59 protein-coding genes (2 of these 59 running past the window's edge) are annotated in these 57,671 nt (G+C 44.4%); 19 read left to right on the forward strand and 40 right to left on the reverse strand.

Annotation, left to right across the window (positions count from 1 at the left end):
• Positions 1-121, reverse strand: partial view of a site-2 protease family protein gene (locus IRB79_RS00565; RefSeq protein ID WP_019380571.1) — the 5' end (the start) only. The gene continues 539 nt to the left of window position 1, outside the view; the window shows 121 of its 660 coding nt (coding positions 1-121); its start codon is at positions 119-121; its stop codon lies off the left edge, out of view.
• Between the two features lie 179 nt (positions 122-300).
• Here IRB79_RS00565 and IRB79_RS00570 point away from each other — a divergent pair, with 179 nt between their 5' ends.
• A complete protein-coding gene (locus tag IRB79_RS00570; protein WP_009332324.1) occupies positions 301-486 on the forward strand; it encodes a 2-hydroxymuconate tautomerase in 186 nt (61 codons plus the stop codon).
• Positions 487-707: 221 nt separating this feature from the next.
• Here the strand turns inward: IRB79_RS00570 and IRB79_RS00575 are convergent, their stop codons facing one another.
• The 3 genes from IRB79_RS00575 to IRB79_RS00585 all read right to left on the reverse strand — a co-directional run bounded on the left by IRB79_RS00575 (position 708) and on the right by IRB79_RS00585 (position 3,085).
• Positions 708-1,217, reverse strand: a complete 510-nt coding sequence (locus IRB79_RS00575; protein ID WP_243506266.1) for a YwgA family protein — start codon at positions 1,215-1,217, stop codon at positions 708-710.
• Between the two features lie 58 nt (positions 1,218-1,275).
• Positions 1,276-2,577 carry an HD domain-containing protein gene (locus tag IRB79_RS00580; RefSeq protein WP_243506267.1) on the reverse strand — a complete coding sequence of 434 codons (1,302 nt, stop codon included), beginning with the start codon at positions 2,575-2,577 and terminating at the stop codon, positions 1,276-1,278.
• Positions 2,578-2,860: 283 nt separating this feature from the next.
• Positions 2,861-3,085: a YuzB family protein gene (locus tag IRB79_RS00585; RefSeq protein ID WP_009332328.1), complete on the reverse strand. Its 225-nt coding sequence runs from the start codon at positions 3,083-3,085 to the stop codon at positions 2,861-2,863.
• Positions 3,086-3,464: 379 nt separating this feature from the next.
• On the opposite strand from IRB79_RS00585, the gene IRB79_RS00590 reads away from it, so the two are divergent.
• Positions 3,465-4,217, forward strand: a complete 753-nt coding sequence (locus tag IRB79_RS00590; RefSeq protein ID WP_243506268.1) for an RsfA family transcriptional regulator — start codon at positions 3,465-3,467, stop codon at positions 4,215-4,217.
• A gap of 432 nt (positions 4,218-4,649) precedes the next feature.
• Here the strand turns inward: IRB79_RS00590 and IRB79_RS00595 are convergent, their stop codons facing one another.
• Both IRB79_RS00595 and pta read right to left on the reverse strand, forming a co-directional pair.
• Positions 4,650-5,492 (reverse strand): octanoyl-[GcvH]:protein N-octanoyltransferase, encoded by an 843-nt coding sequence (locus tag IRB79_RS00595; RefSeq protein WP_243506269.1) that lies wholly within the window; start codon positions 5,490-5,492, stop codon positions 4,650-4,652.
• Between the two features lie 228 nt (positions 5,493-5,720).
• Positions 5,721-6,698 carry a phosphate acetyltransferase gene (pta, locus tag IRB79_RS00600; protein ID WP_243506270.1) on the reverse strand — a complete coding sequence of 326 codons (978 nt, stop codon included), beginning with the start codon at positions 6,696-6,698 and terminating at the stop codon, positions 5,721-5,723.
• Positions 6,699-7,081: 383 nt separating this feature from the next.
• Between pta and hemQ the strand changes: the two genes are divergently transcribed.
• Positions 7,082-7,825, forward strand: coding sequence for a hydrogen peroxide-dependent heme synthase (gene hemQ / locus IRB79_RS00605; protein ID WP_053433421.1), 744 nt, complete (start codon positions 7,082-7,084; stop codon positions 7,823-7,825).
• A 182-nt stretch (positions 7,826-8,007) separates the two neighbouring features.
• Entirely contained in the window at positions 8,008-8,514 is a 507-nt protein-coding gene (gene gerQ / locus IRB79_RS00610) for a spore coat protein GerQ (RefSeq protein ID WP_243506271.1), read from the forward strand.
• Positions 8,515-8,554: 40 nt separating this feature from the next.
• On the opposite strand, the gene IRB79_RS00615 is transcribed toward gerQ, so the two are convergent.
• The 3 genes from IRB79_RS00615 to IRB79_RS00625 all read right to left on the reverse strand — a co-directional run bounded on the left by IRB79_RS00615 (position 8,555) and on the right by IRB79_RS00625 (position 10,391).
• Complete coding sequence (locus tag IRB79_RS00615; protein ID WP_243506272.1) at positions 8,555-8,926, reverse strand: DUF423 domain-containing protein; 372 nt, start codon at positions 8,924-8,926, stop codon at positions 8,555-8,557.
• A gap of 26 nt (positions 8,927-8,952) precedes the next feature.
• Positions 8,953-9,228, reverse strand: a complete 276-nt coding sequence (locus IRB79_RS00620) for a YwdI family protein (RefSeq protein WP_243506274.1) — start codon at positions 9,226-9,228, stop codon at positions 8,953-8,955.
• Between the two features lie 485 nt (positions 9,229-9,713).
• Complete coding sequence (locus IRB79_RS00625) at positions 9,714-10,391, reverse strand: uracil-DNA glycosylase (RefSeq protein WP_243506276.1); 678 nt, start codon at positions 10,389-10,391, stop codon at positions 9,714-9,716.
• A gap of 183 nt (positions 10,392-10,574) precedes the next feature.
• Between IRB79_RS00625 and IRB79_RS00630 the strand changes: the two genes are divergently transcribed.
• Positions 10,575-10,904 carry a YflT domain-containing protein gene (locus tag IRB79_RS00630; RefSeq protein WP_243506278.1) on the forward strand — a complete coding sequence of 110 codons (330 nt, stop codon included), beginning with the start codon at positions 10,575-10,577 and terminating at the stop codon, positions 10,902-10,904.
• Between the two features lie 42 nt (positions 10,905-10,946).
• Here IRB79_RS00630 and IRB79_RS00635 read toward each other — a convergent pair whose 3' ends face one another.
• The 5 genes from IRB79_RS00635 to mobA form a co-directional block, all read right to left on the reverse strand.
• Positions 10,947-11,345: a hypothetical protein gene (locus IRB79_RS00635; RefSeq protein ID WP_243506279.1), complete on the reverse strand. Its 399-nt coding sequence runs from the start codon at positions 11,343-11,345 to the stop codon at positions 10,947-10,949.
• Positions 11,346-11,423: 78 nt separating this feature from the next.
• Complete coding sequence (locus tag IRB79_RS00640; protein WP_243506280.1) at positions 11,424-12,443, reverse strand: thiazole biosynthesis adenylyltransferase ThiF; 1,020 nt, start codon at positions 12,441-12,443, stop codon at positions 11,424-11,426.
• 28 nt (positions 12,444-12,471) lie between these two features.
• The gene (gene moaD, locus IRB79_RS00645; RefSeq protein ID WP_243506281.1) at positions 12,472-12,702 is read right to left on the reverse strand and encodes a molybdopterin converting factor subunit 1; all 231 of its coding nucleotides are present in this window, start codon (positions 12,700-12,702) and stop codon (positions 12,472-12,474) included.
• Positions 12,695-13,159, reverse strand: coding sequence for a molybdenum cofactor biosynthesis protein MoaE (locus IRB79_RS00650; RefSeq protein ID WP_243506282.1), 465 nt, complete (start codon positions 13,157-13,159; stop codon positions 12,695-12,697). Before IRB79_RS00650 ends, moaD begins: the two co-directional genes overlap by 8 nt.
• Positions 13,160-13,221: 62 nt before the next feature.
• Entirely contained in the window at positions 13,222-13,824 is a 603-nt protein-coding gene (gene mobA, locus IRB79_RS00655; RefSeq protein ID WP_243506283.1) for a molybdenum cofactor guanylyltransferase, read from the reverse strand.
• Between the two features lie 370 nt (positions 13,825-14,194).
• On the opposite strand from mobA, the gene pdxK reads away from it, so the two are divergent.
• The 4 genes from pdxK to IRB79_RS00675 all read left to right on the forward strand — a co-directional run bounded on the left by pdxK (position 14,195) and on the right by IRB79_RS00675 (position 19,834).
• Entirely contained in the window at positions 14,195-15,022 is an 828-nt protein-coding gene (pdxK, locus tag IRB79_RS00660) for a pyridoxine/pyridoxal/pyridoxamine kinase (protein WP_243506284.1), read from the forward strand.
• 245 nt (positions 15,023-15,267) lie between these two features.
• Positions 15,268-15,615, forward strand: coding sequence for a YojF family protein (locus IRB79_RS00665; protein WP_243506285.1), 348 nt, complete (start codon positions 15,268-15,270; stop codon positions 15,613-15,615).
• 43 nt (positions 15,616-15,658) lie between these two features.
• Complete coding sequence (gene bshB2, locus IRB79_RS00670; RefSeq protein WP_243509686.1) at positions 15,659-16,324, forward strand: bacillithiol biosynthesis deacetylase BshB2; 666 nt, start codon at positions 15,659-15,661, stop codon at positions 16,322-16,324.
• 210 nt (positions 16,325-16,534) lie between these two features.
• Positions 16,535-19,834: an alpha-amylase family glycosyl hydrolase gene (locus IRB79_RS00675; protein ID WP_243506287.1), complete on the forward strand. Its 3,300-nt coding sequence runs from the start codon at positions 16,535-16,537 to the stop codon at positions 19,832-19,834.
• 157 nt (positions 19,835-19,991) lie between these two features.
• Here the strand turns inward: IRB79_RS00675 and IRB79_RS00680 are convergent, their stop codons facing one another.
• Together IRB79_RS00680 and IRB79_RS00685 are read right to left on the reverse strand one after the other, a co-directional pair.
• Positions 19,992-20,426 (reverse strand): SRPBCC family protein, encoded by a 435-nt coding sequence (locus tag IRB79_RS00680; protein ID WP_243506289.1) that lies wholly within the window; start codon positions 20,424-20,426, stop codon positions 19,992-19,994.
• Positions 20,427-20,504: 78 nt separating this feature from the next.
• A complete protein-coding gene (locus tag IRB79_RS00685; RefSeq protein WP_243506291.1) occupies positions 20,505-21,227 on the reverse strand; it encodes a Crp/Fnr family transcriptional regulator in 723 nt (240 codons plus the stop codon).
• A 208-nt stretch (positions 21,228-21,435) separates the two neighbouring features.
• On the opposite strand from IRB79_RS00685, the gene IRB79_RS00690 reads away from it, so the two are divergent.
• The 3 genes from IRB79_RS00690 to IRB79_RS00700 all read left to right on the forward strand — a co-directional run bounded on the left by IRB79_RS00690 (position 21,436) and on the right by IRB79_RS00700 (position 23,904).
• The gene (locus tag IRB79_RS00690) at positions 21,436-22,155 is read left to right on the forward strand and encodes an ABC transporter ATP-binding protein (protein ID WP_243506293.1); all 720 of its coding nucleotides are present in this window, start codon (positions 21,436-21,438) and stop codon (positions 22,153-22,155) included.
• 1 nt (position 22,156) lies between these two features.
• Entirely contained in the window at positions 22,157-23,185 is a 1,029-nt protein-coding gene (locus IRB79_RS00695; protein ID WP_243506295.1) for an ABC transporter permease, read from the forward strand.
• A gap of 68 nt (positions 23,186-23,253) precedes the next feature.
• Positions 23,254-23,904, forward strand: coding sequence for a TetR/AcrR family transcriptional regulator (locus IRB79_RS00700; protein WP_243506297.1), 651 nt, complete (start codon positions 23,254-23,256; stop codon positions 23,902-23,904).
• A gap of 26 nt (positions 23,905-23,930) precedes the next feature.
• Here the strand turns inward: IRB79_RS00700 and IRB79_RS00705 are convergent, their stop codons facing one another.
• The 4 genes from IRB79_RS00705 to IRB79_RS00720 form a co-directional block, all read right to left on the reverse strand.
• Positions 23,931-25,016 (reverse strand): PQQ-dependent sugar dehydrogenase, encoded by a 1,086-nt coding sequence (locus IRB79_RS00705; RefSeq protein WP_243506299.1) that lies wholly within the window; start codon positions 25,014-25,016, stop codon positions 23,931-23,933.
• A gap of 23 nt (positions 25,017-25,039) precedes the next feature.
• Positions 25,040-25,897, reverse strand: a complete 858-nt coding sequence (locus IRB79_RS00710) for an HAD family hydrolase (protein ID WP_243506301.1) — start codon at positions 25,895-25,897, stop codon at positions 25,040-25,042.
• 102 nt (positions 25,898-25,999) lie between these two features.
• Positions 26,000-26,662, reverse strand: coding sequence for a DNA alkylation repair protein (locus IRB79_RS00715; RefSeq protein ID WP_243506302.1), 663 nt, complete (start codon positions 26,660-26,662; stop codon positions 26,000-26,002).
• A gap of 146 nt (positions 26,663-26,808) precedes the next feature.
• Complete coding sequence (locus tag IRB79_RS00720) at positions 26,809-27,297, reverse strand: GNAT family N-acetyltransferase (protein ID WP_243506303.1); 489 nt, start codon at positions 27,295-27,297, stop codon at positions 26,809-26,811.
• 146 nt (positions 27,298-27,443) lie between these two features.
• Between IRB79_RS00720 and IRB79_RS00725 the strand changes: the two genes are divergently transcribed.
• Positions 27,444-28,763, forward strand: a complete 1,320-nt coding sequence (locus IRB79_RS00725) for a short-chain fatty acid transporter (protein WP_243506304.1) — start codon at positions 27,444-27,446, stop codon at positions 28,761-28,763.
• A 34-nt stretch (positions 28,764-28,797) separates the two neighbouring features.
• Here the strand turns inward: IRB79_RS00725 and IRB79_RS00730 are convergent, their stop codons facing one another.
• The 4 genes from IRB79_RS00730 to IRB79_RS00745 form a co-directional block, all read right to left on the reverse strand.
• Positions 28,798-28,992 (reverse strand): hypothetical protein, encoded by a 195-nt coding sequence (locus IRB79_RS00730; RefSeq protein ID WP_019380547.1) that lies wholly within the window; start codon positions 28,990-28,992, stop codon positions 28,798-28,800.
• Between the two features lie 77 nt (positions 28,993-29,069).
• Entirely contained in the window at positions 29,070-30,077 is a 1,008-nt protein-coding gene (locus IRB79_RS00735) for an ABC transporter ATP-binding protein (protein WP_243506305.1), read from the reverse strand.
• A 21-nt stretch (positions 30,078-30,098) separates the two neighbouring features.
• Positions 30,099-30,905 carry an ABC transporter permease gene (locus IRB79_RS00740; RefSeq protein WP_243506306.1) on the reverse strand — a complete coding sequence of 269 codons (807 nt, stop codon included), beginning with the start codon at positions 30,903-30,905 and terminating at the stop codon, positions 30,099-30,101.
• A gap of 3 nt (positions 30,906-30,908) precedes the next feature.
• Entirely contained in the window at positions 30,909-31,712 is an 804-nt protein-coding gene (locus IRB79_RS00745) for an ABC transporter permease (protein WP_243506307.1), read from the reverse strand.
• 184 nt (positions 31,713-31,896) lie between these two features.
• Here IRB79_RS00745 and IRB79_RS00750 point away from each other — a divergent pair, with 184 nt between their 5' ends.
• Positions 31,897-33,261, forward strand: a complete 1,365-nt coding sequence (locus IRB79_RS00750; protein ID WP_243506309.1) for a YjiH family protein — start codon at positions 31,897-31,899, stop codon at positions 33,259-33,261.
• Positions 33,262-33,516: 255 nt separating this feature from the next.
• Here the strand turns inward: IRB79_RS00750 and IRB79_RS00755 are convergent, their stop codons facing one another.
• From IRB79_RS00755 to IRB79_RS00790, 8 genes are all read right to left on the reverse strand, one after another.
• A complete protein-coding gene (locus IRB79_RS00755; protein WP_243506311.1) occupies positions 33,517-34,005 on the reverse strand; it encodes a hypothetical protein in 489 nt (162 codons plus the stop codon).
• Positions 34,006-34,022: 17 nt separating this feature from the next.
• Positions 34,023-35,132 (reverse strand): PRK06851 family protein, encoded by a 1,110-nt coding sequence (locus IRB79_RS00760; RefSeq protein ID WP_243506312.1) that lies wholly within the window; start codon positions 35,130-35,132, stop codon positions 34,023-34,025.
• A gap of 336 nt (positions 35,133-35,468) precedes the next feature.
• Positions 35,469-35,945: a Cys-tRNA(Pro) deacylase gene (gene ybaK / locus IRB79_RS00765; RefSeq protein WP_243506313.1), complete on the reverse strand. Its 477-nt coding sequence runs from the start codon at positions 35,943-35,945 to the stop codon at positions 35,469-35,471.
• 111 nt (positions 35,946-36,056) lie between these two features.
• Positions 36,057-37,718, reverse strand: coding sequence for a glycoside hydrolase family 13 protein (locus IRB79_RS00770; RefSeq protein ID WP_243506314.1), 1,662 nt, complete (start codon positions 37,716-37,718; stop codon positions 36,057-36,059).
• Positions 37,719-38,090: 372 nt separating this feature from the next.
• A complete protein-coding gene (locus tag IRB79_RS00775; protein WP_243506315.1) occupies positions 38,091-38,552 on the reverse strand; it encodes a hypothetical protein in 462 nt (153 codons plus the stop codon).
• 98 nt (positions 38,553-38,650) lie between these two features.
• On the reverse strand, positions 38,651-39,553 hold the full coding sequence (locus tag IRB79_RS00780) for an NAD(P)/FAD-dependent oxidoreductase (protein WP_243506316.1): 903 nt from the start codon (positions 39,551-39,553) through the stop codon (positions 38,651-38,653).
• A gap of 108 nt (positions 39,554-39,661) precedes the next feature.
• Positions 39,662-40,264, reverse strand: a complete 603-nt coding sequence (locus tag IRB79_RS00785; RefSeq protein WP_243506317.1) for a hypothetical protein — start codon at positions 40,262-40,264, stop codon at positions 39,662-39,664.
• Between the two features lie 11 nt (positions 40,265-40,275).
• Positions 40,276-41,457 (reverse strand): ParM/StbA family protein, encoded by a 1,182-nt coding sequence (locus tag IRB79_RS00790; RefSeq protein WP_243509688.1) that lies wholly within the window; start codon positions 41,455-41,457, stop codon positions 40,276-40,278.
• Positions 41,458-41,926: 469 nt separating this feature from the next.
• Here IRB79_RS00790 and IRB79_RS00795 point away from each other — a divergent pair, with 469 nt between their 5' ends.
• Both IRB79_RS00795 and IRB79_RS00800 read left to right on the forward strand, forming a co-directional pair.
• A complete protein-coding gene (locus IRB79_RS00795) occupies positions 41,927-43,195 on the forward strand; it encodes a GGDEF domain-containing protein (protein WP_243506319.1) in 1,269 nt (422 codons plus the stop codon).
• A gap of 232 nt (positions 43,196-43,427) precedes the next feature.
• Positions 43,428-44,921: a peptide MFS transporter gene (locus tag IRB79_RS00800; protein WP_243506321.1), complete on the forward strand. Its 1,494-nt coding sequence runs from the start codon at positions 43,428-43,430 to the stop codon at positions 44,919-44,921.
• Positions 44,922-45,060: 139 nt separating this feature from the next.
• Here the strand turns inward: IRB79_RS00800 and IRB79_RS00805 are convergent, their stop codons facing one another.
• The 6 genes from IRB79_RS00805 to IRB79_RS00830 form a co-directional block, all read right to left on the reverse strand.
• Positions 45,061-45,561: a cupin domain-containing protein gene (locus IRB79_RS00805; protein ID WP_243506323.1), complete on the reverse strand. Its 501-nt coding sequence runs from the start codon at positions 45,559-45,561 to the stop codon at positions 45,061-45,063.
• Positions 45,562-45,585: 24 nt separating this feature from the next.
• Positions 45,586-46,431: a KPN_02809 family neutral zinc metallopeptidase gene (gene ypfJ / locus IRB79_RS00810; RefSeq protein WP_243506325.1), complete on the reverse strand. Its 846-nt coding sequence runs from the start codon at positions 46,429-46,431 to the stop codon at positions 45,586-45,588.
• A 128-nt stretch (positions 46,432-46,559) separates the two neighbouring features.
• Positions 46,560-47,678, reverse strand: coding sequence for an NAD(P)/FAD-dependent oxidoreductase (locus IRB79_RS00815; protein ID WP_243506326.1), 1,119 nt, complete (start codon positions 47,676-47,678; stop codon positions 46,560-46,562).
• 393 nt (positions 47,679-48,071) lie between these two features.
• Positions 48,072-48,263, reverse strand: a complete 192-nt coding sequence (locus IRB79_RS00820) for a hypothetical protein (protein WP_221877083.1) — start codon at positions 48,261-48,263, stop codon at positions 48,072-48,074.
• Positions 48,264-48,331: 68 nt separating this feature from the next.
• Positions 48,332-49,309 carry an ornithine cyclodeaminase family protein gene (locus IRB79_RS00825; protein ID WP_243506327.1) on the reverse strand — a complete coding sequence of 326 codons (978 nt, stop codon included), beginning with the start codon at positions 49,307-49,309 and terminating at the stop codon, positions 48,332-48,334.
• A gap of 13 nt (positions 49,310-49,322) precedes the next feature.
• Entirely contained in the window at positions 49,323-50,657 is a 1,335-nt protein-coding gene (locus tag IRB79_RS00830) for an MFS transporter (protein ID WP_243506328.1), read from the reverse strand.
• A gap of 198 nt (positions 50,658-50,855) precedes the next feature.
• Between IRB79_RS00830 and IRB79_RS00835 the strand changes: the two genes are divergently transcribed.
• Entirely contained in the window at positions 50,856-52,028 is a 1,173-nt protein-coding gene (locus tag IRB79_RS00835; protein WP_243506329.1) for an MFS transporter, read from the forward strand.
• A gap of 33 nt (positions 52,029-52,061) precedes the next feature.
• Here IRB79_RS00835 and IRB79_RS00840 read toward each other — a convergent pair whose 3' ends face one another.
• Positions 52,062-52,658 (reverse strand): class I SAM-dependent methyltransferase, encoded by a 597-nt coding sequence (locus IRB79_RS00840; RefSeq protein ID WP_243506330.1) that lies wholly within the window; start codon positions 52,656-52,658, stop codon positions 52,062-52,064.
• Between the two features lie 252 nt (positions 52,659-52,910).
• Here IRB79_RS00840 and IRB79_RS00845 point away from each other — a divergent pair, with 252 nt between their 5' ends.
• Both IRB79_RS00845 and IRB79_RS00850 read left to right on the forward strand, forming a co-directional pair.
• Positions 52,911-53,081 (forward strand): YbbN family protein, encoded by a 171-nt coding sequence (locus IRB79_RS00845; RefSeq protein WP_243506331.1) that lies wholly within the window; start codon positions 52,911-52,913, stop codon positions 53,079-53,081.
• A gap of 440 nt (positions 53,082-53,521) precedes the next feature.
• A complete protein-coding gene (locus tag IRB79_RS00850) occupies positions 53,522-57,274 on the forward strand; it encodes a S8 family serine peptidase (RefSeq protein WP_243506332.1) in 3,753 nt (1,250 codons plus the stop codon).
• Positions 57,275-57,437: 163 nt separating this feature from the next.
• On the opposite strand, the gene IRB79_RS00855 is transcribed toward IRB79_RS00850, so the two are convergent.
• Positions 57,438-57,671, reverse strand: partial view of a methyl-accepting chemotaxis protein gene (locus IRB79_RS00855; protein ID WP_243506333.1) — the end only. It continues 1,461 nt past the right edge of the window; 234 of the gene's 1,695 nt are visible here — the last part of the coding sequence; its start codon lies off the right edge, out of view; its stop codon occupies positions 57,438-57,440.

Here is a 57,671-nt window from a genome sequence, read left to right on the forward strand (position 1 = left end):
TGGGATCCCCAAACTTATAAGCCACATAGGCATGGGCAAATTCATGGACCGTAAAGGCGATCATCAACGTTACCGCGACATAGGGAATCTCCCTGAGAGAAAACGCCAAAAATTGTTCCAAATGCCAAAACTCCCTCTCCTGCCGGCTGAAAAGCCAGCCTTTATTTATACATACTATGTAGGAAAAGCCGATGCTATTTACCTAAAAGTATACATGAACGCCTGGTCAAAGGGAATCAGGCTTGCACATTGCGAGAAAAAGTGGAAAAATACAAGCATACATAGTGAGGAGGAAAAGAAATGCCATACGTAACCGTTAAAATGCTTGAAGGACGCACTGAAGAACAGAAAAAAGCGCTCGCTGAAAAAGTAACAGCTGCAGTAAGCGAAACGACTGGAGCACCTGAAGATAAAATCGTCGTATTTATCGAAGAAATGTCCAAAAATCACTATGCTGTCGGCGGAAAACGCTTAAGCGATCAGTAGAATTACTTAAAAATGGCAGTTTTCCATGCGGAAACTGCTTTTTTCTATGGATTTTTTTCAACCAGGAGGCTTTTTATGTGCGGATAAATTTTTTTATGTGCGCATAGCACGATTTTACTTGCGCATAAAAAAATTTATGTGCGGATAGCTCAGATTTATGTGCGGATAGACTTTTCCAGGAATTTTGGCTGCGCGAAGCAGACATAAGAAAAGCCAGGCGCTTAATGCAGCCCGGCTTTTTCTCTTAAGCTCTCAATATATTGATACGCCTGTTCCACTTCTTCATCCGTGTAGCGCTGTTTGCTTTTTAGGGTAAAAACTTTTTCTTTCACTTCTTCTTTTGGGAGGTCGTTAAAATAAAGGACCGTTGAGACGAGTTCAAGGAATCTGGCATTCTGGCCGTTCATATCGAGCAGGCAGTCCTGCAGGCTGGGCATGTCGACTTCGTTGATATCCAAAAATTCCTTGCCGGGTTCAGTGAGGGTATAACGATACTGATAATAGCCGCCCTTTTTTTCCTTTACTTCGTTTAAGAATCCCATGTTGCAGAGTTCTTCGACCCTTAGTGTCAATTCTTCCGAATATGGCCCGTAAAAGTGAAATTGAAATCTTTCCTGAAAGGGAAATGCGATGTTTTTGGCGATATAAATCATTTTCTGCAGCTTTTTCCGTCCCACGACTTCATCAGAGACTGCAATGGCGTGCATTAGTTTGGCGTGATCCTTTAACAAAGCTCTTCATCTCCTACTCCGTTTTTTCCCGTATCTATAGAAAACCAATTATGTAGTCTTAATCGATTTCCAGCAGCGTTCTAATTTGTTTTTTTATGTTTGGCTTTTTGCTGTCGTCTGCAATAAAATCAGCCGGATAGTACAGCTTATGATCAGTGCGTCGTTTCCCGGAAATGGCATCTACGATCTCCGATTCACGGGAAAGCTCGCGGATATCCCCATTTTTCAAAAGCAAATGAATCGGCAATCTTTCTTCTTCCTCGCCTGGACGGTAAAAATCATAAGGCAAATCAGATGAAGAATCGACGACCAGGTAATATTCCGGATCGATGCCTGCTTTTTTGAACAAAGCCGACAGCTCCGCCAGCTTCTTGTACTCTTTCGCCGGGTCGAATTCCACATATTTATATAAATTCCGGTCCATAAAGCGGCAGCAGAGATCTTTCAGTATCGGATCTTCTTCCTCCTGCCACATCTGAAAATAATAAAGAATAATAGCTTCATCGAGCTTTATATAATCCTCAAGAGTGATCTCACCATTGAATAAAGAATAAAAATGAATTGGATCATACTTAAACGTGTATTTCTGTTCATGCAAATCTTTTGCGCGATGCAGGATTTTGGTCAGGATCACCTCTGCACTGCGGGTAACCGGGTGGAAATACACCTGCCAATACATCTGGTACCGGCTCATAATGTAATCCTCAACGGCATGCATCCCGCTCTGCTTGATCACGACCTGGTCTTCACGCGGCCTCATGACCCGCAGGATCCGCTCCATGTCAAAGTGGCCATAGCTGACACCGGTAAAATAAGCATCCCTCTGCAGATAATCCATCCGGTCCGCATCAATCTGGCTGGAAATCAGGCTGACGACCAGCTTATTTTTAGATGTTTTGGCAATCACATCTGCCACTTTTTGAGGAAAATCGGCACTTACCCTTGTGAGCACCTGATGAACCTCGGTATCGCCGAGAATGATCGCACGAGTATAATGTTCATGATCGAGGTCGAATACTTTTTCAAAGGAGTGTGAGAACGGGCCGTGTCCCAAATCATGGAGAAGTGCCGCGCATAAGGTCAGGATGCGGTCTTCTTCATCCCATTCCGGCCTGCCCAAAAAGACGTCATCGGAAATGCGCCGCACAATCTCGTAAACTCCGAGCGAGTGGTTAAAGCGGCTATGCTCAGCACCATGGAAGGTTAAATAAGTTGTCCCGAGCTGCTTGATTCTTCTAAGACGCTGAAACTCTTTGGTTCCGATTAAATCCCAGATCACTCTGTCCCTGACGTGTATGTAGCGATGAACGGGATCTTTAAATACTTTTTCCTCACTTAACTTTTCCGCTGAATATGCCATTCCGTACCCTCCGCTTTTCCTGTGTCCACACTGTCCGAACCTGTTGTTCCCAATTTCTGGCGTATACCTATTATATCCCGATTACGGTGTCAATTCATCACAAAATTCTCTGTTTTTCATGCCTCTTCGACAGAAACCGCGATACAGCAATCATCTGCCCCGGAAATATTTTTCGACTTTTCTAAAAACAAATTTTGCCTCCTAAGTCTATTTACCAATCGGGGTTAAATCATAAACTCAGGCAAAAAATAAAATCACCTCAGGACAGGAGTCAGGGTGATCTTTATTTTTTCAGCTTTTTATTAATTTTCTCCATCAATTCCTCTTCCGTCAGTGCGGCAAGGGGACGGTTATTGACGAAAGCAAATGTTTTTTTGCGGCCTGGCCCGCAATAGGACTGGCAGCCGACATCAATTTTTGCTTCAGGATCTATTTCTTTTAATCGCGGTATCAATGTCTTCAGATTTACAGCCTGACAATCGTCGCAAACACGAAATTCGTTTGCCATTTTATTACAACCCTTTCTGAGGTCAATCTTTTATATTGTGCCCCTACAATTGCAGGAGCTTTCACGGCGCATTACGCGCCTGGTCATCTTCTTCGTTAAAGCATGTCCGCTGCACGGCATTCCTATTCAGATAAAAGGACTGCCCTGCCAACTGCTACAGGCTATTTTAAAACTTATCCTGCTCTATTGCAAGCTGTAATCATTAACTTGGGTGGTGAATCTTAGTAATCTTCACAAAACCGCCATACGTATCTAGCGAAAAATAAAATTTTTAAAAAATCTACTATCCTTTTAATCACCTTTGTATAAAATCTGCCATGTTTGTCCATCCTTTAACTAAGGCAACAGCAAAAAGAATAATTTAGGGAGTTGAGGTTACATGAAAGTACGTCAGGACGCTTGGACAGATGAAAACGATTTATTGCTGGCAGAAACCGTTTTACGGCATGTGAGGGAAGGCAGCACTCAGTTAAACGCTTTTGAGGAAGTTGGGGACAAGCTGAACCGCACCTCTGCGGCATGCGGATTCCGCTGGAACGCTGTGGTGAGGCACCAGTATGAAAAAGCGCTTCAGTTAGCCAAAAAACAGCGCAAACAGAGACAAAGAATGCTAGGAAAGGATCAGGGCGGCAAAAAGAAACTCTTATACTCTCCGCCAGTCCCAACTATGCAGGAGGTTGAAGCAGCGCCAATTAAGGCAAATGTGATTGTACCGCCGTCACCGGCAGATTTTTACGAGGAGCGCACAGAGGATGAAGTGCATGCCCAAACAGAAACGGTCCCATCCTTCACCTACTCAGAGCCGGTTTATACTGCGCCTGCACAGCTGGATATGGATACCGTTATCGCATACTTGCAAACATTGAATCATTCAGGCATTCAGCTTGATATACTAAAGAATGAGAATGAAAGATTGAAGCGCGAAAATGCGGATCTCAGAAGCCGGAATGAAGTGCTTGAGAGCAAAATCGGCGAATTGGAGCAGAATACGGTAACCATTCAGGAAGATTACGAGACATTGATGAAAATTATGAACAGAGCCCGCAATTTTGTTCTGTTTGATGAAGAAGAAAGGCCGGCATCCAAGTTTAAAATGGACCGCAACGGCAATTTGGAGAGAGTAGCTGAATAGAAAAGCGGAAGCGCCTTGCTCACGAATGAACGCTGACTAAGAACGCCACGTCCTGTGGCAACGTCTGCATGACCCCCATCCTGGGGGCCTCAAGCACAAGACGAGCCTTCCGGAAAGGCGTCCTTTGCCTTTTTGGGAGGATTGCCCGAAATGTGGAGGCGACTGCCCAGGGACGACAGGCATAAGACGGTTCCTGTAAGAAGGCGTTCTTCCTTCTGAAAGGAAACGGCTTATGACCCCGAGTCCCTAGGAGCCGCAACAAGACAAGCTTGTGACCTCGAGGGGGTAGGCGCTGGAGCTAGACAAATATCAACGTTCACATTTTTCCTTATTTTATAGAAAAAGCTTCCGGTCTTTAGGAGCAGGAGAAAATGGCAGCAATTCCTTTCAAGGAGGGCCGCAGATCGATCATGACTGCGGCTCTTCTTTTATTTATTCGCTGCCAAGCACTTTCTCATTCCGTTCCATCACACGGCGGTAATAGGCTTCAAACAGGCCCGCTTCCTCATTTGTCAGCTGCCCTGCATAAAGGCGGCCCGCTTTCTTTTTCAATGACTGCAAAAAGCGGAGCATCACATCCTGAACCGTCAGCTCTGTCCCCAGCAATTCCGCCAAGGATGCCATTACAGCCGGCTGAATTTCAGGGTACTGGAACTTCGTTTGTTCTTCTCTTTTAGCAAGAGAATAGAATTTGCCAATCAAATCGGCCCGCTCACTTCCGCTGCCATCCACGCAAAGATAAATCTGAACTGCCACGCCATTGCGCAGGCGCCTTTGCGAAATGCCGGCAAATTTCTGTCCCCCGATACTTAGATCATAGCTTCCCGGGCAATAGGAGCCGACAATTTCCCGTGCCTCTATTTCTTTATGAAAATCGGAAAACATCTCCTGAATGAGCAGCCACATTGCATCATAGCCACGGTTTATATCAATTCCCTTTTCACTTTCGGGAAAAATCAGCGAAATATTCAGGACCCCTTGATCCAGGACAACGGCAAGGCCGCCGGAATTTCTAACGATCACTTCATATCCCTGGCTTTTTAGAAAATGGATGCCTTCAGTTAAAAAAGGAAGCTTCGTATCCTGGATTCCAAGCACAATTGTGTTATGGTGAACCCATGTCCTCGCGATCGCAGGCGCTGCACCGGATCCGACAGAAGCACAAAGCGTATCGTCCATTCCGAATGAGTGCAGGGCATTTAAGTGGATGCCCGCAGCAGATTGGTCAATGACCCTCCATTCTTCCTGAAACAGCAAATTTTGTTGCGAATTCATCTTCATTTGATCCCCTTTTGCCGATATTTCCAGTCAATCGGCAGAATTTATCTATTTAATATCCATTTAACGGCCAAATCAGCTAGTTTATCAGCCTAAACTATAGCTTTATCGGCCAATTATCGCATTTTATCGGCCAATCTCGAGCCTTTATCGGCCAAAGGCCCATATCCAGATACATTATAGCAAAAAAGCCAGTCGCAAGGGACCGGCTTCTAAACTGCTGTATTATTGATGTAATGCTTGGGCTGCAGTAATTAAAGCAAGCTTATAAACGTCTTCCTCATTGCAGCCGCGGGACAGGTCATTAACCGGACGGTTCAAGCCTTGAAGGATTGGACCCACAGCCTCGAAGTTTCCTAGGCGCTGGGCAATTTTGTAGCCGATGTTACCGGCTTCCAGGCTAGGGAAAACAAATACATTTGCATCGCCCTGGATTGGTGAATCCGGAGCTTTTTTCTCAGCTACAGATGGAACGAATGCCGCATCAAATTGGAATTCCCCGTCGATGATCAACAGCGGATCGCGAACCTTAGCCGCTTCAAGTGCCGTCGAAACTTTTTCCGTTTCAGGAGACTTGGCAGAGCCCTTTGTTGAGAAGCTTAGCATGGCCACACGCGGTTCGATATCGAACATTCTGGCTGTCTTCGCGCTTTCAATCGCAATTTCTGCCAGGTCCTGGCTGTCAGGTGAAATGTTAATGGCACAATCAGCAAAAACATATTTCTCATCGTCACGGACCATGATGAATACACCAGATGTTTTGCGCACGCCTTCTTTTGTTTTAATGATTTGAAGAGCCGGGCGCACTGTGTCAGCTGTTGAATGGGCTGCACCGCTCACAAGGCCGTCTGCTTTATTTGCATAGACCAGCATGGTTCCGAAATAATTTTCATCCAGAAGGATCCTGCGCGCATCTTCTTCTGTCGCTTTACCTTTGCGTCTTTCAACAAATGCAGCCACAAGCTCATCCATCATTAAAAAGTTATTTGGATCATAAATTTCAGCTGAATCCAGGCTGATATCCATATCCTTTGCTTTCGCTTCAATTTCTGCAATGTTTCCAACAAGGATTGGAGTGACGATTTTTTCTGCAGCCAATCTGCCCGCAGCCGCTAAAATGCGCTCATCTTGTCCTTCCGGAAAAACGATTCTTAAATTCTGCCCTGTTACTTTTTCTTTCAATACTGTGAATAAGTCACTCATGCTAATTCCTCCTACGGCAATAATTTTCCGTTCAATTTAATAGAAATTCTCCTATATACTCCCTTAGAATACTCCTCATCCTAATAATTTCAAGGAGTTCACATACTGTTAGCGTTTACAACTAAAAAGTTTTTGTTTTCGGTAAATTTCCAATAATAAATATCCTTCTGATAGCCCATCTTCATACCTTTTTTAAGATATCCATAATGTCCGCTTTGTAAACGGGATTTTGCGGTGACAGGCACCTATACCAGTTCAGCAAATTGGTATAGGTGCCTGTCACCCTATTGAATTCCAACATTTCAAGTTTTGTACACATGTTAATTGGAGAAACTATGTTATAGTAATGATGAGAATTTTAGTACATATTAGGAGTGATTATAATGAGTGAAGCAGCAGTAACGCTTGATGGCTGGTATTGTTTACATGACTTCCGTACGGTTGATTGGACAACTTGGAAAATGGCTCCCAGCGAAGAGCGCCAGGCAGCGATCCACGAATTTATGGCCCTAGTCGACAAGTGGAATACAACACAAAGCGAGAAAAACGGCAGCCATGCCCTTTATACAATTGTCGGCCAAAAAGCTGATTTTATGATGATGATCTTAAGGCCTACAATGGAAGAGCTAAATGAAATTGAAAACGAATTCAACAAAACTAAATTAGCTGAATTCACGATTCCGGCTCATTCATATGTTTCTGTTGTCGAGCTGAGCAACTACCTGCCGGCAGGAGAAGATCCATACCAGAATCCACAGATCCTGGCTCGCCTTTACCCTGAGCTTCCAAAAGCGAAGCATGTCTGCTTCTATCCGATGGACAAGCGCCGCCAGGGCAATGACAACTGGTACATGCTTCCGATGGAAGACCGCCGCAATATGATGCGCAGCCACGGCATGATCGGCCGCCAGTATGCAGGAAAGGTAAAGCAGATCATCACAGGTTCAGTCGGCTTCGACGATTACGAATGGGGCGTTACCCTCTTCTCTGATGATGTTCTTCAGTTTAAAAAGCTTGTTTATGAAATGCGCTTCGATGAAGTCAGTGCCCGCTACGGCGAATTCGGCTCTTTCTTCGTCGGAAACATCCTTGAAGAGGATAAAGTTGAAAAATTCCTTCACGTATAATGTTAAAAACTCCTGGCTTCTGCCGGGAGTTTTTCTTTTTCTTAAGGTCATAAAAAAACATGCCCCTACATAGTAATGAAATAGTGAGTTTCTATTTTAAAATTCAACCCGCAGGACTTTCCGACAGTCCAAGGCAAAAATGCGGATAGAAATGGCTATCATAATTTTTAGGAGGGAAAACATTGAGTCAATCAAATTATGGTCAATACCCTTATTACGATTACCGGCAGCAACCTTACAATGGAAGCGGACAAATGGGACAGAACAATCAGGGACAGCCGCAATATCAAACAATGCCTACAGGCGGAACTTTTCCAGGTGCAGCCTCAGGCGGGATGTTTCCAGGTGCAGGCGCAGGCGCAGGTATGGGTGCCCCTTCAGCTGCTCCTTCGATTCCAGGAATGCTGCCGCTTGAACAATCCTACATTGAAAACATTCTTCGCCTGAACAAAGGCAAGCTTGCGACTGTTTATGCCACATTTGAAAACAACACGGAATGGAACGCCAAAATTTTCAAAGGCATCATTGAAGCAGCGGGACGGGATCACGTAATCCTGAGTGACCCTCAAACAGGCCAACGTATCCTCCTTCCGATGATCTACTTAGACTATGTGACATTTGATGAAGAAATTGAATATGAATATCCATTTGGCAGCGCACCTGGAATGGTGCAATATTCGCCAAGATAATAAAAAGGAGCTTTGACACCCCGTCAAAGCTCCTTTCCTATTATAGATATTTTACGGCCGCAATGATCAGCAGTACCCAAGCCACAAGGAAAGAGACTCCACCAAGCGGGGTTATGGCACCCAGCACACTGATTTTTGTTAATGTTAAAACGTATAAGCTTCCTGAGAAAAGGATAATGCCGATCAGCATCAGCCAGCCTGACCAGGATAATAAAGATGTCGCCGGCAGCTTGCCAAGCAGAATACCGATAATTAAAAGGGCTGTAGCATGAAACATCTGATAGGTCACGCCTGTTTTCCAGATCTCCAAATACTTCGGCTCCACTTTCCCCTCAAGCCCATGCGCCCCGAAAGCACCTAATGCAACTGCTAAAAAAGCATTAATGGCTCCAATAATAATAAATAGCTTCATAGTCCCCTGCACCTCTTATCGTTTTATTAAAAATCGAACAATGAATCGCCGTTTGCCTCATCATCCATCTGCATTTTCTTTGGCTGCAGATTCGCTGGCTGAGCCGGAGGCGGCGCATTGTATGTATGGCTAATAGAAGCGGCAGCAGACACGCTTCCTGTATCCGACTCTTCCAAAACCAGCTCGCATAATGACTTGATCGCCTGCACTCTTTCTCTCATTCTTGCGTCTGAAGAGCTGCTTTTCGCTTCCTGCAATTCCTTTTCCATCTTCCCTAAAAGCTTCTGAACAGAGATATTCACTCTCTACACCTCTTTCTGTAAGAAAAGCGGAAGCGCCTTGCCCACCCCGACCCTCGAGGGGGCAGGCTGCTTCCGCTAGACAATTCCCGAAGTTCAAAAAATGTATACTTCTTTTTAAAAAACCTGCCAATATTACCGGCCATATAAAGTTTATCAGTTTTTCTTTTCAAAACGCAAACAAGGATGGCCAGATGCCCGGAAAACTTCGATAGAGGGCATCTGACTGGTTTTAAAGAAAAGCGGAAGCGCCTTGCCCACCCCCAACCCTCGAGGGGGTAGGCGGTGGAGCTAGACAGTTTAAACTGAAAAGCCCTGCAGCCTTTTGGATGGCTCCGGTCCCATGTAACATAGAAATATTCACATTTAAAACAATCAATTTTCTGTGAACTCATTTGTCTTTCCCTTCTCGAACATGCATATTTCGAGTACTTCTCTTATTCTCTTACATAAAGCGGTATGTTTCACGTGAAACATGACGAAAAGAATCAGAGATCATGAATCTGCCAGTTAATGGGCTTCTCCCCAAGCTCTTGTAATATCTCATTCGCCCTTGAAAATGGCCTGCTGCCAAAGAACCCTTTTCTTGCCGAAAATGGACTTGGATGCGGCGATTTTATTATATAGTGTTTAGAAGCATCAATCAGCACTTCTTTTTCCTGAGCCGGTTTGCCCCATAAAATAAAAACGACGGGCTTTTCCCTCTCATTCAGTTTTTGTATGACGGTGTCGGTGAAAGTTTCCCATCCCTTCCCCTTATGCGAATGCGCCTGCCCTTTGCGGACGGTCAGAACGGTATTTAAGAGCAGCACTCCTTCTCGAGCCCATTTTAATAGATAGCCATTGTTTGGCACCTCGAAGCCCAGGTCATCCTGCATTTCCTTGAATATATTTTTCAGTGAAGGAGGCAGCTTTACATCAGGCTGAACCGAAAAGCTTAATCCATGCGCCTGCCCCGGCCCATGATAAGGATCCTGACCCAATATCACTGCCTTTACGTCTTTATAATCTGTATATTGGAGAGCATTGAAAATATCCTCCTGCCTTGGATAAATGGTTTGCTCCTCATATTCTTTTTTTAAAAATTCACGAAGATGGAGAAAATAGGGTTTCTCGAATTCCTCTGCCAAAATCTCCTGCCAGTCATTTCTTAAGATACGCTTCATCTGCCAACTCTCCCTCCTCTTATTTGAAAGGTCCTATTCTTAATACCCATTGGTTATCATGGCATAATCTTTCATTCTTGCATACATGTTTAAAATTTTTCAGAACGGATATGTAATAAATATACCGGCAGGACATGCTGCCATTTAAATAAATCTGCAAATCTTTTAAGGAGGATGTTATATATGTATAAAATTGAAGTTGTTGAAAATGGTGTACAGGCTACTGATACAATTGGAATGCTGCAAAGCCAGGGATTCAATAAGGAAAACATCTATATTTTCGCACATGACAAGGATCGCTCCGAGCACCTTTCTGACGCGACAGATACAGGCGAAGTCGGCATGAAGGAGCAGGGCCTATTTGATTCTGTCGGAAACGTATTCAAAAAGCGCGGAGATGAGCTTCGTTCAAAATTTGAGTCTGTTGGTTTAACGACAGTAGAAGCAGAACAATATGAAAAAGTATTGGATGAAGGCAAGTTAGTTATTGTAGGTACGGACGAAGTAAAATAAGCAAAAAAGCGATGAAGATTCTTCATCGCTTTTTTTATGTCCTTAAAACATCCAAACCCATAGCCCTATCAACAGAACCGGATACAGCACATACCACCAGACCCTGGTTATATTGACTTTTGACAGGATGAAAAAAACCAGTTCAGGCAGCACAATCAAAACAGCCTGAACCCAGATGAAAGTGCTGAAATGCTCCGGCGCTGTAATGCCTTCCCCTGTCGCCCAGTCTCCGCTATTGAATAAAAAGTAGAAAAAGTTCAAGAATGGGAGAATGACAGCGAAAAGTATCCGGCTTATATGCACGATTAAATCTGCAGGACGCTTGGTTTTATACATAGGGGTAACTGGAATGATAAAGCTGTAAAGGATCAGCACCAGCCCTATAAAATTGACCAGCAGCTGGTCAAACAAATATCCAAAAAAATACATGAATGTAATCATTGTTAACCTCTTCTGTCTTTTTGTCTTTATTTTACAAAAAAGGAAGGGGTTTATATATAATGAAAAAGCACTAGTTTTCTAACCCATAATCCGCTGATAAATGGACTTCGCCTGCGCTAAATCTTTTGTGCCATGTATAAGGGCGCGTCCATCTTTAAAGAGGACAAGCCGCTGCTCCTCCATTTCGACAGAAAGCAAATACGGATTGCCTTTCACCTGGTAGCCGATTGATTTCAGCTGCCGGGCAATCTCAGTGAACTCGATTTCCAGCTCCTTTGGCGGGCGGATCTGAACAGTGTCCCTTCCGCAGAGAACGGTGGATTTCATCATGTTTTCCGGTTGCAGATAAGGAAACGTTCTTTCTGTTCCGCAAGATAAGCAGCCTTCATCTTTCGCTTTTGACACTTTCATGCTTGTGTACTGGTTTCGCCATAAATCAAAGCTGACCATTGCGGTCCGCACAGCTTCCCAGTCCTCAGCCAGGATTTTCAGCGCTTCAGCTGCCTGATGGGAGACGACCATTTGCACAGCTGGGGCAATAATTCCTCCTGTGTCACAGGTCATCCCCTGGATTGGAATCTTTTTCAACAAGCAATTCATGCATGGCGTTTTCCCCGGAATGATTGTCATGCTCATGCCAAAGCTGCCGACACAGGCTCCATAAATCCACGGAATATTAAATTTTTGAGAGATATCATTAATGGCCATCCTGGTTTCAAAGTTATCGGTCGAATCCAGGATCAGATCCACCCCTTCAGCAAGCTCTTCCAGCTTTTCAGGAGTAGCGTCGCCAATAATTGAGCGGATTTCGACCTCGCTATTAATCTGTTTTAGCCGTTTTACTGCTGCGGCCGCTTTTGGCATTTTTTCCAAGGCGTCGCTTTCTGTAAAAAGCTGCTGGCGCTGCAGATTGCTTTCCTCGACATAATCCCGGTCGATGATCGTCAGTTTGCCGATACCTGAACGTGCCATCAATTCCGCATTTCCTGAGCCCAGTGCTCCGGCACCAACAATCAGCACATGCTTGGATCGAATTTTATCCTGACCCTCTTTTCCAATAGGCGGAAACAAAGTCTGGCGTGAATACCTTTCAGACAATGCGGCCCCTCCTCTCTTAAAGCTGCCATCATCCTCCGCTGACTGGAGGGATAAAGGCGATTGTATCTCCGTCCTGAATGACTTCATCATCTGAAGCAAATTCTTCATTCACGGCTGCCATGACTGAATCAAGCTTCAGCTCGTAATTTTCCTCAAGCATCTGTTTTAGCTCAGAGATTGTTTTGCCGCTGACATCCTTTGTCACAGACTCTTCTCCAACACGGTCCCGCAAATGGGCAAAAAACATAATTTTATTCATTTAAATCCTTCGCCTCCGGTTTTCCTTTTGGGTATGCCACTGTTTCCAGCTGGTTGCCGATCCATTCTTCGCCATCTTCCCAATGTTCCTTTTTCCAGATCGGCACAATTTCTTTAATTCTTTCAATCGCATAGCGGTTTGCTTCATAAGCATCTGCACGGTGTGGAGTGGAAACGGCAATGACCACCGCTACATCGGTAATATCCAGCTTGCCTGTCCGGTGGGTAATTGCCACTTCTGCCCCGTTCCAGCGCTCCTTTATCTCGGTTCCGATCTGCTCCAGTTTTTTCACAGCCATTGATTCATATGCTTCATATATTAAATATAGTGTTTTCTTTCCGTGCGTCAGCTCGCGGACTGTTCCGATAAACGTCGTAATCGCTCCCGCTTCCCGCTGAACCACTTTATCGATCACACTTTGGATATCGATCGGGTCTTTAGAAATCTCAAAATTCATGGAGTCACCTCGTTTTATTTGATTTTGACATAGACAGAGCCGGAATGGAAATGAATGCATTCTTATTTTGAGGCATCTTCGGCCATTTTCAGTGCCAGCTGGTATTCGTCAGGACGGTTCATGTTAAATAAGTGAGCGTCCTTATATAAAAATCCCATCTCTCTAAGCAGATCCTCCTTTAAGATTGCCGTATCTATATCTTGCAGAAATTGGCGGATCCGGAGCTTATTTTCTTTCAAAGCCAGCTCTGCTGCAACTCTTGCATCCTTTCGGTAAGCGGCAAAAAGCGGGTGAAGCTGCCCTTCAATTTCAGGTACGGACGCCTGATGCTGATCCAGCTGTTCAAGAAGAAGCCTGGCAAGCTCCCCTGATATGAATGGCATATCGCATGCCACAATCAGATTGTTTTGTGTCATGGATTCAGACAGGCCGGCATGAATTCCAGCGAGAGGCCCCTTTTCTTTCCAGCGGTCGTTCACAAGGGGAAGGCCGAGAAACTGATAATCCTCCTGTTTATTGGCTACGATGATGACATTGGGCAATATAGAAGACAGCTGATCGGCGATTCGTTCAATAACCGTTTTGCCGCCAATTTTCAGCAGGGCTTTATTCTCCCTCATCCGGCTTGAATGCCCTCCTGCTAAAATGATGCCTGTACTGCTCATTTTCCTCACCGTCTTTCGATGTATCTTATCGTTATCTTTTTATTTTACCATCTATTCCGGCCTGTTTCTTTTAAGAAGGCCGCTGGAGTTGGCAATATTGTGACGTTATATAGATATTTCAGTTCAGAAATTTAATTTATGTGCGGATAGACGAGGTTTATGTGCGGATAAATTTTTTTACGTGCGGATAAGCGTGATTTATGTGCACATAGCCATTTTTATGTGCGTTCAAGTGATATTGCACCGTATTTTTGCCTGAAGGAGCGGTTAACTTAATGCTATCTGCAGTCCGTTATAGTTTTTACCCTTTTCAATTATTGTTATAATTAGAAAAAGATATCCAGCAGCACTTCAAGGAGGTAATAAGCATATGACAATGAAAAAAGTTATGACCATTGCAGGTTCAGATACGAGCGGCGGCGCCGGCATCCAGGCTGACCTTAAGACATTCCAGGAGCTTGGCGTTTACGGGATGACGGCGCTGACTACAATCGTGACGATGGATCCTAAAAATAACTGGAGCCACAATGTGTTCCCGATTTCTACAGACATTCTGGAAACACAGATCGAAACGATTATATCTACAGGAATCGATGCGATGAAAACAGGCATGCTAGGTTCTGAAGAAGTGATTAAAATTGCGGCAAAGACCATTAAAGAAAACAGCCTGGATCATGTTATCATCGACCCGGTCATGGTCTGCAAAGGTGAGGATGAGCCGATTCATCCTGAATTAAACGAAGCATTAAGAGATTTGCTTGTGCCGCTTGCAACAGTGGTAACACCAAATTTATTTGAAGCATGGCAGCTGGCTAAAACAGGGCCAATCAAGACTGTGGAGGACATGAAGGAAGCGGCTGTTAAAATTCATGAACTTGGCGCGAAGTATGTATTAATCAAGGGCGGCAGCAAGCTGCAGCACGAAAAAGCCGTTGACCTTCTATATGATGGACAAGAGTTCACTCTTTATGAAAGCGAACGCGTTGAAACCACTTACACTCATGGCGCAGGCTGCACCTACTCTTCTGCGATCACAGCAGAAATCGCGAAAGGCAAGCCTGTCAAAGAAGCGGTTCAAACAGCGAAGGATTTCATCACAGCCGCCATCAACCATGGCTTTAAGCTAAATGAATATGTTGGCCCTACGATGCCTGGTGCGTACCGCAAATATGGCGCAGGCCGTCTTGAATCAGAATAAGCATGATGGAACAGAGTCCGATTGGGGCTCTGTTTCTTTTGCCATTGGCGGTTTCGCTGATAAAACGGGGATTTAGCGGATATATTGATTTTTTCGCGGATAAAATTAAATTTTCGCGGTTATATCTATTTGGCGGTCCTCGCTGAGATTACTTTTTCGCTTTTCATTTCTTTTTTTAGTAAGATAAACATATAAATGCCGTCTTAGACGAATAAATGAAGGTAAAACGGAAGGGGGACTATAGAGTGGAACCAGCAGTGAAAGAATACGTGCAAAAAGAGATTGACCGCCTTGCCAATAAAGAGGTCTTTATTCATCTGGAAACAACGAATGGGGCGTATGCTTCCCATTTTGATGAAAGCTTCTTTTCTTCAGGCGCCTATATCCGCAATGCCAAATTGGTTTATGACCATGGAAGAATCACCGGAAAAGGCCCTTATAGGGTTGGATTGAAAATGAATTTTGGCTGGGTGTATGCTGAAGGAATTACCCACTTTGAAGTTGATGAAGAAGATAGGCTCCTTTTAGCCGGCCACGATTTCAGCGGCAAGCTTGCAGTCGCCCTGCAAATTAGTGAAACACCTTTTGAATAAATAGGGGCTCAGAAGACATCAAATGGAAAGGAGCAAGACCATGATGGAAAAGGAAAGACATGTACTCGTCATCTTCCCTCATCCGGACGATGAAGCATTTGGCGTTTCAGGAACGATTTCCTTACATATCGATAACGGCACACCTGTCACCTACGCATGCTTGACGCTTGGAGAAATGGGGCGCAATATGGGAAATCCCCCTTTTGCCACCAGGGAAACTCTGCCGAAAATCCGCAAAGAAGAGCTGGAGGAAGCAGCCAGGGTTCTGGGCATCCAGGACTTAAGAATGCTGGGGTATCGGGATAAGACCGTTGAATTTGAAGATGAAGAAAAGCTCGCGAACAGACTCGGAGTCATCATCGGTGAGACAAACCCTTCCCTCATCATCACGTTCTATCCGGGATACGCTGTGCACCCGGACCATGACGCAACAGGCGCCGCTGTGATCCGTGCGGTAAAAGAACTGCCTGCTGACAAGCGTCCGAAGGTTCACTGTGTCGCATTCTCCAATAACTGTGAGGAAGAAATCGGCCAGGCAGATGTTGTCAATGACGTCAGTGCGGTTGTAGACCGGAAAGTTGCAGCGATCAAGGCACATGCCTCACAGACACAGCTGATGGCAGCGAATATGGAAGAAAGTATCAAAAAGCAAGAGCCTGAAGTATTGGCCAGAATGTATAAAGAGCGTTTTTGGACCTATAAATTCTAAAGATAGAGCACGCCGCCTCTGATTTCAGAGCGGCTTTTTTCATGATGTTATTTTCTGAATATTACCTACTTTTCACCCATGAGCTTTCCCCCTCATGATGTTAGAATTTCCTTAAGGGTTTGCAAACGTTTCCATATACTCTTTTGCGCAATCGATTGCACTTACTCCATTGCACACTATAGCACAACCAATTTATAGGGAGGAAACTTTATGGACAAAGTAAAAAAAGCCGGCATCTGGATGATGCTCCTAAGCTTGATTCTCAGTTTATTCACGGGAACTCACCCGCTCTTATCCTCTGCAAGCACAGTTGAAAGCCCTGTCGTGGATGGGAGTCAAGTTACTTTTTCCTATCAGGGGGAAGCTCAGCAGGTTCGGGTTGCCGGAAGTTTTACCGATTGGCAAAATAAAGCGTTAGCAATGACGAAAGGCGAAAACAATATTTGGACAAAGACTATTCATTTATCACCTGGAGTCTATGAATATAAATTTATACTTGATGACAGCAATTGGATTACCGATCCGGCAAACAGCAGGACTGCTAATGGAAACAGCTTACTGGCTATTAGCGGATTAACGACTGAAATGCCTGCTGAAGCTGTAAAAGACACCGTGATTTCTCTTTCTGCCAAACTAGTACATAGCAATGGCACCATTGAAGATGTGCAGCCATCCTGGAAATTAAAAACTGAGGCAATTGGCGTCGAGGTAAAAAATAATCAGCTGGCAATCTCTGATTCTGCTGAAGCAGGAAGCGTAACTGTCATTGGCGAATTCAATGGCTATACTCTGGAGCATAGCTTCAGCATTATCGGTCAAATGAATAGCTATACAATAAATTACTGGCGCAATGACGGCGAGCAGCTCAATTGGGATCTATGGGCCTGGGAGGACGAAAAAAGCGGCAAGGCTTACCCATTTACAAACCGGGCAGAAGGATTTGCCCAAGCTAAGATTTCTGTTCCTTCGAGTAAAATCCATGTCATTCCTCGGCCTGGAAATTGGGATATTCAGGATGTTACCAGAACTATTACCATGCCTGATGGCCAAAATGAGGCAGAAGTATGGCTCGCTGAGGGAGACCAAACCGTTTATTACTCAAAAGAGGAATTTGACGATCGGAATGCAGAAGATAATCGTCGTTTTATTGAGTTTACGTATGTAAGAGACAATCACGATTATGAAGGCTGGAACATTTGGACCTGGCAGACTGGCATAAAGGATGGGCAGGCAGATTTTACCGAAGTCAATGACAAGGGGGCTGTTGCATTGATTGAAATTGGCCAGCAGACTGAGCAAATGGGATTTGTGCTTCGCAAAGGAACAGGCTGGGACCAAAAGGATCCTTATGGTGCCGACCGCTATATTAAAACAGGGAATGACAAGTACACCAAGGTTATTGTCAAAAGCGGCCAGAGTGAATTCTATCAGGTCCCTTCTATTACGGGCCCTCTCCTGAACAATGGCAGTCTTACTCTTTATTTTAGAGATCCGGAGCTGTTCAAACAGGGAGAAATGGATTCGATTGAAAAGGTGCAGGCAAAGTTGAATGGTCAGATTTACGATATGCAGTACTCCCTTAAGGAAGAACGATTCTTTGTGACGATTGATCAGTTGGAAGAAGGCACATACAAGTACTCTTTCCTTGTTACTAGAGATGGAGAAACCTCTGAAATGAAAGATCCTTTTAATGAGAAGTCATCCATCACCTATAAAAACCCAACAGCGGAAATCAGAGCTGGCGTGAGTCCAAATAAAGTTTCCTACAACGAAAATGCTGTTTTATCCATTGAAACGATACTTTCAGATCCAGAAGTATCTATTAAAGAAGCTTACGCTGACCTATCTGCTATCGGAGGAAGCAGCAAAGTGAGTATTGACCCGGCTTTAAATGCACACACCATATCCATTGATCAATTTGTAACAGCAGGCATTAAGAAGCTGCCGATCACAGTGATTGATGAATATGGGAACTTTCATGTGGGAGAAGCTTCCGTTGAAGTCAAAACCCGCACCTACAGCGGCCAAAAGGATGATTTTGATTGGGATGAGGCACGCATTTACTTTATGCTGACAGATCGCTTTAACAATGGAGATTCTTCCAACGATGATCCAAACCATTCAGATTATGATACCTCTCATCTTGAAACCTATCATGGCGGGGATTTCCGGGGTGTGATTGAAAGACTGGATTATCTCGAGGACCTTGGCATTAACACGATTTGGATTACGCCGATCGTCGACAACATCAATTGGGACCTGCGCCACGATAAAGATGGAAACCAATATGGCTATCATGGCTACTGGGCAAAGGATTTTACAAAATTGGATGAGCATCTTGGGGACATTAAGACATTCCAGGAACTTTTGGAAAAAGCACATGACCGCGGCATAAAAGTGATGGTGGATGTGGTACTGAACCATACCGGATATGGATTAAAGGAAAACGACCCTTCCATTGGGCTTGGAATTCCCAACTTCCCTTCTGATGCTGAGCGTGATCGCTTTGCCGGCATGCTCCGCGATGGAGGAACCGATACTATCCGCGGCGAGCTGGCCGGATTGCCTGACTTTAAGACTGAGGAAGAAGAGGTCCGCAGACAAATCATTGAATGGCAGACAGACTGGCTTGAAAAAGCAAGGACAGACCGCGGAGATACGATTGACTACTTCAGGGTTGATACCGTTAAGCACGTGGAACACACAACATGGAAAGCCTTTAAAAATGCACTGACTGAAATCAAGCCTGACTTTAAAATAATCGGGGAATATTACGGCGGCCACGCAGAAGAGCATGGGGACTTCTTGAACAGCGGGGAAATGGATTCCATTCTCGATTTTGACTTTAAGCATACCGCTGCTGGTTTCATTAACGGCAAAATCGATGCTGCTGAAGCAAAATTACAGGAGCGAAATGATAAGCTCACAAATGCGGCAGCTCTTGGGCAATTTTTAAGCAGCCATGATGAAGACGGCTTCCTGATCACAAGTGCGGGCAATGATTGGGGCAAAATGAAAATCGCCTCTGCCCTCCAAATAACGGCAAAGGGACAGCCAGTTATCTATTATGGAGAAGAAATCGGCCTTTCCGGCAAGCATGCAGGAGATATGGATAAAGGAGAATTTAACGAAAACCGCTATGACTTTGACTGGTCCCTAATCGGAAATGACATGCACAAGCACTACCGGAAGCTGCTTAACATACGGAAAGATTACTCAGAAGTATTTTCAAAAGGAACACGCGAAAAGCTGGCAGGCAGTGACGCTGATGGATATCTGTTCTTTAACCGCTCCTATAAGGGCACAAATGCGGTTGTCGGCATAAACACTATGACGGATAAAAAGAAAGTAACCGTAAAAGTCCCATTTGCAGCCGGCAGCAAGGTCATTGACCAATACACCGGAAAGAAATATTCAGTAGACAAAAATCAGCAGATTAAAGTCAAGCTGCCGGGCAGAAATGTCGGCGGTACGGTCATTCTGGTAATGGATGAAAAGAAAAATAAATAAAAACAGGGGGCCTGCTCACTTGAGAGGCTCCCCTGCTTTACTGTCTAACTATAGCTCCACAAGGAACGCTTCGACAGCTTAATCATCGCACAATTAAAAGCGTTAGCTTTTACGAAGATCGCCTCCCCCTCGAGATCATAAGGCGCCCTGCGCATTATTATTTCTCCATCATTTCCTTTAAGTACTGAAGCTGGCTTCCGTCTTCCCGCTTCACAATATTCACGATGAAACGTTTCGTTAATTTGGCGACAAGGCCGCTGGTTTTGACGTTTGCTTCCATCTCCACCTGCGTTCCTTCTTCTATTTCATGAAAATCATATTTATATTCTGTTATCAGTCCATTGGCATTGCTGCGGGTGGTATAGGTTCTGTCTTGTTCAAAATCAATGATTTCAATGCCTGCACTGATCTTTTTCCCTCTGACCATACGGGTTTCGATGAACTTTGTTCCTTTTCCGATTTCGCCCTCGGTCTGTTTTTCCACTTTCACTACAAACGGCATGAGTTCAGGGACATTTTCCATCTTAATCATATAATCAAATACTTCATGTACAGGTTTATTGATAATCTCACTGGAACGAAAATCAGCCATGCTTTGCACCTCAGAGTCATAGAGTCTATGAATCTATTATATAACAAAAAAACAAGACTGAGCAAAGACAGCGTTGCCTTACAGCCTCTGATGGTAAAGGGAGCAAAATTTGCACCAGTCCACAATGACGATTTTTCTGCCTGTAATTTCGATGATTCCTTCTTTTTTCAGTCTGGAAAAAACCCGGCTGACACTTTCCCGGGATGTTCCGACAAGGGTGGAGAATTCCTGGACGGTTATAGGAAGCTCAAGATGCATCCGGTTACAGTGGTTGGCGCCGAATTTTTCCGCGAGCCTTTCCAATGTCCGGACTGTTTTCGTGTACACATCAAGCAGGGCGATGTCCCTCAGAATGGAGGTCATATCACGCAGCGATTCACTCATATAGCGGATAATCTGAACAGCCATTTCCGGTGAATACAAGAGCTCCTGTTCCAGATCATCCGTGTTCAGAAAGTAGATTTCACCATCCTGCACCATTGTACCCGTCGCAGGATAGGTTTGGCCCGTCTGGTTAAAAAGGTTGGCTTCTGCAAAAATCTCGCCTTTTTTCTTAATGCAGACAATCAGTTCGTTGCCATGTTCATCTTGTTTCGTCAGCTTCACAATGCCGGAATGAACAAAGTAAACTCCTTTGGCGACTTCATATTCAGACATAATTCTTTCGCCTTTTAAATAAGCTTTCTTAATAATTCGTTTATCGATCAGCTGTATGGATTCACTGGGGAGTTCTTTAAAAATTTCAATCTTGCCTAAAAATTCATCGATTAACGGCCTATGATCCTGCTTTTCATATTCCATTCCCATCCCCCGCTTTTACATTCTATTAGAAATATTTTAGCTAACATGAGTTTAGGAAGAAGTGACTTAACTCACAAAAGCCTGCTCATGCTTAAAATTCCTTTTGCAGATGTAAAAATGAGTGATTACTCACTTTACAAACAGGTTGTACTTCGATTATGATTTATGTGAGTGATTACTCACTTTTTTATTAAAAAGGAGTGAACAGATGAAAAATCCGATTGTTTCCATTCAAAATGTATTCAAGACTTATGGAAAGCACCAGGTTTTAAAAGACATTAACCTTGAAATTTACGAGGGGGAAATTTTTGGCCTGCTCGGCCCATCTGGAGCCGGCAAGACGACGCTTGTTAAACAGCTGGCAGGACTGGAGGTGCCAACACAGGGGGAAAACCATATTTTCAGCAAAAAAATGCCCCAGCTGGATTTGATCAAACGAATTGGCTATATGGCGCAATCTGACGCCCTATACACCGACTTAACAGCAAAGGAAAATCTTGATTTTTTTGCAACGCTGTATGGATTAAAAGGAAAAGAAAAAAAGCAGCGGATGAATGAGGTAATGGAAATTGTTTCGTTAACTGACCATCTCGGCAAGCTGGTTTCCGATTATTCAGGGGGTATGAAAAGAAGACTTTCCCTTGCCATTTCCCTTCTGCATAGTCCTGGTCTTCTCATCCTGGATGAACCTACCGTAGGAATCGATCCTGTCCTCAGAAAAAGCATCTGGGAATCTTTTAAAAGCCTGAAGGAGAATGGAACGACCATCCTGGTGACGACTCATGTCATGGATGAAGCGGGAAAGTGCGACAGGCTGGGCATGATTAGGGATGGACAGCTCATTGCAGCTGGAACACCGGAAGAATTAATGTCGCAAACCAGCTCTGCCAATATTGAAGATGCCTTCCTGGCATATGGAGGTGCTTAATATGAGGATTATGGCCCTGGTTATACGGATACTCCGCCAGATTTTAAGAGATAAACGGACGATGGCTCTATTGATCTTCGCCCCTATCCTGGTCCTGACTATGCTTCACCTTGTGTTTAACGGAGATGAATATACGCCTGAAATTGGTCTTGTTGATATCCCTGAAAAATTGGAAACTCAGCTTAACCTGGAAGATGCCAAGCTCAAACACTATGAAACGGAGAAGCTGGCAGAAAATGACCTATCAGACAAGAAGTTGGATGCGTATCTGGTGTTTGATCAGATGCCGCCATCAGTGGTTTTGGAAGGAAGCGATCCGAGTGTAAACGGAGCTGTGATGAAATGGGTTCAGGATGCACTGAAGCCTATACAGCAAAATGGCGGGATTCAGGAGATACAGATCGATTATTTATTCGGCTCGGACGACATGGGGCAGTTTGATTATTTCGGCCCGGTGCTGCTGGGATTCTTTGTCTTTTTCTTTGTATTCCTGATTGCCGGTGTTTCCTTTTTAAGAGAAAGAACAACCGGTACACTTGAGCGGCTCTTGACCAGTCCTCTTCGGAAATGGGAAATCGTTGCGGGATATATCATGGGATTCGGGATATTCACCATGATCCAGGCTGCCATCATCGCCTGGTATGCAATCTATGTACTTGGCATGCTGATGGAAGGGTCTTTTGGCTATGTCCTGCTCATCACACTGCTTCTTTCGCTGTCAGCATTGACTCTGGGAATCCTGCTGTCTTCGTTTGCCAATAATGAGCTGCAGATGATTCAATTTATACCGCTTATTGTGGTTCCCCAGATCTTTTTCTCGGGGTTATTCAATCTGGAGACCATATCAGAGTGGTTAAGCTGGATCGGCCCTTTTACGCCTCTGTATTACGCGGCTGAAGCATTAAGAAATGTAATGGTAAGAGGCTTTGGATGGGAAATGATTTATAAAGATCTGCTTATGCTGCTCGCTTTCTCCCTGCTCTTTATGATTCTGAATATCGCTGCTCTAAGACGGTACCGGAAAATTTAAAATTTCTTTTTGCATTTTCATTCCTTTATAATAAAGCTATAGATTTTGTACGTATAAAGGAGTTAACCATGCCAGAGCAGGATTCCATTTTAGAAGAGTTATTTCAGGAAGAAGAAAGACTTACGGAGAAGCAAAAGAAAATTATCATGGCTGCGATTGAATCGTTTTCCGAAAAAGGCTATGCAGCCACCTCGACAAGCGAAATCGCCAAGAAGGCAGGAGTAGCCGAAGGAACCATCTTCAGACACTATAAAACAAAAAAGGATTTGCTGATGGGGATCGTTTCACCGATGATGGCTAAGCTGATTGCTCCCTTTGTCATCAAGGATCTTTACAAAGTAATTGATCATAAATACGAGCGGTATGAAGATTTTTTAAGAGCTATGATGGAGAATCGGATTGAATTTCTTAAAAACAATGCCTCTTTGATAAAAATCCTGATACAGGAAATTCCGTTTCACCCGGAACTGAAGGAACAATTCAAAGAGCATATTGCCATGAAGGTGTTCGAACGATTTGCCGGATTGGTCGAATACTATCAAAGAAAAGGCCAGATTATTGAGATTCCAGCCTACAGCGCAGTAAGAATGACCTTTACCTCCATTTTCGGCTATTTAATTGCGAGGTATTTACTCTTGCCTGAAGCCAATTGGGATGATGAAAAGGAAACCGAACGGACCATTCAATTTATTATGCACGGCCTTTCAGCCAAAGACTAAAGCCTGGCACTGCTGCCAGGCTCTTTTTATATATTTGAAAGCGGAATTTGATAAAGTTTGTCATCCTTATCAAGCGGATTGCCGCGTCCGTCCGTATTGTTGCTGATAAAATATAGCACATCCCCTTCAATAAATACGTCCCGGATCCTGCCTAAGTTAGAAACAATTTTCCTTACATTCTTTGTTTCCAGATCAAACTCAAGAACGGCACTGCCTCTTAAGGCAGCGGTGTAAAGCTTGCCTTTATAATAGGCCATCCCGGACGGAGCCCAGGTTTCGTCATCACCGGAGGTAAACAGCGGCGATTCCATGCCTTCCTTCGTTTCATTCCCTTTTATGACGGGCCATCCGTAATTTTTCCCGGGTAGGATCTTATTGATTTCATCATTGGCCGATGGGCCGTGCTCACTTTCATATAAAGTCCCATCCTCAGCCCATACCAACCCCTGCGGATTGCGGTGGCCGTAGCTATAAACATAGGATCCGCTAAAAGGATTATCGTCCGGTACGCTCCCATCCAGATTCATTCTTAGGATTTTTCCTCCCAGAGAATTTACATCCTGAGCAATTTCAGGATCAGTGGCAGCATCGCCTGCAGTAGCATAAAGCTTTCCGTCAGGGCCAATTTCAAGCCGGCCGCCGTGGTGGAACTGCCCGCTCGGGATTTTATCGAGCAAAAGCTGCTCCTCTTTCCACGTTCCATCTTGAAGCCGGAGGGTCACTATACGATTAAACTGACCTGAGGTGTTTTCATAGGTGTAATAGGCATATGCTTCGTTTGATTGTGAAAAATCAGGTGCCAGCACAAATCCAAGCAAGCCAGCTTCGGAAGCAGCAGAAAGCTTTTTCGCAAGCTCAACCTTTTGACGTTCTTTCTTGCCATCCTCCACTTTTAAAATGCTGCCCTGTCTTTCCGTCATGTAAAAGGTTTCGTCTGTTTTGGCGATGGACCAGGGAATATCAAGCTCATCTGCCAGTATTTCCGGCTCTTCACCGGCAGGAAGGCTGGCCTCCTGATCCTCGACTTGTTTCCCGCTATTATTCTCGCCGGTACTAGAACATCCAGCCAGCAGACCAAAAACCAGCAAACCTGCACCGAACACCTTTTTCATCCAGCTTTCATCCCCTTGAAATTTTACTTCAGGACTTCCCAGATTGCCTTGGCTACACCGCTTTCTTCATTTGCAGATGTCACAGCATCACATTGTGCTTTAATGATATCATCGGCATTGCCCATGGCAACGGATCTTCCTGCGCGTTTGAACATAGACAAATCATTATAATTATCGCCAATTGCCATTGTTTCCAGAAGTGAAATGCCTTTTTCTTTTACAAAAGCTTCAAGGGCAATCCCCTTTTGGGCGTTCACACTTGTCAGCTCCAGGTTCTCATCCCCTGATGAACTTACGGCCATGCCTTCAAGCTTAAGCAAATCTTCTTTGGCGGATACGAGAAAATCCGGTTCGAATGAGAAGGCCAGCAGCTTGTATATTTGGTGCTCGTCACTGTTGAAAAGCTCGTCATAGCTGTTCACTTTTCGCACCAGCCCTTTTGTAAAGCGTTCTTCGGCAGCTTTTGTCACTTCATCAATATCCGCTTCAGGATTTCCGCTTAAAAAGATGTCGACAATGATGGAGACGCCGCGGTCTTCATCAATAGTATATGTACCCTGGTTTGTGTATACCTCGAAATAAACGTTATTCTGCACAAGGATATAGGCCGCTTTTTTCGCCAGGTCCTTGTCGAGCGGGTTGGAGGATACGACTTTTCCATCTGCAGCCCTTACTTCTGCCCCGTTTGCGCAAATAATCGGGCAAGAGATGCCGGCTTCATCGAGGACGAAGCTTGCTTCGAAGTAGGAGCGCCCGGTTGCGATGACTACTTCGACTCTTTTTTCCTGAGCTGTTTTAATGGCTTCGATATTTTCAGGCGTGATTTTCTGTGTGGCGGTTAATAGCGTTCCGTCCATATCACTGGCAATGCATTTGATCATTTAAATTTCACCTTCTGGCTGTAGTATTTTTACTGAAAAACTTATTTGCCATTCTATCATGTTCTTAGGGTTATTTTAAATAATTGCTCTTCCTCCAGGAATCTAACCTAAATACTTACTCCCTTCCCTAATGCTCAATTTGGCAAGTGTGTTTGATTCAATAAACCTTTTAACTGATTCAGGGTTTGTTTTGGAGTATTCCCTGAGCGCCCAGCCGATGGCTTTTTGGATGAAGAATTCTTTGCTGTCATTGTTTGAAAGGATATAACGGTAAAGTAAGTCTTCATCTGTGAGGGTTTTGTATTTTAGCTGAAAGAGGATGGCTGTCCTGCGGAGCCACATGTCGTTGCTGGTTGCCCATCCCTCTATTTTTTCTGGGATGACTTCCGGGTTTTTAGACGCGATGGCGCCCACTGCATGGGTGGCAAGCATGTCAACGGTATCCCACCAGGATTTTGTTGTGATCAGCTTTTCGACTAATGCCAGATGGCTTTTGTCCAGTTTCCTGGTGAATTTTCCAATGTAGTCGAGAGCTGCAGCCTGGTATTCACGCTCTTCCATGTCCCATAAGGCTTCCACAAATTCCGGGTTAAATTCCTGCTTCAGAAGGCCTGTCTCATTAAAAAATTCTTTTAAGAGAGCTCTTCGTTCAGGTGTCTTGATTCCCAGGAAAGGAAAGTGGTCTTTAAGATAGCTTTGCATGGGGATTGCTTTTTCTATGTCTCTATTTTCCTCAAAAAGCTTTATTAATAATCGAATATCCATCTGAACGCTCCTTTTTGCATCAATTTGGGGTTATGTTCCCCTGTTCGAGTGGCGGGTTCGGACTCGCACTCGCCGATTTCTCCTTTTTCTGTCCGAAGAAGCACCTGTTTCGGACTCTCAGAGAAGCACCGGGTTCAGTAAATTTATCATTCCACATTCACCAACTGCCCTACACATTCTTCTCCATCTTCCATTCTCGAGGTCTCGTCAACATCAAGCTGATAATAGCGATACACCTTTTTCCAAAAGCGGACAGCAGGCTCATTTCGTTTTAACTGCTCTATATAGTAGGTTCCCTTATATTCAGTAAACAATAGATCAATAGCAGCTTGCCCCACTTTTTTCCCTCTGAACGAGTTGTACAGGAAAAAGTCATTGATGCAGTAATCTGCTTTTTTTAGAAAAGGAGCACGTAAAAGGAGCAGGAATCCTGCCAGTTTGCCATCAGCTTTAATGAGGTAAGGTTCAATGCCTTCTTTGTCCCAGATTAATGAAAAGGCATCAAATTCGTATGTGCCTTCTTCATTTACTTCCAATGCATCAGTGTATTTTGTTAAATCGTGCAGATAGAAAGCATACAGGTTTCTTAAGATGTCCCGTTCCCCGTTTGCCGCTTTCACTATTTTAACGTTCATGTCCCCAGTCTCCTTTTCGAAGTATACTCTCCAAATTTAAAGGGTCAAAGCTTTATAGACAAGATTTATTTCAGAAAAGAAGGAATAAATTGAATTTTGCAGAAAATATACTAGGTTCGAGAAATATATTTTTAGGGGGTTGCATCATGAAAGTACTGGTTTCTTTCTTTAACCGCATTATGCAGCGGTATTTGCCGGATCCATTTTTATTTGTTATTATCCTAACTTTTGCGGTTTTTGGATTAGGTTTGATTTTTACAGATAATGGACCTTATCAAATGGTTCAGCATTGGGGAAATGGGTTTTGGGGCCTCTTGACTTTTTCCATGCAGATGGTGCTGGTTTTAGTCACAGGTCATGTATTGGCCAGCAGCACGATCTTTAAAAAAGGGTTAGGTGCAATGGCATCATTAGCCAAGTCACCCGGCCAGGCCATCCTTATTGTGTCATTCGTATCAATGATTGCAAGCTTAATTAACTGGGGATTCGGTCTCGTGATCGGTGCCTTATTTGCTAAAGAGCTTGCCAAAAAAGTAAAAAATGTGGATTATCGCCTGTTAATTGCAAGCGCTTACTCAGGCTTCGTTGTCTGGCACGGAGGAATTTCCGGTTCGATTCCATTGACCATTGCTACACCTGGACACTTCTCTGAAGATATGATTGGCGTCATCTCTACTGATCAGACCATTTTTGCCGGCTTCAATATTTTTATTGTCGTGGCACTATTATTGGTTTTGCCTTTTGTAAACCGCTTTATGATGCCGTCGAAAGAGGAGACCATTGTGGTCGATCCTGCTCTTCTTCAAGAAGACATCCAGGCAGCTTCACTTGAAAAAGGGGCGATGACACCTGCTGAACGCCTGGAAAACAGCCGCATCATCTCATTGCTGGCCGGGATCCTTGGGCTTGTATTCTTATTTTATTATTTCGCTACAAAGGGGTTTAATCTGAACCTTGATATCGTGAATTTCTTATTCCTGTTCCTCGGCATCCTTTTCCACGGAACACCTAAAAGATTCCTCGAAGCTGTCCTCAATGCAGTGAAAGGGGCTAGCGGAATCATTATTCAGTTCCCGTTTTATGCCGGGATCATGGGTATGATGACCGCCTCAGGACTGGCGGCGGTTATGTCCGAAGCGTTTGTAAGCATTTCGAATGATTACACATTCCATTTCTTCACGTTTTTAAGCGCGGGGCTTGTAAACTTTTTTGTTCCTTCAGGAGGAGGTCAGTGGGCTGTTCAGGCTCCGATTATGCTTGAAGCGGCTCAATCAATGGGAGCTTCCATTCCTAAAACAGCGATGGCGGTTGCATGGGGGGATGCCTGGACCAACTTAATCCAGCCTTTCTGGGCGCTGCCGGCTCTCGCCATTGCAGGATTAAAGGCAAAAGACATCATGGGATTCTGCGTTCTGACTCTGCTTGTCAGCGGCGTGATTATTTCAATAGGTTTTTTATTATTCTAAAGGTAAAGAGCATGGCACCCGCCATGCTCTTCTATTATGACATTCCATTATGATGATCATTTTTCATGTTATGCATATAAGACTCGATGTAGGCTCTCTCTGACTCAGATACATGCTTTTCATTTTCCTCAGGGTCAAAATCGTCAATTCCATGCTTTTTATGCCACCAGTCCACAAACATTCCTGCTCCCAGCAATACTGCACAAAAGCCCAGCAAATATAGAATCAATTTGATCACCTCTTTAATATTATATCAATTTTTCAGAAAATATTGACATATCAGCCAAGCCTATTTTGAAACTGAGGCTACACTTCTACTGTATCCGGTAGCTCCTGATAGCCCTCCTGATAAATGCGGCTGATGATTGATTCGATTGCAGGCTCTTCCACGGTTAAATCTTTGATATTATGTGTTTCGGTAATTTGGGCAATTAATTCCGAGGCTGACACTTCATCCCGGTTAAATCGGATCCAGAAGCGGCTTGCTTCTTCTTTAAACACCTCTCCGCCCTTAAGCTGGAGGCTGTGTGATGATTCCTCCAGGTCAACGATGAGTGTCCTCGTTTTGCCAAAACGCTCTTTTACCACAGCGATTTCCCCGTCGTAAACCTTTTGCCCATGGTCAATGAGAATCATCCGCTCACAGAGTTTTTCGATATCCTCCATATCATGTGTGGTTAAAATGACGGTGATTTTGCGCTCATTATTAATTTCTTTAATAAAGGTCCTCATCTTCTCTTTGGCTACGACATCCAGGCCAATCGTCGGTTCATCCAGAAATAGGATTGGCGGGTCATGCAGCAGGGATGCGGCAATATCAGCCCTCATCCTTTGCCCAAGCGACAGCTGGCGGACCGGCGTGTTCAGGAATTCATCGAGTCCCAAAATCTCCGTAAAGGTGTCCATATTTTCCTTATACCGCTTATCCGAAACCTGATAGATTTCCTTCAGCAGCTCAAACGATTCGATGGTAGGCAGATCCCACCAAAGCTGTGTTCTCTGGCCGAAAACCACTCCGATATTCTTGGCATTTTCCTGCCTGTTTTCATAGGGAATGATTCCGTTTACCTTTACACATCCTGAGCTTGGGACAAGAATGCCCGTCAGCATTTTGATGGTGGTGGACTTTCCGGCGCCATTCGGTCCGATATAGCCGACCATTTCCCCTTCTCCGATCGAAAAGCTGATATCTTTCACTGCTTCCTTCTTAATATGCTCTCTTTTTACAAGGCTCTTTACAGCGCCAAGGAAGCCTGTCTCCCTCTTGGCAATCATAAAGTCCTTCATTAGATGTTCAACCTCTATAATCGGCAATTCCAGCCCTCCTAAACGATGTCATGAACCTGTACTCTTATATCTCTTTAAACCAAGCATCCAAATATAATAGGCTACAGCAAAAAAGACGATGCCGACAAGCGGCGAAAAATACCCGATATTCTCCGGGAAAAATGGCGTTTCCTTTTCCAGAAGCACAGCCGCGGGAAAATAGTTCACAAAACCGAATGGAACGACAAAGGCTGTAAACCATTGCACGGCTTTCGGATAAATGACCAAAGGATAATTGGTAAGATTTCGGGCAGGAAACATGGCCACCCAGTAAAATTGTTCCGATTTTGTCGTCCAGAAGGCGAGTGCAGAAATCATGACAAGCAGACCGCCCTGGATGAGGATGCCCCCAACCACAGATAACAGCAGAAATAAACTTTTACCAACTGTCCAATCAAGGTGCAGTTCAAAGCTGACCCAAATAAAAATGCCGATGCTGAAGATGAACTGTCCAAAAGAGGCGACGTCAAACTTCATCGCCATGAAATGAAAAAATGGATTGATTGGCCTGACAAGGAAGCGGTCAAACGTGCCATTTAAAATGTAGGTGTCCAACCCCCTGAAATGAAAAAAGAGAATGATGCAGAACCCCCAGGATAAAACAGCGACAGCAAATAAAAACAGCATCTCGTAAAAGGTCCATGAGCCCAATTCCTGAAACTGATAAAGCATGATCCACATCGTGGCAGCGGTGCCTGTATAGGATGTAATGAGGCCGACAATCCTCATGACAAAGGCAAACCGGTACTGCAGCTGAGCCCTCACACCTGCGGAGATGAGCTTGAAATACAAATCGAAATATTTTAAAACACTCACACTTTATCCCCCCTGCACCACTACTTTTTGGGATGCGCGATTCCAGACAAACCTTAATAGCAGATAACTGGCTGCAGCCCAAAATAATTGGACACCCAGGGATAGCAGGATTTCCGCACCAGAGATTTTGCCTATAAAAATCGCATTTGGTATGTAATAGATTCCCTGGAACGGCAAGTAAAGTGCCATCTTTTCCAGCCAGCCCGGAAAAAACCACAGCGGAATGACTGATCCTGAAAGAAGGGACATGGCAAAGTAAAAGACATCGACAATGCCGCCCGTTTCAACGAGAAAAAAGGAAAGCAGCCCAAAAGACATTTCAATGCAATAGCGAATCAGGAATCCAATAAAAGCGGATACGATGAACAAAGCCCAAGTCTCCCAGCTAGAAGGCAATGTCAAATCCATAAAAATGAACATGACTGTATATAATGGGAGCAGCGCTGTCAGTATGTAAAAGGCCACACTGCCAAAATCGGCAAAAAGATAGCGGAGCGGCACATCAAATGGCCTCATTAATTCCAGGGAAATATCTCCTGTCCGGACCTTCTCCTGGATTTCCCACAGCGGGGTGCCCGCCCCATTTACTCCAGATAAAAATTGGCTGACCACAATATACGTCAGCATGGACTCAAAACTGACTCCGCCAGCTTCTTCCCTCCCGGCATATAAAGCAGTCCAAATCGAACCCCACATCAGCAGAAAAATAAGATTTGAGCCAAGCCGCGACCATACATCAAATCGATAAACGGCTGATCGAAGAAAGGCCTTCTTTGTGAAGGTCCAATATAACCGAAACCTGAACATCCGCACACCTGCTTTTTGATTTTTTTGATTATTTCATATTTTAACATAATATGGGAGCGTAAAAATAAGTTTGTTTTAGAAGTTTAAAAAGAAGGGAAACAGTGGAATTTAAGAGAAAGGGTTGGCTTTTTCAAGGGTTATGAATTAAAATAACATTTGGTTTATAAATATAAGAAAAAGGTGAATGATATTGATTGATGCATCCAGAAAGAAGTATTCTTCTACAGATCTAATAAAATTTCTCATACCGTCATTAATTGGAATCAGCTTATTCATGGTTCCAATCAAATATCAAGGGGATATTACAATTCCCATAGCCATTTTTTCAGGCTGGATCCAAAACCTGCTCGCAGACTATCTTCCTGAAATTATGACCTTTATTATTGTCATTACACTATTGGGTACATTGCTGGCAAAATTCGCTAAGCCTGCTTTTATCGAAAAAAGCCCTTTTTTCAAGAACTTATTTGACGTTCCCTATATCTGGGCTGCAGCGAGATTTATAGGAGCTGTTTTTGCTGTTATTACCCTTTTTCAAATCGGTCCTGAACAGATCTGGTCTGAAAACACAGGAGGATTGCTCTTAAATGACCTTCTGCCAATTCTGTTTTCAGTCTTTTTATTTGCCGGGCTGTTCCTGCCTTTGCTATTGAACTTTGGATTGCTTGAATTCTTTGGCGCGCTTTTAACGAAAATCATGCGTCCGGTATTTAAGCTTCCTGGGCGGTCATCAATTGACTGTGTAGCTTCCTGGCTTGGTGACGGAACCATTGGTGTTCTTCTGACCAGCAAACAGTATGAAGAGGGCTATTATACGAAAAGGGAAGCGGCCATTATTGGCACAACGTTTTCCGTCGTATCCATTACCTTCAGCCTTGTTGTTATTTCACAGGTGAATCTTGGCCATATGTTTGTGCCTTTTTACCTGACCATCACAGCAGCGGGATTCATTTGCGCCATTATCAGCCCTAGAATCTGGCCCCTGTCCCGAAAGCCTGATACGTATTATAACGGCCAGGAGGCAGAGCTTGATGAGAGCATCCCTGAAGGACATACTCCAGCAAGCTGGGGACTTAAACAGGCTGTTTCTAAAGCAAGAACAAACCAGAGCCTGCAAGCCTTCTTCCAGGATGGCGCCAAAAATATTCTGGATATGTGGATGGGTGTAGCCCCCATTGTCATGGCTTTGGGAACATTGGCTCTAATTATCGCAGAGTACACTCCCGTTTTTGCCTATTTAGGAATGCCTTTCATTCCATTGCTTGAATTAATGCAGGTGCCGGAAGCAAAAGCCGCTTCTGAAACACTTGTAGTCGGATTCGCCGATATGTTCCTGCCTTCCGTTATCGGTGCAGGCATTGAAAGCGAAATGACACGGTTTATCGTAGCTTCTGTATCCGTTACCCAGCTGATTTATATGTCAGAGGTGGGCGGACTTCTGCTTGGCTCTAAAATCCCCGTAACATTATGGGATCTGATTATTATCTTTATCCAAAGAACGCTTATTACTTTACCGGTGATTGTGCTGGCTGCCCATATTCTTTTCTAAATGGTTTCCATCAGGTTAATACTGAAAGGCTTATATGACGGGAAGTCACCGATATAATGAAATACTGGCCGATTAACATGGGTAACTGACCGATATATCAACATGTTAACCGACAAACTTGCTTTACTGACCGATATATTAAAAATCTGGCCGATTAACAAGCTTCAGCGGCTGCTATATCGGTGGAACAAGCGCTGGCCTACAATAAAAAGAGGTATCCTGAAGCGGGATACCTCTTTTTATTAGCTCTTTATATTAAAAACATTGGAAAGAACGAATTCTTCTCAAGTCTGTTCCGTAATACGTCCAGCGCCAGTTTCTCCAGCGCCAGCCGGCTACAGAGGTTCTGCCGACAAAGGTCGGATAGAACCAGAAGCTTCTTCCGTTTTGAAGCCATACAAACGTATAGCGGAATAAGCAGCCCCTTATGGCACCTGGATCAACAGCAAACGTGCTGACCTGCTGCATCTGAGGTGTGAAGCTTGGCGGCGGCCCTGATGGCGGCCCATCTTGCCCTCCAGGACCCCCTCCACCGCCAGGAGGTCCGAAACCACCGCCCGGCCCTCCTGGAGGCGGCCCTGGCGGCCCAAATCCTCCTCCTGGCGGAAATCCCGGAATACTGAATCCGCCGCCTGGAAGACCAGGAATGCTGAACCCGCCTCCCGATCCTCCGCCCGGAAAAATGCGTCCATGTTCATTCTGGTCATACATATATGGATAGTACGGATAATTTGTATAATCCATTGTTTGTGTTCTCCTCTCTATTCCCTTATTGAGACTTTCTCTGAAATCAGCAGCAGCTCAGAGCGTACCTTCTCTCTGATCCGGTCAACCACTGTAAAGTCCATGGCGTTGACATAGATTTTTTCCAACGTGTCCCGCTGGGTTTTTGCCCGTGCCAGATAAGATACGGCTTCGGTCATTTTATTTTTATAACGGGTGCTGATATCTTTTAGCTGTTCAGCGTAAATTTCATCTGTGCCTGAATTGATCGTAATTTCATACATGTCGACGATTTCATCTCCATCACGATTCGGAAAATATTCATGCGGGGCCGTGCTGTCGAATATAGCGAGGCCCAGTTCGCGTACGATGATCATATCCAGGCTGTGTGGATCAAACCCGCAATGATAGATTTCAATATCAAATCCGCGGCTCTCCGCTTCTTTTGCCAGCTTCTTCAGCATGGTTGACTTGCCGGAACCCGGACGCCCTTTTATGAAGTATCTTTTTTGAATATCCTCCGTAAGATTCGGCACAAAATCCACCGCTCCGATCGGAGTAGCTGCCCCTAAATAACGATGCTTTACACATGGTGTCTTATTTAGTTTCATATTTCCATAGAAGGTGGAAATCAGCTTTTTCGTCAGTTCATCTGCCTTCTGGAAATTCATATTTTCTATATAGATTTTTTCCCATTCATCATGAATCCTCAATGCTTCAGCAAACGTGTCATAAGCCGCTGCAAAGGAATTGCTGATCTGGCCCGACAGTACCGTGATTTCTTCTTTACATGCAGCCAGTGCCCTTGAATCCCATGCTTCCCCAAGATTGATATATTCCTCGACCGCGCCAGGTGCTTTCGGTTCGATTACATGCGGCGCTGTTCCATCGACAATGCCTGCTTTTAAAGAAGGAATGATGACGCCATCGAGCGATTGACTGTCAGACGAGCAATAAATATATTCCAGGTCATAGCCTTTTTCGGACAGATCTGCCCCGATTGCTTTCATCAGGGATGATTTGCCTGTTCCCGGTCCGCCTTTTAAAATGAATAAGCGATCAAGCCCTGCCAGGTTTGATTCGAATAAATTGTGGAACCCCCGGGCTGTATTCCCGCCGGCGAAGTATTTTAATATTTTCCCAGCCACTCTTACACTTCCTTTCGAAATGCATTTTCACCTTACAGTATGCAAAGGGAGCAGGATGGGTGAAAGCCTATTTAGAAAAGCGGAAGCGCCTTGCCCACGAAGGAACGCAGACTAAGATCGCCACGTCCTGTGGCAACGTCTGCATGACCCGCATCCTGCGGGCCTCAAGCACAAGACGAGCCTCCCGGAAAGGCGTTCTTTGCCTTTTTGGGAGGATTGGCTTGTGACCTCGAGGGGGTAGGCGCTGGAGCTAGACAATTATCGACGTTCAAAATTTTATACTTTTTTCGTAAAAAAGAGTGCCGAATCATGGTGATTCAGCACTCTTCACTTTCATTATTTTATTAAATCCGCCAGATTAGCTCCGATTGCCTTCTGCAAATCTTCCGCTTTGAGCTCCATCTGCATGCCGATTTTGCCTCCGCTGACAATCATCAGTTCAAGCTCCGCTGCCTTTGCATCGATGAAAGAGGGATACTGCTTTTTCATTCCGACCGGGGAGCAGCCGCCGCGGATGTAGCCGGTCAGCTTCTGGATATCTTTGACCGGAATCATTTCGACTTTCTTTTCGCCGGCAGCTTTAGCGGCCTTTTTCAAGTCCAGCTCGTCCTCTACGGGAATGATGAACACGTAGATCTGCTTGCTGTGGCCTTGAGCAACTAAGGTTTTATAGACAGCTTCAGGATCTTTGCCAATCTTCGCTGCCACCGAAACCCCATCTATTTTCCCGTCCTGATTGTCGTATGTAATCAGTTCATAATCCACTTTCTGAGCATCCAGCATGCGCATCGCATTTGTTTTACCCTTCGCCATTGCCTGAGCCTCCATTGGTTATTTTTCTCATTTTAGCACTTTGGGATGATTTCAAAAAGAAGCAGACTTAATAAAAAGCAGGACCCCTAAAAGGAGTCCTGCTAACAAAGCTTATTTCAAGCGATAAACACGGGCTTCATAAGGCTTAAGCGTAAATGAATCCGTATCTTCATGTGTTTCAACCGGATAGTTATTCAATAAAAGCTGATCATTAGAAAGCTTAAATTCAGCTTCAAAAGATGCTTCCTCTGTTGAAAGATTCGTAATGACGACTACCTTGTCATCATCTGATGTACGGGTATAAGCATAGATTTGCTTATCTTCTTCAAGAAGCAGATCGTATTGACCATAGGTGAAGACTTCATTTTCTTTTTTCATTCGAATCATTTTTTTATAGAACGAAAGGATGGAATCCCGGTCCTGGGATTGGACTTCCACATTGATTTCCTTATAGTTCGGGTTGAGCTTCATCCATGGCTGGCCCGTCGTGAATCCTGCGTTTTCCCTGGAAGACCACTGCATTGGAGTACGGCTGTTGTCACGGGAAGAGGCCCAGATGATATCCATGATTTCCTGATGGGACATGCCTTCCTCTTTTTTAAGGCGGTAGAGGTTTTTCACGGCTACGTCATCATAATCGTCAATGGATGGGAATTGGACATTGGTCATGCCGATTTCCTGTCCCTGATAAATAAATGGCGTTCCCTGCATCAGGAAGTACATGGCACCCATGGATGTCGCGCTCTGGTGCCAGTATTCCTCATCATTTCCCCATGTTGAAACGACACGAGGCTTATCATGATTTTCGATAAATAAGGCGTTCCAGCCATCAGCTTCCAGGCCTTTCTGCCAGCGGGTTAGAACTTTTTTCAGCTCGACAATATCAACCTCGGGATTGGTTTCTGCATCCCAAAGGCCAAGGTGTTCAAATTGAAAAATCATATCCATTTTACCCTGTTCCTCACCGACCCAAAGATCGGCTTCATCCACGGTAACACCGTTTGCTTCGCCCACTGTCATCACATCATAGTTCGCATATGTGCGGTCTTTAAATTCCTTTAAGAATTCGTGAATGCCTTCCTGGTTCATATGCATATCGAAGGAAGAAACATACTTTTGCTTCTTCGGGTTCGGCATATCAGGCAGGCCGGCACGCTTTTTGATATGGCTGATGGCATCAATCCGGAAACCGTCGATTCCCTTATCCAGCCACCAGTTCACCGTATCATATAAAGCCTCACGGACATCTTTATTCTCCCAGTTTAAATCAGGCTGCTTGGTTGAAAAAACATGCAGGTAATATTGTTCCGTTTTCTCATCGTATTCCCATGCTGATCCGCCGAAAATGCTTTCCCAGTTATTCGGTTCCTTGCCATTCTTTCCGTCTCTCCAAATATACCAGTCCCTCTTCGGGTTCTCCTTGGATGAACGGGATTCGATAAACCATTGATGTTCGTCACTTGTATGGTTCAACACAAGATCAAGAATCAGCTTCATATCGCGCTTATGGACTTCATCCATCAGCTGGCTGAAATCCTCCATCGAACCGAAATCTTCCATGATATCCTGATAATCTGAAATATCGTAGCCATTATCATCATTAGGGGATTTGTACATTGGGCAAATCCAGATAACATCTATTCCTAATCCTTTGATATAGTCAAGCCGCTGAATGATTCCCTGAAGATCGCCAATTCCATCTCCGTTTGTGTCCTGGAAACTGCGGGGATAAATTTGATATCCTACTGCTTCTTTCCACCAAACCTTCTTCATATTAACACCCTCAATTTATATAAAATTTCTTTTTCTATTATCGCGGTGCGCAAACGTTTGCATTAAGCGGTATAAAAAAAAGCTGCTTGCTTTTTAGCATTTGCATACTACTACAGTAAGTGTAACGCTTACAATTGGATTTTTCAATACCCTTTTTCATGACAAATAAGAAAAGCGGAAGCACCTTACTCACTCCCGACACCTTGAGGGGGGGGGGTAGGCGCTCCTCCTAAAAGCTAACGCTTTTAGACGTGCGATGATGATGCTGTCGAAGCGTTCCTTGTGGAGCTAGACAATTTAAATTTAAGGATATAAAATCTGGTGAAAATTTAGAAGCCGCAGCATTTTGGTCTGCGGCTTTCTCCTATATTGTCAAGCTGGCTCCACTTGAAGCTTTTCCCGGTAGGGTTTTAACGAATGATAGATAATTTTCTGCATGAAGGCTTTATCCATATCCGGCAGCAGTTTTTCAGCAAATGTCCAAGCATTTTCTTCAATTTTCAATGCTGTAAGGCAGCGTTCCTGCTCTGTTATGCAGGAATCAAGATGATTGGCCAATTCCTCCAGCTCTATATCTTCAGCATGGCCAAGCTCATGAGCAAACACAACAGTGAAATAGTCCAAAAAACGATCAGCAGAAGAAAACAGTTGATGACATTGGTTCTTAATCTCTTCCATATATAGGGTTACGGTATGTGTTCCCATGCTGTATTTTCCGCCAGCTATACGATTTCCCGGAAAATGACTCTCTAATTTAATCTCTGCCAGACTCCCCGATCTCTCCAGTAACTCCCGAACGACTAGATCCAAGCTTTCTTTCTTCAATGCATACACCTTTCTCTATTTAATAGCTTATAGGCTATTATATGAGAAAAGAATACAGAAATAAACCAATATATACCCTTTAAATTCTATGTTCAAACCAAATTAGGTTAATTTTTATCCTGCAGCAGCGATTTATGGATCCAAATGGCAGCCTGAGAACCCTCCCCCATTGCGATCGTTACTTGTTCCGAATGGGCTGCCACATCGCCTGCTGCCCAAACATTTTTGATACTTGTCATTTTTGAGCGGGGATCTGTCAGGATATGCTTATTTTCAAGGCGCTCTGCACCGAGCTGTTTCGCCAGGTCAGATTTTACTTCGTTTCCTCCAAAAGCGATAAATCCTCTATCACCTGTGATTTTTTTACCGTTTTCTAGCTGTACACCGTTGAATTTTTCGTCTTCTGCGAGTACCTTACCTATAGATTCTTCAAGATATTCAATATTTTTTTCTTTCATTTTCTCCAGTAATTTCTGATCTGCCGGCTTTTTCTCATGGTTGATAAAAACTAGATCATTTGTCCAATAAGACAATGTTAATGCCATATTCGCGCCGGCATTTCCAGAGCCAAGCACAATGGTGCGTTTATCCTTTACCTCATATCCGTCGCAGTCAGGACAGACATAGACAGAAATGCCGAGACAAGGCATTAATTCTGGGAAGGACGGCATCCGGTCCATAATTCCCGTTGCAAGCAAAATCCGTTTGCCAGAATATTTATTGCCCCTTTGGGACGAAACCACAAAACCTCCATCTGCCTTTTCAGCCTGCTCCACTTTTTCATTAACAAACTCCACTCCAAGGCGTTCCGCGTGCTTTTTCCCAATCTCCCTGAGTTCAGGGCCGCTTACACCATCAGGATAGCCTAAGATATTATGATAGCTTTTACATATCGTGGAACGCCCATCATTGGAATCAATCACCAGCACCTTATGTTTATATCTGCCCAGCTGAATGGCAGCCTGGAGTCCAGCAATCCCTCCTCCAACAATCAGGCAATCATAATTCAATTGAAATTCCTCCTTTTCGTGCCAAGATAGGCTATAGTTGTAAATTACCCAGAAAATCCTCTTCTAAATACAAAAAAGGGAGTCTCATCGCTGAAACTCCCCTAAAATTCATTTATTCATATGTGCAAGAAAGCCGCCAAGAAGAGTATCCAGGTCTTCTTCGCTTTCCTCTTCAGTTTCACCTTCTGTGTTCTCTTGCTGTTCCTGTTTGGCTTTTTCCCAATCAAAGTCAAGCAAATCATCTTCAATATCCGTCAGATCAGCTTCAGATAGATCGTCTTCTTCTAAAGCAGCAGCTGTGGAATCATACTGACTCACCGAATACCTCGGCTCCTCCTGCAGATAAAGAGCTTCATCAATATCAGAAGACCTGCTGTTCAAAGATGCCAGCAGAGATGTTGCCCGCACCGGATCTGTAATCAGCTGATAAAGGATGCTGCCGAGCAATGCTTCTGAGTGCTCATGCTTTAGCCAGTCGCGCTGAATTTTGCTTAACCCCTTGGGAAGGGGAATGGTAATGGTTTCCCGGTCTTTTGATTGAGAGCTGCTGACTCCCTGCATCACAAACTCGGCAATTTTACTCGAAAAATTCCGTTTTTCGGTTTCCTTGAGCTTTTGCAGATGCTTCAGAATATGATCAGGTGTGTCAGATGGCACCCGAAAGGATACGGATTGTCCTCTCTTAATTTCAGAAGAGGAAGCTTTACTCATGAAAAATCACCCTAGTTGGCTTTTACAGGTTTTTTATCCTGGTCTGCCTTATCTTTATTCGTTCTTCTTGAAAAATCAGAGATCAGCTTGTAATAAGCATTTGCCATCATCCAGATGCTTTCTTTTTCATCCTCGAAGAAGTCAATATTATAGCCATCCAGATTGTTATTTAATGTTTTCAGATAATCTTTTAGAACAATAGAGCCGCCGCCGACAAAGTAGCAGATTTCCGTCTGGGAGTTTTTCAGCCAAACGTTGCGGAGAAGGCGATACTGCTTCTTAGCCAGGTCAAGCAGAATTCGGTCTGTAATATCATGTACGCTTGTCCGGCTTCCCTTTACCATAATATGATTACGGTCATTCTTTTTCGTGATGATTTCCACGACATCCCTGCGGCTGTCGAGCTCAACGCCATGCTTCGAACGAATCTCCTCACGGATGGATTCTAGAGCTTCAGATACCCCAAGGTTGAAGCCCTGCGCTTTATCATCATCAACATTGCGGTTTTTAATGACAGCAATATCCGTTGATAATCCGCCAATATCCTGGATTAATATACGCTTATCAATTAAATCCTTATTGATGATGTTTAAGTTGTTATCCATTACAAGGTTGATATAAGCAGCAAATCCTTCAGGATAAACCTTTACTTCATCAAACTTGATATTTACTTTTTGCCCCTGGTACTTCGGTGTCACAAGGAACTCAACCTGATGGACAGAGCCCAGCAATTTGGAACGGTAGCCCGCATCCTTGCCTTCCTTTACTTCACGAAGTGGAAGTCCTGTTCCAAGTGTGTAGTTGGCATCAATCACATTCCCGGACTTTTTAAAGCCTGTGGAACCATCCTTCTGAACAGCATCCAATGCCAAAGCTGAGAATAGCATGACTAATGTCTGATCTTCTTCGGATTTGCTGCTGCCTGGATCCAACTCAGTAGCGTTGTCACTTTTGGTTGCCAGGTGTCCCACACGATAAATCGCATTGTTTTCTTTCAGGGCAGGGGAGTGAACTCTAATATGTATGCCTTCAAGCGGATTTTTGCTGTCAAGTTCTTCAATCCCAATAACCGGGCGGTCCTCAACATCTCTCGCAATTACATTCGGTATGTTTAATTCTGAATCCAATTTCCCAAAGATTGCTTTAATAGAATCGTTTCCTACGTCAACTGCTGCAATTCTTGAATTCGTCAAATCATTCAATCCTTTCATTCTCCATAATATAGATCTGTTGTTTTAAGAGTAATTCAGATTGAGAGATTAATCAATGAGAGGCAATAAAAAGTAATCAAAGCGTAATGACGTAAACAAATTGTAAACTTATACCTACATTGTATACACTTTCCGTATACATGTAAACAATGTTGCACACATCCTTATATGCCAACATGTACACCTATTTGTATACTTGTTTACATTTTTGAATACATTTGTAAACATTATTGCATACTTGTATTCAAGTTTGTTTACACGCAAATTCATTTGGTGTTTTTCATAAAATTTGATAGTTTAAGAGATGCAATAATATCCTGCTTGCCTCCAGGAGAAAACAATTAAACTGATTAATATTAAAAAATTTAGAAAATATATTAAATTTGTCTACTTTCTAGAAAAAAATTCCTTTAAAATAAAGGTATAACAATAGGCAAAGGAGTACAGAAAGATGCAAGGCTCCAGAATATTTATGGTTACGCTTTTTAGTGTTTCACTTTTCATCGCTGTTATCTCGGACGGGATCATCGTCGAGAGCTCTGCCTATATAAAGGCCCTGGTCATATACCTGCTGTTTTCCTGCTTGTATCACCATTTGCGGATTATCAGCAGAAACGGAAATACCTCGATCGATTATGGGATTAATTACAGTCTCTCCATTGGGCTTTTTACAGGGCCATTGGGTTTATTAATATTTGAAGCCATCTATCGATTTAGCGTTTATTTTTATAAAAAACACACAAAAACAGACGATCCGGATGAATTTTTCCATACATTTTATAACATTGGCTCCTTTGTGATGAGCAACTCTATCGCATTCTATTTATTCAATCTGCTATATCCCCTCTTTCAGGATGCGGCATTCGGTTTTTGGATAGTCATGCTGATGCTGATTACCGTAACATCCATGCTTTCAGACATTTTCCTGATTACCGTGTTTAAATTGACAGGAGATATTAAAACGAAGCAGGAAGCGATTGATTTTATCAAAACTAGAAGTGTGCTGGATATGGGGAAGATTGCCTTTACTAATGGTCTTTTGCTGTTATTCCTGAATGAGGGAAAATGGGAAATGCTCATAAGTCTATTTATACTTAATTATCTTGTCAGCCGCTCCTTCCTGTCGAAATCGCAGATGCTGCAGAATAAAATCGAACGCGATAAATTTGAGCAGATGGCCTATACCGACTTTCTTACTGGTGTTTTTAACCGTGCTTATATGGATAAAAAAATGACGGAACTCAATCAATCGGGGGAATACATCGGGATTGTAGTGGCGGATATCGACAAATTCAAAAGGATTAATGACAGCTATAACCACGCCGTGGGCGACCAGGCAATCAGGCACTTTGCCGATTCATTGAAGAGCTACCTTTCTAAAGATGATTACTTATTTCGGAGCGGCGGAGAGGAATTTACAATAATTATGAGGTTCAGGTCATATGAAGAATGCTTGAATTTAGCTCAGAAAATACGCAAAGGCATTGAAAACAGCACGTTTCATGCAGATTTTAAAGAGCAGTCCATTTCTCTTTCCTACACGGCATCCTTTGGACTTTTTTACTATAAAGTGAACGAGCTGCTTTCTATTGAAAAAGCTTATGTATACGCAGACCAGCTCCTTCTGCATTCCAAGGACTTGGGAAAAAACAGGCTATCATGCCGGGAAGAGCCAATCCATCAGCATAGCCACAAAGAAGCAATACTTACAAACGCATAGGAATATTTACAGCAGCCGCCAGTTTGAGCGGCTTTTTTTATGGGAATAACTTTGTTTTTTAGAACAGTTTAAATACTGTTATTATTCTAAAAAAATATTCATTTATTTAATTCTCAGGAAAAATCAATTTATTCTGCCTGAAAAGTCAATAATAACCATCGTTACATAAAATTTTTTTTGACAATTAGGAACTATGAAAGATATTATAGAATAGCTAAAAGGAGGATGAAACATGTCAGATTTTAATAGGCAGAAAATTGTTGAAAGTGTGCCTCAAAAAGGTTTCTTTGGACATCCTAAAGGCTTGTTCACACTTTTCTTCACTGAATTTTGGGAGCGCTTTTCTTATTATGGAATGAGAGCGATCCTTGTATTCTATATGTACTATGAGGTTTCAAAAGGCGGTTTAGGCCTGGATGAGCCTACAGCTTTAGCAATCATGTCCATTTATGGATCATTGGTGTATATGTCAGGGATCATCGGCGGATGGATGGCCGACAGATTGTTCGGAACCTCCAGAGCTGTGTTCTATGGCGGAATTTTAATCATGCTCGGCCATATTGCCCTTTCTATTCCTGGCAGCCTGGCTATGTTCTTTGTTTCCATGGTGCTGATCGTATTAGGTACTGGATTATTGAAACCAAATGTATCAAGTGTGGTTGGGGATATTTACAGCCCGGAAGATAATCGCCGCGATGCAGGTTTCAGTATTTTCTATATGGGTATCAACCTTGGAGGATTCCTTGCGCCATTAATTGTCGGAACAGTTGGAATGAATTATAATTTCCACCTAGGTTTCGCAATTGCAGCTGTTGGTATGTTCTTTGGTTTATTAGTGTTTATTTTAACGAAAAAGAAAAATCTTGGATTAGCAGGAACTTATGTATCTAATCCATTATCTGAAGGCGAAAAGAAAAAGGTTTATACAAGAATTGGCCTTGGTGCTGTGGTTATTGCCATTTTAGTGGCCATCGGCATCCCTACTGGTCTTTTAACATTTGATTCGTTTATTGCCCTTGTTGGTGTTCTTGGTATTGGTCTTCCGATCATTTACTTTACTGTAATGTACCGCAGCCCGAAAACAACAGAAGTGGAACGTTCACGCATCATTGCTTATATTCCATTATTCATTGCATCTGTTATGTTCTGGGCTATCCAGGAGCAGGGTTCAACGATTCTTGCGAATTATGCGGACAAGCGTACCCAGCTTGACTTTATGGGACTTGATATTTCACCGGCATGGTTCCAGTCTCTAAACCCTTTGTTCATCATTTTCTTTGCGCCAGTATTTGCCTGGCTGTGGGTGAAGCTTGGCGACCGCCAGCCTTCAGTGCCGCAGAAATTCTCACTGGGTCTATTATTTGCCGGTTTATCTTTCATTGTGATTCTGCTGCCTGCATACCTAGGCGGAACAGATTCTCTTGTAAGTCCATTATGGCTGGTTCTTAGCTACTTTATTGTTGTTCTTGGTGAGCTTTGCTTATCTCCAGTCGGACTTTCAGCCACAACTAAATTAGCGCCTGCTGCTTTCTCCGCTCAAACGATGAGCCTTTGGTTCCTATCAAACGCGGCCGCACAGGCAATCAATGCACAGATTGTTAAGTTCTATTCACCAGAAACAGAAATGACTTATTTCGGTGTAATTGGTGCAGCTGCAATCGTGTTATCCATTATCCTATTCATGTTGAGTCCTAAGATTCAAGGATATATGAAGGGTGTACGTTAATAGAAAAGCGGAAGCCAGAAGAGTTTATGCTCTTCTGGCTTTTTTTGTGCAGTTTATTTCACGGATTAGAATCTGCTTGGCCGGTATTTCTTTAAAATCGGCCGGTAAATGTTCTATTTGGGCCGGTAAACAGCAGCCTTCATTCTTTCCACTCCGTCAGCATCGGCCCCTCATCACCATAAACAGGATCAGTCTGCGGAACCGGGACATTTTTAATTTCTGCAAGAGCCTGTACACGGTCTGAAGGGTCTTTTTTCTTCATATTCGGGCTTGTTCCGCCGGGATAGGCACCCACGACTTCGAAGTCCGGACTGCTTTCAGCATTCTTATGTCCTGTGCCTGCAGGAAGGAGAATGACGTCGCCCTGGTGAAGTTCAAGACGCTCGCCCTGGTCACCGCCGATAAGGACGGTGGCTTGTCCTGCTTTGACACCCAGTACTTCATGAGTGTTGCTGTGATAATGGTGGTAATCATACACCCCGCCCGTCCAGCTGCCGGTCCATTGATGTCTGTTAAAAGCCGCCTCTATTTCATCAGGCTGGTCCTTAAAAACGGCCTTGTAGATGATAACAGGGAGGTCCGGATTGTTGGGTATTTGCCCATCATCCGCCAGCTGGAATGTTTGGATTTGGCTATTCATTTGAACTGCTCCTTTCGAATTGCCTCAATTACTTTGTTTAAACGTGTCTCCACCTTTGATGGTTCCGTTTTGGAATCCTTTGTAGAACCATGACTTTCTTTGTTCTGACGTTCCATGAGTAAAGCTTTCCGGAACTACATAGCCCTGCGCCCGTTTTTGAAGAGTGTCGTCCCCTACTGCCGTTGCCGCATTCAGGGCTTCTTCCAGATCGCCTTCCTCTAAATATCCCATTCCGTGGGCATGGTGGGCCCAAACACCTGAATAATAATCGGCCTGCAATTCAAAACGGACAAGATACTGATTAAACTTTTCTTCACTCATTCTCTGGCGGAGCGGCATGATTTCCTCAGTCGTTCCAAGCAGCGTCTGCACATGGTGCCCTACCTCATGGGCTATGACATAGGCCATGGCAAAATCACCAGGAGCCTGGAATTTCCTTTGGAGTTCTTCGTAAAAGCTTAAATCAATGTACAATTTTTGGTCGCCTGGACAATAGAAGGGCCCTACGGAAGAGGACGCTGCCCCGCACGCAGACTGTACGCTGCCTGAGTATAAAACAAGGGTCGGCTCCTCATATTGCAATCCCTGCTCTTCGAATATTTCCGTCCAGACTTCCTCTGTATCCGCCAGCACAACAGAGACAAAATCAGCAAGCTCTTTCTCCTGCTCTGACTCTTCATATGGCACAGCTGTACCAGAGTCAGTTCCGGCCATATTGCCTAAAAGCTCACCCGGATCACCACCGAGGAAGGTAAATAACAATACAATAATAATTCCGCCCAGGCCACCGCCGATCAGGGTTTTTCCCCCTCCGCCCATGCCTCTCCGGTCTTCTACATTAGAACTCGCTCTTCTGCCTTTCCACTTCATGATTCAGCCTCCTAATGAAACGCCATTTATCATTCATTTCATTAGTGTATACCCGAATTGAGGGGATTTATTAACTTAGCAGAAGTAAAAAAAGGTGCCTGCAGCAAACAGGCACCTTTTTTCTCTTATTATTCTTCTATCGCGCCAGCCGGATCATAGAGGCTCAGGTCAATATCCACCTCTTGCCCGAGAGCAAGCTTGGCCAGCTGGGCGCCAAGAAACGGCCCTGCGGTCAGCCCTGAGGCTCCAAGTCCATTTGCTAAGTATAGACCCTTTATGCCCGGAATGGGGCCGATAATGGGCAAGAACCCGGGTGTATAGGGACGGAAGCCCACACGTGCTTCTGTGAACGTTCCATCCGACAATCCAGGGGCTATTGCTAAAGCTTTTTCAAGAATTTCATTTAGACCGCCAGCTGTCACTCTTAAATCGTAGCCCATATCATCTTCATGGGTAGCACCAACGACGATGCGGCCTCCTTCAAAAGCCAGAATGTATTGATTGTTTGGCGGCATCACAACCGGCCAGTTGCCTGTATCCTCCCCTTCAAGCTGGAGATGGACAATCTGGGCTTTTTGCGGCTTCACATCCAACTGAATACCAAGCGGCTTCAAAAGCTCCCCAGCCCACGCTCCAGCCGCTGCAATGACACTTTGCGCTTCATATTGTTTTCTGCCGGCTTTGACTCCCATGACCTCATCTCCATGACACAAGAGTTCAGCTGAGCCATGCACCAGCTCTGCACCATGCTTTTCAGCTGCCCGCAGCAGGGCGTCCCTTAGTTCCCGGCCGTTGACGCGCGCCGCGCCGCTTACATGTACAGAGGCATACTCCTTTGCTAAAGGCGGGAACAGCTCCAATGTCCGGTCTGGAGATAACGGTGTAATCTCCCCCATTTCTGGTGCATCCCCGCGCCTTTTTACCGCACGTTCTTCCATTTTTTCAAGCTTTACAGGGTCGGTATGGAGGCTGACGGCTCCAACTTTCTGATAGCCCGTCTCTGTCTCGCCGTCTTTTTCAAGCTCCCGGATGAGTGTTTGATAATAGGCCGCTCCCCCTTTGGCCAGCGCGTACCAGGCCTTATTCCTCCGCTGTGTCAGCCAGGGGCATATAATTCCGGCCGCTGCGTCTGTGGCCTGCCCAGGATCTTTGCGGTCGATAACCGTGACTTCCGCTCCTGCCTTAGCCAAATGGTAGGCTGCAGAGGCCCCCAGAATTCCTGCACCAATGATAATATGACTTTTCATAATGACTCCTTTTTGCGATCTTGTTTGCCACTTATTTTACAAGAGTTTGGGGCAGCGCACAAAAAAATCATGGCAGATGCTTAGTCACATTTGCACAGTGATAGTGCTGGAAAGCTGCTGGGACGCGGAGCGACCGATAAAGTGGAATTCTGACCGATATCCTTAAAAAAGTGGCCGATAAAATCAAATTTTGACCGATATCCTTGGCAAAGTGACCGATATATTTAAATTCTGACTGATATACCTGGCGAAAAGCCCTGATAAAGTTAATTTCCGGCCTATATCCTGATCCAGCAATTAAAAAATTCCCTTTCTGCCCGCTATCCTTTGTCCAGCGAATTATTCCATACAAAAAAACTGCATGACAGGCATAAAACCCATCATGCAGCTCCATTAAAATGGCTTATTCGGTTCATAAGTCGGCTGCTGGTTTTGTGCCTGATACTGCTGGCTTTTGGCTGCCGCATCCTGGACGTTTTCTTCAAGGGCAAATTCTGTGTCCATTCCTTTTTTAAATTGTTCCGCCTGGTTTTGGGCAGCTACGATCTGCTGTTCTTCTGTTACTTTGTTCGGCTGCTTTGGCATCCCTATCTCTCCTTTTTTTTAGAAGTATAGATATAGATTTTCCAAAGCTTCAGGCACTATTCACCTTTTTACAGGTCCACCTTTGTTCCGATGCCCTCGAGAATTGCTTTTTCATAAACGGCGGCAGCCACAGCAAGGTCAAAGTAGGCAATGCCGACTGATTTAAATAAGGTAATCTCTTCATCGTTTTCTCTGCCTGCGATCATTCCGGCTGATAATTGTCCGATTTCGCCGTGAAGGTCCGAAAAGCTCCAAACGCCTTCGGTGGCAGGAATTATGAAATCACCTGCTTCGTCTTTGACCCCTTCCAAGGTGTCTGCGACGATTTTAGAGCTTCGCAGCAGTGTTTCTGAGTCGACTTCCTGCATATGCGGAAGATAGGAGCCTACCCCGTTAATATGCGTACCCGGCCGGAGGGCCTTGCCTGAGAACACAGGCTTTTCGGAGCGGGTGCTGCAGATGATAATATCCGCAAGGGAAACAGCTTCATCTGCATTTTCCAATATGGTCACCGGACCGTTGAATTCATCAAATTTTTCAGCAAACTCATGTGCCTTTGCAGCCGTCCGGTTGTAAAGGAAAATTTCCTTTATTTCGCGGACCTCCAATACGGCATGCAGCTGCTCTTCAGCCATTGCCCCACAGCCAATCACGGCCACAGATCTTGCCGATTTTTTCCCCAGATGCTTAGTCGCAATGCCGCTCACGGCACCGGTCCGGAGTCTTGTCAGGTACGAAGCATTCATGCATGCCAGATGTTCCCCTGTTTCCGTATCGCTTAATAAAATGACTCCCTGAGTGGTTTTTTTGCCGATTGCAGGGTTCTCCGGAAAGATGGTAACCACCTTCACAGCCGTTTTTCCAATTGGCGGCATGGCGCTCGGCATATAAAGGGCAGAGGCTTTTTTCTCCGGAAGATCCAGGACAGTTCTATGGGGATTCTGAATTTTCCCCTCCAGATTATGAACCAGGGCATTTTCCAGATCCTTAATGGCTGTTTCCATCGTATAGATGGATTTGATTTCTTTTTCAGATAATAAAAGCATGAAATCTACCTTTCTAAGCTTTTTGATCGGTTTGTCCGAAGCCTGTATGGAATGAATCATCTCCTGGCAGATCAGAATCAAGGTCCTGATTGCTTCGGTCACGGACGGATGCAATCGCAATTAAAGAGATGGCGGCTGCAAGCATGATGTATAACGCTACAGGAACATAGGAATTGTCATAGGCATTCAGCAGGGCAGTTGCAACGAGAGGAGCGGTTCCTCCTGCCAGAGCGGCCCCTATTTGATAGCCCAGTGTGATGCCGGTATAGCGGACGTTAGACTTAAATATTTCAGAAAACATCGTCCCAAGTACAGCGGTGATCGGAGCCCAGATGATGCCGAGACCCAATATGGTAGCCACAACCAGCAGAACTGCCGAACCCTGGTGAAGCAGCCAGAAGTATGGAAAGGCATAAAGCATCATCAGGACCGTTCCGCCCACATATAGCTTTTTCCTGCCAATTTTGTCAGACAGTTTTCCCATGATAGGGATTAGAATAGTAGTAATAATTGTTGCAATCGTAACGGCATTCAGGGTAACGGTGCGCGAGAACCCAAGCTGTGTTGTCGCATAGGAAACAATAAAGGTTCCGAAGATATAAAATGGAGCTGTCTCCACCACTTTTGCGCCGACAGCAATCAATACTTCCTTCCAATGGCTTCGCATCGTTTCCACAAACGGAATCTTGGCGATTTCGCCTTTCTCCTGGGCCTTTTTAAAGGATGGTGTTTCATCAATGCCTTTGCGGATCCATAGGCCAAAAAAGACCAGCAGGGCACTTAGAATGAACGGTACACGCCATCCCCATGATAAAAAGGCCTCTTCAGGCAATAAAGTCATGATGGATAAGGCAAGCGTTCCAAGGAGCATTCCGATGGTGACACCCATTTGCGGAATGCTTCCAAAAAAGCCGCGCCGATTTTTTGGGGCATACTCAACAGCAAGCAGCAGTGCGCCGCCCCATTCTCCTCCAAGCCCAATACCTTGTATTAAGCGTAATATGATCAGCAGGATCGGTGCTGCCGCGCCTATATTATCGTAGGTAGGCAAAAAGCCCATGAGAACTGTTGCACCACCCATAAGGGACAGTGTGAGGACAAGGGTCTTCTTTCTGCCGATTTTATCGCCGATATGGCTGAAAATAACACCACCAAGCGGACGGATGAAGAAAGCAAGTGCGAAAGAGGCATACGCCAGCATCAATCCAACGGCCGGGTCATCGCTATGAAAAAACATTTGATTAAATACAAGTGCAGCAACCGTCCCATACAAAAAGTAATCAAACCATTCGATGGAACTTCCGATCAGGCTTGCGATCAGCACTTTCTTTTCTAATTTCTTTTCCAATCCATTTCCCCCTCTCTTGACTGTAAAAATGTACAAGTTCATCATAGTTTATATTATTTTGATATTTCAATATATTTTTAAAATTGGCTAATAAATAGAACTTATTTACCTGCCCAATCCCTAAGGTGAAAGTATGGGAATGTTTTTGTTATAATCATAATACTTAGATGGAATTTGACCTTAACTGGAGTGAACACGTTGAATACAAAAAAAGCACTGCCTCTTTTATTCGCAGTTATGTTTCTTGTTATGGTGGGGTTTGGAATCATCATTCCTGTCATCCCCTTTTATGCGGAAGAATTAGGGGCCTCACCCACTGAACTGGGCCTATTAATGGCTGTTTATTCGTTGATGCAGCTGCTGTTTGCGCCTATGTGGGGGCGTGTTTCCGATAAAATCGGACGCAAACCGGTCATTATGATCGGCATTTTTGGCCTTGGCCTGTCTTTTTTCATGATGGCCTTATCCACTGAGCTTTGGATGCTGTTTGCTGCCAGAATCATCGGCGGCTTCCTGTCTTCTGCCAATATGCCGACAGTCATGGCTTATGTTGCAGATATTACATCTGAAGAAGACCGCGGAAAAGGGATGGGGATCATTGGAGCTGCAGTGGGCTTGGGGTTTATTTTTGGGCCGGCAATCGGCGGCATCTTTTCCCGGGAAAGTTTGAACATTCCTTTCTACGCGGCAGGAACATCTTCGTTTATTACTTTTTTTCTTGTCATGCTTGTGCTGAAAGAATCCCTTTCACCAGAGCAGCGCAGTCAGGGAACTGCTAAGCGTCCAGGACTTTTAACAGCCTTAAGCGGGAACACTGGAATTTTGTTTATTCTTCAGCTATTTGTTTCGTTGTCACTGGCAGGTCTGGAAGCAACCTTTGCGTATTTTGCAGCTGACAAGGCTGGCCTTGGCACAGTGGAGCTTGGCTATATCTTTATGATTATGGGATTTGGAGGCGCCCTTGTGCAGGGCGGTTTGGTAGGAAGAATGACGAAAAAGTATGGAGAAGGAGCTGTGATTCAGCTAGGGATCATCATCTCCGCCATTGGCTTTGGACTTATTCTCCTTGTCGACAGTTTTACCACAGCAGCGATTTTCTTAACAGTATTCGGCATCGGAAATGGGTTTATCCGCCCAAGCGTGTCTTCCCTGCTGACAAAGACATCTCAGACTGGACACGGCAGCACGACCGGCCTGCTGTCATCATTTGACTCCCTGGGACGCATTATCGGGCCCCCGCTTGGCGGTTGGCTTTTTACCATGAGCATCGGTGCCCCATACATCTCGGGAATCCTGCTTTCCGGATTGGCATTCGTGTTGTATCGTGTTTATTCTGCCAAGGTAAACAGAACCCAATCAATTACATCTTAAAACAGAAAAGGAGGCCGCTCATGCCTCCTTTTTCTATTTCTGCAATATAGCCTGAATCACATGCCCCGTACCTGTATGGCCTTTTCCTTCAACTCTCTCCTGTTCGCCATAAAAGAAATGAAGGACTTTATAGCTCTTAATCCATTGGAGAAGATCTGCGGGATCATACACCATATCAACACTTTTCGGTCCGCCTGTTCCATAGAGGAGCTGATCCTCCGAATAGACTTCAAGCATGACGATTCCACCCGGCTTTACAACGGAAACCAGCTTATCGAAAACAGTCTTTTGATCTTTTTTCAGAAAATGCCCGAAAACCATAATCGAAGCATCATACTCCCCCGATGGAACAGGATCATGAATGAGATCCTTCTGCCCAGTTTCTACTCTGACATGGTGGCGTTCAGCCAGCTGCTGTGTTTTCATTAACCCGCTTTGTGTATAATCCCATGCGGTTACCTCATGCCCCTGCCTGGCAAGGAATACAGCATTTCGGCCCTCACCCTCGGCCAAAGCAGCAACTCGTTTGTGCCCCTCAAGCCGCCACGCATGCTCTCTGATAAATTCATTTGGCTCTTCGCCATATAAGTATCCTTCTGTGGAGAACTTTTCTTCCCATAGATTTGCCAATATAACCACTCCTTCCTGATAAGGTATTCTAGAAGTGGTTATGGAAATCCTATTGTATAATGGAAAAAATGCCAGCAGAAGAGGAGGATGACGATGAAAGAGCTGACAGCGATGGAAGAGGTGCATCAGTTTATTCAGAGTGCTGAGCTTGGCCTTATTTACGTGCTGACTGACAGCTGAAGCGTCTGTCATGGCCTGCTTCCTCAGGTTGAGGAAGTGTTGAAAGATTATCCCCGTATAGAAGCACGATTTGTGAATGCAGGTAAGGTCACTGAGATAGCCGGGTTCCTCATGGCTTTTACAGTGCCTGTGATTGCCTTATATCTGGATGGAAGAGAAGTTCTGAGGGAGGCGCGGTTCATACCGGTCGAGAAGCTTCGTGATGATTTGAAGAGGATCTATGAGGGTGTTTTTGATGTATAAAGCAAGGACTGGCGGTGCTTTTCCGCTGGTCCTTTTTGACTATTCAGCTGAAGGTTTAAAAAAAATCAACATTGCATAAGCACAAGAATTCTAAGGTTAAAATTGATAGATTTGCAGTTAAGTAGAATATTAATTTCTTCTCCTATTAAATAACCCCAAATTTTATTGTCATAAATACCTACTAACGCTCCCAATAATCCATCAATTTATCGAAATCTAATCCTTTTAGCCCAGATTTAACACTTAAATCGCCTTTTAATTTCCCCAATTAACAGAATGTTCTTTCTTCTTTATACTTTTCAATAGAAAGTCCTTACAAACTATGAATCAAGTATGTAAGGATGTTGGATCTTGATTATTTTAAAGCAGTTTAATAGGGGTGATTTCCCAGCTGCTTTAAGGGTAAACCACTATACTTTTGAAGAGGAGAATACTCACGAATGGGAGATTTCAGGTTTAAAAAGTATTTAACAGCTGCCATGGCTGCTGCTATGCTGGCTGTTCCGCCCCTGCAGGCTTCGGCTGATGATTCAGGAAAAGGCATCCTAAAAGGTGCAGATGGCAAAGCGGCCATAACTGATCTGCAAGGGATGAATGCAAAAGCCAGTAAAGGCAAGCATGTCATTACCCTTATTACAGGTGATGTCGTAACTGTAACCGAATTTGCAGATGGAAAGAATATCATTCATGTTGAACCAGCGGACCCTTCCGCAAGTGGAGCACGTATTTTGACAGCCAACAAGGAAACGTATGTCATTCCTGATCAGGCTATGCCATATCTGGCTTCCGGATTTTTAGACCAGGATCTATTCAATATTACGGCTTTAATGAAAGATGGCTATGATGATGAAAATCAAAAGGAATTGCCGGTCATCATTCAATATTCCGAGTCCAAAGGCCGTTCAGCTGATGCTCATCCAGCCCCAAAAGGCTCAAAGAAAACCCATGTACTTGAAAGCATAGATAGTGTTGCAGTCTCAGCTGATAAGAAAGAAACAAAGGAATTCTGGAAAGAAATTACTAAAGCAAACAAAACTTCTAAGAAAACTAAGGCTGCACTGGCTCCAGGCATTGAAAAAATCTGGCTGGATGGCCGTGTCGAAGCTTCTCTTGAGCAAAGTGTCCCACAGATAGGAGCCCCTTCAGCTTGGGAATCCGGCTATGATGGAACAGGCGTAAAGGTGGCTGTTCTTGATACCGGAATTGATTCAGAGCATCCGGACATTGCAGGCCAGCTGGATGAGGCAGTGAGCTTTGTGCCAGGAGAGGAAGTAACCGATAGACATGCACACGGAACACATGTAGCTTCCACAGTACTTGGCACAGGTGAAGCTTCTGAAGGACGGAATAAGGGTGTGGCTCCTGGTGCCCGTCTCCTTGTAGGAAAAGTACTTAGTGATGAAGGCTTTGGCCAGGATTCATGGATTATAGATGGAATGGAATGGGCTGCTGAAAATGCCAAAGTCGTCAATATGAGCCTGGGGAGTTCTGAACCAAGCGATGGAACAGACCCAATGGCTCAAGCTGTGAACAATCTTAGTAAAGAAACAGGTTCCTTGTTTGTTATTGCTGCCGGGAACACTGGCAGTGAAGGAATCGGATCGCCAGGAGCTGCTGACGAAGCTCTTACTGTTGGCGCCGTGGACAAGTCTGACAATCTTGCCTGGTTCTCGTCTAAAGGGCCAAGCTTTGGAAGCTCAGGATTAAAGCCTGATCTTACTGCTCCTGGAGTAGGAATCATGGCAGCACGTTCTCAATATACGAACCAGGGAAGCGGCTCTTACATGAGCATGGATGGCACCTCAATGGCAACACCTCATGTTGCTGGAGCTGCAGCCCTTCTTTCCCAGCGCCACCCTGACTGGACCGGGGAACAGCTTAAGGAAGCTCTGATGAGCACCACAAAGAAGCTAGAGGACATTAAGCCTTTTGAAGGCGGAACTGGCCGTCTTGATGCTGAAGCTGCAGTGCTTGGTAATATAAGAGCCACTGGTTCCCTCGACTTTGGCTTCTATGACTGGCCTCATGAGAATGATGTACCGGCTGAGAAGGCCATTACGTATACAAACGACAGCGGACAGGATGTGACATTGGATCTGTCAGTATCGATGAAAGATAGCCATGACACCGATGCTCCTGCCGGAATGGTAAAGCTTTCATCAGAAAAAGTGACTGTTCCAGCTAATGGAAGTGCTGAGGTTACCGTTACACTAGATCCGAATAATGGTGATTTCGGCGCCCGTTATCAGGGACATATCAGTGCTTCAGCGGAAGGCCAAAAGGTTGTTCATACGTCATTAGGCATGATTAAAGAAGATGAAAGGTACCCGCTTACCATAAAGGCAATTGACCGGGACGGAGAAGCTGCCTCTGCATACTTCTACCTTTTGGGACCAACTGGCGAACCACAGTTTATGTCAGTGGAAGGCACGAAGGAGCTGCGGCTGCCGAAAGGAACGTATTCAGTTATGTCGATGATGGGTGTTGATGCAGATACAGATCATGCAGGTGTAGCGCTTGTCGGCGACCCGGAAATTAACCTGGATGGCCCTCAGACAGTTATGCTGGATGCCCGCATGGCCAACGAAATTACTGTGGATGTTCCGAAAGAAACAGAAGCCAATTATCGGAAGATGGAATATTACCGCAGCATCAATGGAAACCAGGTGAATGACATTTACATTATGCCGGTAGTGGTGGATAAAATGTACGCTGCACCTACAGAGAAAGTAAACGCTGGTGAATTCACACAGGCTACGCGCTGGCGCCTGGCAGAACCAATGCTGACAATCGGTTACAAAGGAAAGGAACTGGATGATATCCCTCAGGCAGGCAGCACTCTTCTGAACGGGAAGTATAATTTGAATGCTGTCTATGCCGGAAATGGATCCCCAGAGGATTATGAAAAGCTGGATGTAAAAGGGAAAGCCGCAATTGTGCAGCGCAGTGATGAATTAACAGGATCAGAACGTGCGGCAGCAGCGTTAGCAGCAGGAGCAAAACTATTGATTACCGTTAATGATGGACCTCAGGAGCTTAGTGAATGGGTGGGAATAGAAAATGAAGATTTTTCACTTTCCAACAGCCCTCTCCCGGTTGCTGGCATCAGCGGCACTGAAGGCAAAGAGCTCATCGCAGCTGCCAAGTCCGGAAAATTGACCTTAGAAGTCGAGGGTACACCTGACTCGGATTACTTATATGACCTGGTGGATATGCATCATCAGGCAGTGCCTAAAAAGGTAAACTATTCTCCGAAATCGAAGGACCTTGTCAAAATCAATTCTGAATATAAATCAGATCGTCCTGCACCGGGCGCTGAGTTCCGGTACGATATCCTGGCGCACAGCTTTGCCGGAGTAGGTTTCCTGCAGACCCTGTCACTTCCGTCTGTCAGAACAGAGTGGGTATCGGCGCAAAAAGGTACATCATGGTACCACCAGGCTGGTGTTCTTGATGCCCAGTGGGAAGTAAGACAGCCAAAAGTAGAATATACACCGGGTCAGACATTGAATGAAGAATGGTTTTCACCTGTGGTCCGTCCTCGTTTTGGTGATGGTTTCTGGGCTCCATACCGTTCAGGCAATAATTTGATATTAAATGTTCCTGCCTGGGCTGACTCAGGACCTGGACATACGGGAGCAGACATGAATTACCCTGGCGATCAGACATTAAAGCTATATCAAGGGGATAAGCTGGTTAAAGAAGGAAAGGGCCAGGCACTCTACTTATTTAATGAATTTCCGGCAGAGAAAACCCAGTACAAACTCGTAAGTGATGCTGCCCGTGATGCAGAGCGCTGGAACACATCAGTCCGTACACATACGGAGTGGACATTCTGGTCACAGAAGCAAGAAGAATTCCAGACTGCTCTGCCGCTGATTTCACTTGATTATAAAGTGGATACTGACATGTCAGGCAACTCCACGGCCGGTAAAAAGAAGCTTGATTTATCAGCTGTTCAAATAGCCGATGCTCCTGAAAACGGCAAAATAAAAGGAGCCAGCCTTGACGTTTCCTTTGATGAAGGAAAGACATGGGAAGCGGCAAAATTAGTTTCCAAGGGCAATGGCTGGACTGCCGAAATCAAGCATCCAAAGATGAAGGGAAGCTCTGTCTCCCTGCGTGCCAGTGCATGGGATGATGCAGGCAATCGTGTAAATCAGGAGATTATCAAGGCTTATGGATTAAAATAATGAATAAAGGATGAAGCTCTTGTTAAGCAGTGGATTGCTTACAGAGAATGTGTGAACCAGGCACCCAATGCCTGGTTCACTTTTTAATAGATCCGTCTAACACCGCAACCCGCTAGGGCAGCTTTTGAGGATTCAAGAGCCTTTCCTTACGCTTTTCTAATTCCTATGCCCTATAATGGCTTGTCATTTCAGACAATGACCTTGCCAGAGAGTTGAGTTTCATCCCAATTTCATCCGTTTTCTCCATCTGTCCTGTTTGAATGACACTGGCGGCGAGCATTTCTTCTGCACTGGCCAATGTTTCCTGTGAAACAGAGGAGAACTGTTCAGCCCCCTGTTCAAGCTGCGGCAATGTTTTTTCCAGGCCTTTCAGCTCCGTTTGCATGGTTTGGAGCTT

The sequence above is a fragment of the Cytobacillus oceanisediminis genome, from assembly GCF_022811925.1.
Lineage (GTDB): Bacteria > Bacillota > Bacilli > Bacillales > Cytobacillaceae > Cytobacillus > Cytobacillus oceanisediminis_D.

What these genes read in the sequence shown, in the direction of transcription:
- IRB79_RS00570 (WP_009332324.1), top strand. Translation starts at nt 301, where the DNA reads ATGCCATACGTAACCGTTAAAATGCTTGAAGGACGCACTGAAGAACAG.
- IRB79_RS00580 (WP_243506267.1), bottom strand. Translation starts at nt 2,577, where the DNA reads ATGGCATATTCAGCGGAAAAGTTAAGTGAGGAAAAAGTATTTAAAGAT.
- IRB79_RS00585 (WP_009332328.1), bottom strand. Translation starts at nt 3,085, where the DNA reads ATGGCAAACGAATTTCGTGTTTGCGACGATTGTCAGGCTGTAAATCTG.
- IRB79_RS00590 (WP_243506268.1), top strand. Translation starts at nt 3,465, where the DNA reads ATGAAAGTACGTCAGGACGCTTGGACAGATGAAAACGATTTATTGCTG.
- IRB79_RS00595 (WP_243506269.1), bottom strand. Translation starts at nt 5,492, where the DNA reads ATGAATTCGCAACAAAATTTGCTGTTTCAGGAAGAATGGAGGGTCATT.
- pta (WP_243506270.1), bottom strand. Translation starts at nt 6,698, where the DNA reads ATGAGTGACTTATTCACAGTATTGAAAGAAAAAGTAACAGGGCAGAAT.
- hemQ (WP_053433421.1), top strand. Translation starts at nt 7,082, where the DNA reads ATGAGTGAAGCAGCAGTAACGCTTGATGGCTGGTATTGTTTACATGAC.
- IRB79_RS00615 (WP_243506272.1), bottom strand. Translation starts at nt 8,926, where the DNA reads ATGAAGCTATTTATTATTATTGGAGCCATTAATGCTTTTTTAGCAGTT.
- IRB79_RS00625 (WP_243506276.1), bottom strand. Translation starts at nt 10,391, where the DNA reads ATGAAGCGTATCTTAAGAAATGACTGGCAGGAGATTTTGGCAGAGGAA.
- IRB79_RS00630 (WP_243506278.1), top strand. Translation starts at nt 10,575, where the DNA reads ATGTATAAAATTGAAGTTGTTGAAAATGGTGTACAGGCTACTGATACA.
- IRB79_RS00635 (WP_243506279.1), bottom strand. Translation starts at nt 11,345, where the DNA reads ATGATTACATTCATGTATTTTTTTGGATATTTGTTTGACCAGCTGCTG.
- moaD (WP_243506281.1), bottom strand. Translation starts at nt 12,702, where the DNA reads ATGAATAAAATTATGTTTTTTGCCCATTTGCGGGACCGTGTTGGAGAA.
- IRB79_RS00650 (WP_243506282.1), bottom strand. Translation starts at nt 13,159, where the DNA reads ATGAATTTTGAGATTTCTAAAGACCCGATCGATATCCAAAGTGTGATC.
- mobA (WP_243506283.1), bottom strand. Translation starts at nt 13,824, where the DNA reads ATGAGCAGTACAGGCATCATTTTAGCAGGAGGGCATTCAAGCCGGATG.
- pdxK (WP_243506284.1), top strand. Translation starts at nt 14,195, where the DNA reads ATGACAATGAAAAAAGTTATGACCATTGCAGGTTCAGATACGAGCGGC.
- bshB2 (WP_243509686.1), top strand. Translation starts at nt 15,659, where the DNA reads ATGGAAAAGGAAAGACATGTACTCGTCATCTTCCCTCATCCGGACGAT.
- IRB79_RS00675 (WP_243506287.1), top strand. Translation starts at nt 16,535, where the DNA reads ATGGACAAAGTAAAAAAAGCCGGCATCTGGATGATGCTCCTAAGCTTG.
- IRB79_RS00680 (WP_243506289.1), bottom strand. Translation starts at nt 20,426, where the DNA reads ATGGCTGATTTTCGTTCCAGTGAGATTATCAATAAACCTGTACATGAA.
- IRB79_RS00685 (WP_243506291.1), bottom strand. Translation starts at nt 21,227, where the DNA reads ATGGAATATGAAAAGCAGGATCATAGGCCGTTAATCGATGAATTTTTA.
- IRB79_RS00690 (WP_243506293.1), top strand. Translation starts at nt 21,436, where the DNA reads ATGAAAAATCCGATTGTTTCCATTCAAAATGTATTCAAGACTTATGGA.
- IRB79_RS00695 (WP_243506295.1), top strand. Translation starts at nt 22,157, where the DNA reads ATGAGGATTATGGCCCTGGTTATACGGATACTCCGCCAGATTTTAAGA.
- IRB79_RS00700 (WP_243506297.1), top strand. Translation starts at nt 23,254, where the DNA reads ATGCCAGAGCAGGATTCCATTTTAGAAGAGTTATTTCAGGAAGAAGAA.
- IRB79_RS00705 (WP_243506299.1), bottom strand. Translation starts at nt 25,016, where the DNA reads ATGAAAAAGGTGTTCGGTGCAGGTTTGCTGGTTTTTGGTCTGCTGGCT.
- IRB79_RS00710 (WP_243506301.1), bottom strand. Translation starts at nt 25,897, where the DNA reads ATGATCAAATGCATTGCCAGTGATATGGACGGAACGCTATTAACCGCC.
- IRB79_RS00715 (WP_243506302.1), bottom strand. Translation starts at nt 26,662, where the DNA reads ATGGATATTCGATTATTAATAAAGCTTTTTGAGGAAAATAGAGACATA.
- IRB79_RS00720 (WP_243506303.1), bottom strand. Translation starts at nt 27,297, where the DNA reads ATGAACGTTAAAATAGTGAAAGCGGCAAACGGGGAACGGGACATCTTA.
- IRB79_RS00725 (WP_243506304.1), top strand. Translation starts at nt 27,444, where the DNA reads ATGAAAGTACTGGTTTCTTTCTTTAACCGCATTATGCAGCGGTATTTG.
- IRB79_RS00745 (WP_243506307.1), bottom strand. Translation starts at nt 31,712, where the DNA reads ATGTTCAGGTTTCGGTTATATTGGACCTTCACAAAGAAGGCCTTTCTT.
- IRB79_RS00750 (WP_243506309.1), top strand. Translation starts at nt 31,897, where the DNA reads ATGATATTGATTGATGCATCCAGAAAGAAGTATTCTTCTACAGATCTA.
- IRB79_RS00755 (WP_243506311.1), bottom strand. Translation starts at nt 34,005, where the DNA reads ATGGATTATACAAATTATCCGTACTATCCATATATGTATGACCAGAAT.
- ybaK (WP_243506313.1), bottom strand. Translation starts at nt 35,945, where the DNA reads ATGGCGAAGGGTAAAACAAATGCGATGCGCATGCTGGATGCTCAGAAA.
- IRB79_RS00770 (WP_243506314.1), bottom strand. Translation starts at nt 37,718, where the DNA reads ATGAAGAAGGTTTGGTGGAAAGAAGCAGTAGGATATCAAATTTATCCC.
- IRB79_RS00785 (WP_243506317.1), bottom strand. Translation starts at nt 40,264, where the DNA reads ATGAGTAAAGCTTCCTCTTCTGAAATTAAGAGAGGACAATCCGTATCC.
- IRB79_RS00795 (WP_243506319.1), top strand. Translation starts at nt 41,927, where the DNA reads ATGCAAGGCTCCAGAATATTTATGGTTACGCTTTTTAGTGTTTCACTT.
- IRB79_RS00800 (WP_243506321.1), top strand. Translation starts at nt 43,428, where the DNA reads ATGTCAGATTTTAATAGGCAGAAAATTGTTGAAAGTGTGCCTCAAAAA.
- IRB79_RS00805 (WP_243506323.1), bottom strand. Translation starts at nt 45,561, where the DNA reads ATGAATAGCCAAATCCAAACATTCCAGCTGGCGGATGATGGGCAAATA.
- ypfJ (WP_243506325.1), bottom strand. Translation starts at nt 46,431, where the DNA reads ATGAAGTGGAAAGGCAGAAGAGCGAGTTCTAATGTAGAAGACCGGAGA.
- IRB79_RS00815 (WP_243506326.1), bottom strand. Translation starts at nt 47,678, where the DNA reads ATGAAAAGTCATATTATCATTGGTGCAGGAATTCTGGGGGCCTCTGCA.
- IRB79_RS00820 (WP_221877083.1), bottom strand. Translation starts at nt 48,263, where the DNA reads ATGCCAAAGCAGCCGAACAAAGTAACAGAAGAACAGCAGATCGTAGCT.
- IRB79_RS00825 (WP_243506327.1), bottom strand. Translation starts at nt 49,309, where the DNA reads ATGCTTTTATTATCTGAAAAAGAAATCAAATCCATCTATACGATGGAA.
- IRB79_RS00850 (WP_243506332.1), top strand. Translation starts at nt 53,522, where the DNA reads ATGGGAGATTTCAGGTTTAAAAAGTATTTAACAGCTGCCATGGCTGCT.